Raw genomic sequence first — 57,455 nt, 5'->3', positions numbered from 1 at the left:
TGATACCCTTTTAAAAAAAGAACAGAACGTAACAAGCGACATAGCTGGTGCCATGTATCTTCCCAATGAGAGTCAGGTGTCAGCGAAGCACCTAACAAATGCTTTCATAAAGTCAGCTATAAAGTTCGGTGCAAAAGTGAAAGAAGAATGCAGTGTGGAAAATTTAGTGATTGAAAATGATCAGGTTGTTGGTGTGACAACGCCTAAAGGCAAATTTTATGCAGATAAAGTGGTGGTTGCAACTGGTGCTTGGAGTAACTCTTTTAGTAGGTATAGCGATACAGATCTTCATTTTTATCCAGTTAAAGGAGAGTGCTTAGCTGTTCGTCCGAAAAGTGCTTTAATTAATGCAACAATTTACGACGATAGCTGTTATATGGTGCCAAAGAAAGATGGGCGTATCATCATCGGCGCTACCTCCCTGCCACATCAATATAATAAAAGCGTCTCAATGGAAGGGATGCATCAATTAATGAAAAGTGCGATGCGCATTATTCCGCAGCTAAAAGAGGCGAAGATTGAAGACGTTTGGGCAGGCATACGACCACAAACAAGAGATCAACTGCCATATCTTGGGCCGATATCATCTGTTTCAGGTTTGTTTATCGCTGCTGGACATTATCGAAACGGTATCTTATTGTCACCAATCACAGGGAAAGTGATGGCAGATATGATCGAAGAAAAAAAAGTTTCTTTAACTTACCAGCGAGCATTTTCAACGGATAGAGAGAAACAAAAAGTAATTGGGGTGTGAGCAGATGGAATTGAAAATTAATGGTGACGTCATTACGGTAGAAGACAATAACAAGACAGTGGAGCACGTAATCGCGCATTTAGGTTTAGAAGCAAAATCACTGATTGTAGAACACAATCAGCATATTTTAAAAAAAGAAGAGCATCCAGAAACACTCGTTACGGATGGAGACAGGTTAGAGATCGTTCATTTTGTTGGAGGTGGGTAAAGTGTTGAAGATAGGTTCATTTCAATTTAGTTCCCGATTATTTTTAGGGACAGGAAAGTATCCAAATTTTGATATTCAAAAGCAAGCAGTTGATGTATCTGAAACAGAAGTATTAACATTTTCGGTTAGAAGAATGAATATTTACGATGCAAAACAACCCAATTTTTTAGAAAAGATCGAAGTAGAAAACTATAAATTTTTACCGAACACAGCAGGTGCTAAAGATGCAGAGGAAGCGGTACGAATTGCTAAATTGGCGAATGCTTCTGGCTTGTGTGACATGGTAAAAGTTGAGGTGATCGGTTGTCAGAAGACGTTGCTACCTGATCCAGTGGAAACGTTAAAGGCAACGGAGATACTCTTAAATGAAGGGTATACGGTTCTGCCGTATACATCAGATGATGTTGTCTTAGCTAGAAAATTGGAAGAGCTAGGTGCACATGCGATTATGCCAGGGGCTTCACCGATTGGTTCTGGTCAAGGTATCATTAATCCATTAAATCTACAATTTATAATTGAACAAGCTAGGGTTCCGGTAATTGTCGATGCAGGAATTGGCTCTCCGGCTGATGCTGCTTTTGCGATGGAATTGGGAGCAGATGGTGTATTGTTAAATACAGCTGTTTCAGGCGCGGGTGATCCAGGGAAAATGGCTGAGGCAATGAAACTAGCTATTCAAAGTGGCCGTTTGGGTTACGAGGCAGGAAGAATTGAGAAAAAAGCTTATGCGAATCCTAGCAGCCCAACAGAAGGAATTAGCAGTGGAAGCTAGCCGTTATCATCGTCAGCAATTATTTGAACCAATTGGTGAAAATGGCCAAGATAAGATTGCATCGAGTCATGTATTAGTGATTGGTGTCGGAGCGTTAGGATCAGCTAGCGCTGAATCTCTAGTCCGGGCTGGAGTTGGAGAAATAACCCTTATCGATCGTGATTATGTGGAGGAAAGTAACTTGCAACGCCAGCAGCTTTTCACAGAAGCGGATGTAGAAAATAAGAATCCGAAAGTGATAGCAGCAAAACAACGATTGCAGCAAATAAATTCAAAAACAGTTATTCATTCCTTGTTAATCGATGCAGGTGTCGATGAATTAGAGCGTTTAGCGCCAAAGGTTGATGCTATAGTCGATGCGACAGATAATTTTGAGACACGTTTAATGATCAATGATATCGCACAAAAATATAAAAAGCCTTGGATTTATGGAGCTTGTGTAGCGAGTTATGGGGTGACTTTTACCGTTATTCCAGGAAAAACACCTTGCTTACAATGTTTAATGGACTATATTCCGAAGGACGGTGCTACCTGTGATACGGTTGGTATTATAGCGCCTGCGGTTCAAATGGTGGTAGCACACCAAATGACAGAGGTCTTAAAAATATTAGTAGGAAAAGAAGAAAACCTATCTCATAAACTAATAGGATTTGATGTCTGGAAAAATGAACGCATGGAGCTTAAAGTAGATCGTTTAAAAAAACCGGAGTGTTCCTCCTGTTCAAAGACAAGGACATATCCGAATCTTACCTATTCTTCTCAATTAAAAACGGCTGTTTTATGTGGGAGAAACACGGTGCAAATTAGACCAACGCATCATAAACAGATGAATTTCGATAATTTCACGAAGCAACTGATGAAAAACAAACAGCTACAGGTAACAAAAAATGATTATTTACTTGCATTTGAAATAGAGGAGCACCGAATTGTCCTTTTTAAGGATGGACGAACATTGATTCATGGCACAAAGGATATTCAACTAGCTAAAAAATTATACTATCAATACGTTGGTTAAGAGAGAAAAGAAGCAATTCTCAGAATGGGGATTGCTTCTTTTTGCTATAGTGAAGTATAAAAATTATCCGACTATAATATAAGGAAAATGAATGTTTAACGATAAGGAAAGTTTTTCTAAAAGTAGTATTTTTTCAAGTCAAATAAACATAGACTAATACGAATGATTATTGCAGGACAGTCTAGAGTCTTGCTATAATGATTTTTAAGCGTGTCAGTGAGGCGCTACACTATTAAAGGATTGATAATACGATGAATATACAACAGGTTTATAAAGAGTTATCTGAAATAATGGATAAAACCTATATTTTAATAGATGAATACTTAAAGAATCATACCTACACAAGGCTTGGTGGAAAAGCTGATATTTTTGTAATGCCAGAAACCATTGCTGAGGTTAAGGCTATTGTTCGTTACGCAAAAAAAAGTCAGGTTCCTTTTACACTTTTGGGAAATGGTTCTAATGTAATTGTAAAAGATGGTGGCATACGCGGTATCGTACTTAGCTTAAAACGATTAGACGCGATTTATGCGGATGGAAATCATGTAGTAGCAGGAAGTGGTGCAAGAATAATCGACACGTCTTATTATGCATTAGAAAAAAGGTTAAGTGGATTAGAGTTTGCTTGTGGTATCCCCGGTACGGTTGGCGGAGCATTATATATGAACGCTGGTGCGTATGGTGGAGAAATAAAGGATTGTTTAAAATCGACAACCGTTGTGACTAAAGACGGTGACGTGTTGGAATTAAACGCTTCTGAGTTGGACCTAGATTACCGTACAAGTAACATCCCGCAAAAAGGTTATATTGTAATGGAGGCAGTTTTTGAACTAAAGCCAGGAAAGCATGAAGAGATTAAAGCTGTAATGGATGATTTAACGTATAAAAGAGAGTCTAAGCAACCATTAGAATATCCCTCATGTGGCAGTGTTTTTAAACGTCCGCCAGGATATTTTGCAGGTAAACTCATTCAAGATAGCTCACTCCAAGGAAAAGGAATCGGCGGTGCTGAAGTGTCGACCAAGCATGCAGGCTTTATTGTGAATAAAAAAGATGCGACTGCGAGCGATTATATCGGTGTAATTGAAATGGTTCAAAAAACAGTAAAAGATAAATTTGACGTCGAACTCGAGCGTGAAGTACGAATATTAGGAGAAGATTTGTGACAAATTTCTAACAGAGAGCATTTGAGTATATCTCTGGTAAATTTCTATGCTATACTGATGGTAATTGAATAAGGATTCCTTTGGGGCAGGGTGTAATTCCCGACCGACGGTGATAAGCAAGCATGCTTTTAGTCCGTGACCCGGATCATCTTTTGATGTGAAGGTGGATTTGGTGAAATTCCAAAGCCGACAGTTAAAGTCTGGATGGGAAAAGGATTAGTACGAAATGATACGTATTTTATTTAGGTATGGTTTTTTTAGCATACTTTCATGTAGAAAATATGGTTCATGCCCCAGGTCTATCTTCAGATCTGGGGCATTTTTGCGTTTCTCTTCTGCAAAATTTTCAAAGAAAGAAGAGAGGGATGAACATGCAATCAAAAACAGAATGGATGGAGCTTGCTCTCCAATTAGCAAAAGCGACAGAAGGACAAACAAGTCCGAATCCCTCTGTAGGTGCAGTAGTGGTAAAGGACGGGATTATACTTGGCATGGGAAGTCACTTACAAGCAGGTGAAGCTCATGCAGAGGTCCATGCTATTAACCAAGCTGGTGACAAGGCAAAAGGTGCTGAAATATATGTCACACTTGAACCATGCGCACATTTTGGGAAAACACCACCGTGTGCGAATTTAATCGTCGAATCTGGCATAAAAAAGGTTTATATTGCCTGCGTTGATCCTAATCCGCAAGTAGCGGGTAAAGGGATAAAAATATTAGAACAAGCAGGTATCGAAGTGGAAGTAGGAATAAAAGAAACGCAAGCCATTTTGTTAAACCGTAAATTTTTTCACTACATGGAAAAAAAGCGACCATATGTTACATTGAAAGCTGCCATGACATTAGATGGTAAAACCGCAACATCAACTGGAGATAGTAAATGGATTACATCAAAAGAAGCAAGAGAAATGGTGCACCAGTCCAGACATCAGCATGATGCTATCTTAGTTGGTAAAGAAACGGTATTAAAGGATGATCCTCAATTAACCACCAGATTGCCCCAAGGTGGAAAAAATCCCATTCGAATTATTTTAGATACACATTTAACGATAAAAGGTGATTATCAAATTTTTAGTAGAGATGTGCCAACTTGGATAGTTTGCACGCAAGAAGCAGATGTTAAAGGTCACAAAGAGCTATATCCACATGTTGAATTTATTCAACTTCCTACAAAAACGATTGAATTAGCGGATCTTCTAGCAATTCTCGGAGAGCGCCAAATACAATCCTTATATGTAGAAGGTGGTCAGACGGTTCACGCTTCCTTTTTAAAAGAACAATTAGCGGATGAATATCATTGGTATATCGCACCAAAATTATTAGGTGGTCAAGATGCGAGATCAGTTATTGGCGGAATATCTCCTCTAAAAATGGATGAGGCAACAGACCTTGATATTTCAGAAATAAAAGAAGTTGGACAAGATATTTTGGTAGTAGCACGTCCAAAGAAAGGAGAGGTCTAGATGTTCACTGGCATTGTGGAAGAAAAAGGTCAACTCGAAACCATTAAACAAGTAGGACAAGGGTTAAGACTTAAAATAAAAGCAAGTATCGTAACGCAGGACGTATCCACGGGTGACAGTATTTCAGTGAACGGTGTTTGCTTAACTGTAACAGAATTTACCGAGCAATCCTTCTCTGTTGATGTAATTCCTGAAACATTTCGCGGATCAGCTTTATCTACTCTGCAATCTCAATCCTATTTAAATCTTGAGAGAGCGATGGCAGCAAATGGCCGTTTTGGTGGTCATTTTGTATCAGGTCATGTGGATGCGGTTGGTAAAATTGCTAGCACTTGGACAGAGGATAATGCACTTTATGTAGAAATAGCTGTGCCAAAAGAAAATATGCAGTACTTAACGATGAAGGGATCGATTTCTGTCGATGGGACTTCTTTAACTGTTTTTAATGTTAAAGAGGAAAGCTTCGTTATTTCCTTAATTCCTGAGACGAGAAAAGCGACGATTCTAGGAGAAAAGAAAAAAGGTGATGTGGTTAATATCGAATACGATATGCTAGCCAAATATATGGAAAGATTACTAGATGTAAAAGGACAACAAACAAATACAGGAATAACCAAACAAAAATTAACGGATTATGGATTTTAGGGGGTGACATCGTGAAAGAAAAAGTAGAAATAGCACTTGATGATTTAAGAAATGGGAAAATGATTATTGTTGTAGATGATGAAGATCGTGAAAATGAAGGTGACTTTGTATTATTAGCTGAACATGCAACGCCAGAAGCAATAAATTTTATGGCAAAGGAAGCAAGAGGATTAATTTGTACGCCAATGTCTAAAACCTATGCTGAAAAATTTAATTTACCTTCGATGGTCACAGATAACACGGATAGTCATGGGACAGCTTTTACGGTAAGTATCGATCACAAGGATACAAAAACTGGGATTAGTGCACATGAGAGAGCATTAACCATCCATAAGCTCGTTGAAAAAGATGCGACAGCACATGACTTCAAAAGACCTGGACATGTTTTCCCGTTGGTAGCAGAGGATGCTGGTGTCTTAGTGAGAACAGGACATACGGAAGCTGCAATCGATTTAGCTCGGTTAGCTGGTTCTGATCCTGTAGCAGTTATCTGCGAAATTATGAATGAAGACGGTTCGATGGCAAGGAGAAATGACTTAAACGAAATTGCCAAAAAAAATGATATGGCAATGATCACTATCCAAGAATTAATTAATTATCGAAAAGTATTTGATAAATTAATTACGAAAGAAGTAGAGGTTAATATGCCTACTGCTGTTGGAGATTTTCGTTTAGTTGCCTACACTGAAAAATATACAGGAAAAGAACATCTTGCTTTATACAAAGGTGATATCAGTCCTAATGAAGCGACACTAGTCAGAATTCATTCTGAATGTTTAACAGGTGATGTACTTGGATCCGAACGTTGTGACTGTGGTCCACAGCTACACAAGGCTTTAGACGAAATTGAAAAAGCTGGTAAAGGTGTTCTGGTATATATGCGACAAGAAGGAAGAGGTATCGGGCTGATCAACAAGCTTAAAGCTTATAAATTACAAGAACAAGGCTTTGATACGGTGGAAGCAAATCATCAGCTGGGCTTCCCAGATGATTTAAGGGATTATGCGATTAGCGTACAAATTTTAAAAGATCTAGGCGTAGGAAGAATTAATCTGTTAACAAATAATCCAAGAAAACTATCTAGCATGAATGAGTATGGTTTAGAGGTAGTAGAAAGAAAAGAAATAGAAATTCCTGCGAATGAAAATAATGAAGCATATTTAAAAACAAAAGTAGCAAAATTAGAGCATTTATTACGTTTTGATAATAAAGAGGAGGATAAATAATATGGCAAATTTATATGAAGGAAATTTAGTGGGAACAGGTTTGAAGGTTGGTATCGTAGTGGGAAGGTTTAATGAATTTATTACGAGTAAATTATTAGGTGGAGCAGAAGATACACTAAGACGTCACGGTGTAAACGAAACGGATGTGGAAATTGCTTGGGTGCCTGGTGCATTTGAAATTCCATTAGTAGCAAAAAGAATGGCTGCTTCTAAAAAGTATGATGCAGTGATCACATTAGGAACGGTAATAAGAGGATCCACACCGCATTTCGATTATGTATGCAGTGAAGTATCCAAAGGTGTTGCGAGTGTATCAATGGATCAAGATATCCCAGTGATCTTTGGTGTTTTAACGACAGAAAGCATTGAGCAAGCAATTGAAAGAGCTGGAACAAAAGCAGGAAATAAAGGAGCAGAAGCGGCTGTTTCTGCAATTGAAATGGCTAATTTATTAAAGCAGATCGGTTAAGGAGAAGAACCTTACAAAATAGCACACTAATTAGAAGACCAAATCGCGTATGATTTGGTCTCTTATTTTTGCTTTCTAAAGCAAAAATTACGGAGTGTTAATACTTGAATTAACATACAATATTGCAACCCAATTAATGTAATGACAATAGTTGTTTCAACGCACGAATTACTATGTTAACTTGGAAGTTATTCAGTAGATGACTATTTTAATACGGAATATGTGATTTTAATTTTGTGTTAAAGTAGATGTAGATTTTTGAGAAAAGCTGTACTTAAAATAAATGCCTCGAGTTTAATAAGATGAAATGATAACTTTGTTACTACTACATATGTAAAGGGGGGGGCTTTGGATGTTTAAGCTAAAGTTGTTTTTTGTTTTATTCTTAGCAATTTTGTTAGTAGCTTGTAATAATCAAACAACTGACCTCAGAGAAAATGATATCGACAACCCTACAGCCGAAGAAATTTTATACAAGAATAAAGATGCAGATATTTTTCTTTTAAATGGCATTGTATACAGTAATGCAGAAGATGTGGAATGGATAAAGGAGAAAGAATTAACTCTTGGTGAAGCAGTTGGTGAGATTAAAAAACAAACCCACGAAAGTGATGAATTCGAAGATTATACTGCCTCAAAATTGACAGTTGGAACTAAAATATATAAACCAGTTGAAAAAAGCAGCATATATATTGTAAAAGTGAATGATAAGGAAATACCATATTTAGGATTGAGAGAAGGGTAATTCATATAGGATGTGATAACGGGTACTAATCATCCATAAGAATTATTATTTATACTGTTTTCTAATAGGATGAAACTATCTAGGGAGAATTGATCCTTCGCAGGTAAGTGTTCTATTCTTTATATCAACAGCAAGTTTATCAATTATCAAACTGTGCAACGAGCTTTTACCACTTCTGTTATTATCTACAAACACGAAAAATAGTGGTGTGTGACTATGCATTAAGCTGCACTGTCTTATCTATAGCTAACTTTCGTTAAATAAAGGAGGTTATGTATGAGAGTATTCATTTCAATTTTCCTATTATTTTTATTTTCTTCTATATTGATAGGTTGTGTAACAAGCCCAGGGCAAAATGAAGGTGGAGTTTTAAACAAGGAGCAAGTATTAAAACTAAATCCAGATGCAGACCTCTTTGAATTTAATGGTAAAGTGTATAGTACAGGTGTAAATTGGATTGAAGAAAAAGAATTAACAAAAGGGGAACAAGTAGGGGAAATTTCAGAAGGTATGGCTAATAAATTACCTTTAGGTGCTAAAATTTTTGAGACAAACGAAAGTGGAGTCATTTTGATTGTGGAGTATGATGGGAGGCAAAAAAGGTATTTACTTCAAAGTGGTGAGTAATGTTTTTTATTAAAAGACAAAATTTAACAGAACAACAACTATAGCAACTAAAAGTCTACTCAGAATAACATCTGTTTAGTGAGTCGAGCAAAACAGCTTTCCCCATTACACGGAAAAGGTGTGGAAGTTTAACTTCAAGTAGCTATTTTATTATGATAGCTGCTTCACATAAAGAAAGTAGTTCAATTCAGGAGGCAAATTGTGTTTTTGCACCCCCAATCTGAACTACTTAAGGTGAAATAGGATTTTCTGGCTAATTTGCTCTAGCTTAGTTACTGGAGCACCAACATTTTTTTAGTTTTGAACAAGTTTTTTAATTTCTGGTTCGATACTTTCCGGTTCTGTTTTGGGTGCGAATCTGGCTAAAACATTGCCTTCTTGATCGATCAGAAATTTCGTGAAGTTCCATTTAATGTTGTCAGAAACGATGCCCGGAGCTTCTTTTATTAAATATTGAAATAAGGGATGGGCGTTCTTCCCGCGAACATCAATTTTTTCGAAAATAGGAAAGCTAACTCCGTAATTCATTTCACAAAATTCTTGAATCGTTTCATTAGAACCAGGTTCTTGATTCATAAACTGATTACATGGAAAACCTAGTACTTCGAAATCCTCGCTACCATACTTTTCATAAAGATTTTGTAAACCTTTATACTGAGGTGTGAATCCACATTTGCTAGCGGTATTAACAATTAATAATACTTTTCCCTTGTAGTTTTCTAATGATTCTTCATCACCCTTAATTGTTTTCACAGTGTAATCATAAACGGACATTGTATGAAGCCTCCTTTTTTGTTAGTTTAGCAGACTCTAATGATATTGTTAAAGTAGAAGATATTTGAATATAAAAAAGAAGTATTTCTAAGTCCATGAGGGACTAGAGAAATACCTCTTATTATCTCTAAGCTTGCGTCACACCATCTTCTTCTGCAATACGTGCTAAACGCGCTTTTATATCTTCTTCTGTTAAATTGTGTTCGTTCACATACATGTTGCGTTCAGATACGCGGCATTCATGCGTACATCCACGCATATATTTGTGCTCATTTTCCTCTGAGCATAAAATTTGTTTATTACATTCAGGATTTGCACAATTTACGTAGCGTTCACATGGTTCACCGTCAAAATAATCTTTTCCGACAATGACATGCTCCTTACGGTTTACTGGTACAGAGATTCGTTCATCAAATACGTATAGCTGACCATCCCATAGTTCTCCTTGAACCTCAGGATCCTTTCCGTAAGTGACAATTCCTCCATGTAACTGGCCAACATCATCAAAGCCTTCTTTTTTTAACCAACCTGAGAATTTTTCACAACGAATACCACCAGTGCAATAAGTAAGAACCTTTTTACCTTCTAGTTTCTCCTTATTCTCACGCACCCAGTCAGGTAAATCTCTGAAAGTGTGAATGTCAGGTCGAATCGCTCCTCGGAAATGACCTAAATCATATTCATAGTCATTTCTTGCATCTAACACAACCGTGTTTTCATCTTGAAGTGCTTGATTAAATTCCTGTGGACTTAAATACTGTCCCGTCGTTTCCTTGGGGTTGACGTCATCCTCAAGACGAAGCGTTACAAGTTCTGGTCGTGGACGAACATGCATTTTTTTGAAGGTGTGCTGATCAGACTCATCAATTTTAAAAACCATATCAGCAAATCTTTCGTCATTGTGCATCATTTCCATGTACGTATTGGTTTGTTCAATCGTACCGGAAACTGTTCCATTAATTCCTTCATGTGCCACTAAAATTCTACCCTTTAAGCCAACTTCTTTACAAAACTTAAGATGCTCTCTGGCATATTCTTCGGGATCTTCGATGTGGACATATTGGTAATACAATAATACTTGATACTTTTCTTTCGTTTCCATTTTTTCTACCACCTATCAATTCATATTTGCAAGATATAAATGTGTATAGGTTGGATATTCAATTTACATCATCTCTTGCAAGCATTTATTTTATCATGTTTTTTTAGCATTAACAAGATTGCTGAAATAACGCTAAAATACAGAGATTCTATTTATTAAAACTCATTGTTTCCGAACAGAATATTGTTTTTAAAAGCAAAATAAACAATAATAAATTATATGGTAATATTTAGAAGGCGATAAAAAGAAAAGGGTGATAATCATTAAGAAAAATGGAATAAAAGAAATGGCAAAAGATATCTTAGGGATGGATAGGAAGGGTTTAAGCAACCTTACATTGAATGAACTAGAACAGAAAATGAGAGAAGAACAATTTGACGATAACCTTATAAAAGACTTAATGGAAGTATTGAAACAAAGACTTATAAAATACGGGGAAAGTGAATTTCAAAAATGGCTATATAATCTTAACTTTAGATGTCCTGAAGAATTTCAGAATGAAAGCTTAGCCCTAGAATTTTATGAAAGAAATCATGCTTGGATAGAAGAACAAACAGCTAAATTAGAGCAAGAAACAAACATCTCTTGGTTAGTACAAGCAGAAGACCTTAAAGATTACAATATAAATGCAAGAAAGGTTCAATTAGTAATCAGGCATAGGTTGTCTGAGATTGTTTTGGAATTAATATAAGTTTATTTACTAATAAGACACCTCTAAAAGTTGAATGGTGTCTTTTTTTGTATGTGCAGATAACATCAAGTATCGGAACAGTATATAGACCTTAATAAAATAATTGACTGTTCTCATTCAGTTCCGCCTATGATAAAATAAAATTATCAATATTTACCATTTATTAATAATCTAACTTTAATAATATTAGTTGCCGTCTTTCTTTCAATTGAAAATTTACAATTAAGTTAGATTTGAAAGGAGAAAAAATGAAAAACAATTCAAATTATCCTCCTAAAGAAAGTCACTATATTTTACGCACTCTGGCACTAATAGTTATCTTTTTATTGCTTACGGGATGCTCTTTTTTCGATTCGGAGAATTCCTCTACTAGCAAAGAAAGTACCGAAATACAAAACGTAATAGAAGAAACCTTTAGTGGGCCTGATATGGAATTAATAGAGTTATTTGATTCCTCGGAGAATCTAACCATCATTGGTGAGGAAAATGAAGAAGTTGCTGAACTAGAAAATGTACCAACAAAATTAGATGTATATTTAGAAGAAAAGTATAAAGATTATTTTTCTGAAAGTGTATACGATGACTTCGTGGTTAGGTACGGAATTTCATATCATGTAAAAGCTTATTCAAATGGTTATCATGTTGAAGTGGATGAGATCGACATAAAGCCAAATGAAAATAGTGAAGGGCTATATAATTTTACTGCAGATGTTTCCTATGGTAGGGAACAGGATATGGATACGGTAGAAGTCTCGGGCAGAGCAGATTATTATGAGAAGGAAAAAATAGGAAATTTTGAGATTGTAAATGATAATGGTCTGCTAAATAAACTAAATGAAAATTGATTTTTTGGGCTATCTTATAGGAGCTTTAATTGTTGAAGATTACTATTTTTAAAAAATCTAATCGTTTTTGGTTTAGCAATAAGGAAAGGCCCGAAGATTTGTGAAGTATACTGTCGCCAGTAGATGAATGAAAAAGCAAAAGAATCAGCCTGTGTTCTATACGAAAAGAACGCAGGCTGTTTAATGTGTAAATAAAGCTCCGTGAAGCTAAGAGAATTACTATTCTTCCTTTGTAAACCATTTGATAAGCGCTTGTGTTCCGCTATTTTCCTCTCCATCCTGCGCAACTTCTTGATAAAGCTGTAACGAAAGCTCTAGACCTGGAGTCGTGAGTCCCATATCCTTAGCAGATTCTAATGCGATCGTCATATCCTTGATAAAATGTTTGATAAAAAAGCCTGGAGCATAGTCATCAGCTACCATTCGAGGCGCCAAGTTTGTTAAAGACCAGCTTCCGGCAGCCCCTGTTGAAATACTTGCGATAACTTTAGTGGGGTCTAAGCCTGCTTTTTGCGCGTATCGAATGGCTTCACATACACCGATCATATTGGAGGCAATTGTTATTTGGTTTGCCATTTTTGTGTGCTGTCCAGCTCCCGCTGGACCCTGTAATTGAATGTTTTCTCCCATTATTTCAAATAGAGGTAGAAGGGTATGGTACGCTTCTTGTTCTCCTCCGATCATGATGGCGAGCTTTCCGTTTCGTGCACCAATATCTCCGCCTGAAACAGGAGCATCTAAGACATGGACATTCTTTTTCTTACCTGCAGCAGCTATTTTTTCTGCTAACAGTGGCTTGGAGGTGGTCATATCGATCAAATAGCTACTCTCTTTGGCATGGTGAAGCAGTCCATTCTCTCCTAGATAAATCTCTTCCACATCACTGGGGAAACCTACAATAGTAAATATAACATCAGCATTTTCAGCTACTTCTTCTACAGTACTTGCCCACTTTGCACCTTTTTCTAATAGATCATCCGCTTTGTGCTTTGTTCGAGTATAAATAATAAGTTGGAACCCAGCGGCTAGAAGGTTACTTGCCATGCTTTTACCCATTACACCAGTTCCAATAAAGCCTATTTTGGTATTTTCGGTTGAGATCTGCATCACTCTATCCACTCCTTAAAAGTAATCTTTCTTCAAGTTTATCACAGAGCGTATCGTTCGTAAGTCCTGAGGATAAGTTTCGTTCAAATCAAAGAAGACAGAAGAGAGGAAATTTAGGATTATGATAACTATGTTTTATGAGCTTGCTATCACATGAAACTATCTTTAAAATGGATAATCCGCAGCAATAAACTTTTTAAACCAAATAGAATAAAAAATATTTAGCTTAGGATTGTTATCCTCGAAAATGTATGATAGATTCAATATATAGTATTTATATTTTAAAAAAATCAATATATGGTACTTTTAGTACTTTAAAACACGCAATGATAGGTGACATTAACGTCTTAAAAGGGAACTTGGTGAGAAGCCAAGACTGTCCCCGCAACTGTAAGTGTGGACGAAAGAGCAAATCCACTGAATAGAATCGCTAGAAATGGCGACTATTTGGGAAGGGGCTTTAGTAGAGTGAAGCACAAGTCAGTAGACCTGCCTCTTATTGCCGGAGTTTCTTTTCTTCGGGGGTTGAGCAAAAGAAACGATAGGAAATCGATCAATAGGAGGGGTGTACACTTGTCCTGTTTACGTATGATCTTCTGTCGTTTCAGTCGTTCGCAAACTCGCGGACGGCTTTTTTGCGTCTCGGGTAATTATAAGGAGGTTACATAATGACACAGGCAACCGTTCAAACAAGTAAATGGCAAGCGTATTTAAAAGAAAGCTTACAGCAACAATTTTCAAAGGATTTAACTGAACCAATCTTATCTCATGCAGACAATATTTTAATACAGAAACCTTGGTTAGATGAGAATGAGTGGGTGCATCAACTTATACTTGAGTCTCTTGCGATGCTTGATGAGAACCATCCTGACTTCACGTTTATTGCTTCTCATTTATATAGCCAATTATTATATAAAGAAGCGGCAGAAAACAGGTCCTACTCCTATGATCAAAAGTATGGTCCCTTTTATGCTCTAGTTGAGCACCTAACAAAAATTGGAATTTATGATAAAGCATTACTTGAAAACTATACGTTGGAAGACTTGAATGAGCTCGAAACAGTAATCGACCAAAAAAATGATAGAAAGTTTACGTATATTGGCTTACGTACCCTTGCTGATCGGTATTTAACGAAGGATTACGATAAGCAGGTGTTTGAACTACCACAAGAAAGATTAATGATTATCGCAATGACCTTAATGCTTAAAGAAGATCCTTATAAGCGCATGGAATATATTAAAGAAGCGTACTGGGCGTTAAGTCATTTATACATGACTGTAGCTACACCAACACTTGCAAACGCTGGAAAAAGCTATGGACAATTGTCTAGTTGCTTTATAGATACCGTCGATGATAGTTTACAAGGCATTTTTGATAGTAATACAGACATTGCTAATCTATCAAAAAATGGCGGTGGAATTGGTGTCTATCTAGGTAAAATTAGAAGTAGAGGAAGTGAAATTAAAGGTTTCACTGGAGCTTCTTCAGGTGTTTTACCATGGATGAAACAATTAAACAATACGGCAGTTAGTGTAGATCAACTTGGCCAACGAAAAGGAGCTATTTGTACCTATCTCGATATATGGCATAAGGATATATATTCTTTCTTAGATGCGAAATTAAATAATGGAGACGAACGTTTCCGTACGCATGATTTATTCGCTGGTGTTTGTATTCCAGATATTTTTATGGAAAAAGTAGAAGCGCGAGAAAATTGGTACCTTTTCGATCCGTATGAAGTAGAGAAAGTAATGGGCTTTCGTCTAGAAGATTCTTATGATGAAGAAAAGGGAGCAGGTTCATTCAGGGAAAAATATCAAGCGTGTGTGGCTAATCCTGATTTAAGTTCAGATGAAGTGCCAGCTATTGATATTATGAAGCGCATATTGAAAAGTCAGCTTGAAACTGGCGGACCTTTCATGTTTTATCGTGATGAAGTAAACCGTAACAACAGTAATCATCATTTAGGAATGGTTTACTCGAGTAATTTATGTACGGAAATTACGCAAAACCAGAGTGCGACAACGGTAGAAGAGCAAAAGACAGAGGACGGAAAAATCATTATCCAAAAAGAAGCGGGAGATTTTGTCGTCTGTAACCTTTCGTCGATTAATTTAGCGACTGCAGTGACGGACAATGTATTGGAACGTTTAATTAAAATTCAAGTTAGAATGCTAGATAACGTGATCGATCTCAATACTATCCCAGTTCTTCAAGCACAGCTCACCAATCAGAAATATCGTTCAATTGGGCTTGGAACTTTCGGTTGGCATCATTTATTAGCCTTAAAGAAAATCAGGTGGGAAAGTGATGAGGCGGTAGATTATGCCGATTCGCTTTATGAATCAATTGCTTATTATACCATTCGTTCTAGTATGGAAATAGCCCTTGAAAAAGGACCATGTCCAGCGTTTTATGGCTCGGATTGGGAAAGTGGGGAGTACTTCACTAAACGAAACTATCAAAGAAATGAAGATAGACAATTGTTTTGGGATGAACTGAAAAACGATGTGCAAACATACGGGGTTAGAAATAGTTACTTGATGGCAGTAGCACCAAACTCATCTACTTCGTTAATTGCAGGAAGCACAGCAAGTATCGATCCGATTTTCCAAAAGTTTTACTCAGAGGAAAAGAAGGATTATAAGATTCCGGTCACTGCACCAGGCATCAATCAGGAAACGACTTGGTATTATAAGTCCGCTTATTTTATTGATCAGCACTGGAGTATTAAACAAAATGCTGCACGTCAACGCCATATCGACCAAAGTATTTCGTTTAATTTATATGTAGAAAACACGGTGAAAGCGAAAGAACTTTTAGCCCTTCATTTAGATGCATGGAGAAGCGGCTTAAAAACGACCTATTATTTAAGATCGACGTCGTCTGAATTAATCGATTGTGAATCATGTTCAAGCTAAAGGAAGGAAAGGGTGAGTGAGATAATGGAACAAGCTTTAGAAAAAAGAAATATTATGGATAAAGATGCACCAAATCGCTCTACAGCGATTATTAACGGTAGAAGCTCCAATATTTTAAACTGGGATGACGTGAGGTTTTCCTGGGCGTATCCGAAATATAAGAAGATGCTCGGAAACTTCTGGACGCCTTTTGAAATTAATATGGCACAGGATCTAAAGCAGTTTAAAGAGCTGGATGAAGCTGAAGAAGATGCCTTTTTAAAAATTATTGGTTTACTAGCATTGCTAGATAGTATTCAGACTGATTATGCAGGAAAAGTGGCTGATTACTTAACCGATTCTAGTCTGAATGCTCTGATGATCATCTTGGCACAGCAGGAAGTTATCCATAATCATTCCTACTCGTATATTCTTTCCACGTTAGTGTCGGATAAGAAGCAAGAAGAAGTGTTTGATTTTTGGAGAACGGAGCCAATTTTACAAAAGAGAAATGAGTTTGTTACTGATGGCTACCGAGCTTTTGCGGAGAAACCGAATATAGACAAGCTCCTAGAATCAATTGTGTATGATGTGATATTAGAAGGATTATTTTTCTATTCCGGATTTGCTTTTTTCTATCACTTAGCACGCAATCAAAAAATGGTTGGTACCTCAACTATGATCAATTATATTAATCGGGATGAGCAAATTCACGTTGATTTGTTTGTACGTATTTTTAAGGAAATTTTAGCTGAGAATCCTACACATCAAACGGAAGAATTAGAAAGGTTTGTATACGACACATTCGAAAAGGCTGTGGAGCTTGAAATAGACTGGGCAAGAGAAATCATTGGTAATAAGATAGATGGTATCTTAATTTCAGATGTAGAAGATTACATTCGCTTCACTGCAAATACAAGATTAAAGCAGCTAGGCTATAAAAAGTTATATCCTACTATTGATAAAAATCCATTGCGTTGGATAAAAGCGTATGAAGATGTAGACATGGGTAAATCTGACTTTTTCGAGCAAAAGTCAAGACAGTATACAAAAGTAAATGTAGCTGATAATGGGTTTGATGAATTGTAAAGACAAAAGCGGAAAGCGCCTGTAAAGACTTTCGCAGCTTCAGGGAACTTGCCTAGTTTTTGGCGCTTGAAGCTGGATCTGACTATTGGCACTTATTTTTTCACAAGGGGAAATTGTATAGTTTCCTGGATAGAATACAAAAACGAGTTGTGGCGTGTTGCCGCAACTCGTTTTTTAATTACTTATTCAACAGGTTGTTCTACTAAAGTAAGATCTGTTGTTTGAAGCTTGCCGTTTCGGTAAAACGTGATCCTTACTTCGTCACCTGTATTTGTTTCCTTATACAAGTAATTTTTCACATCCATCATAGAGGTAATTGCTTGGTCGTTAATTTTAGTAATGACATCGTAACGCTCAAGACCTGCTTCATCTGCTGGAGAATCTGCTTGAATCTCTGCTACGACAACTCCGTCTTCTACACTATCATCAAGCTCTAAATCTTGTTGTTTATTTTGAGCAGGAACTGTAGATAGATCCACTGCGCTGATTCCGATAAATGGGCGAGTTACTTCACCCTCTGTTTCTAATTGATCTATAATTGGCTTCGCATCGTCAATTGGAATCGCAAATCCGATACCTTCTACTGTTGCTGTCGCTATTTTCATCGAATTAATTCCAATAACCTCACCGCTTGTATTGATTAACGCGCCACCACTGTTACCAGGATTAATAGCGGCATCCGTTTGGATTACTTCAGTTGTCCAGTCTGGTTGACCATCACGATTTAAATCCATTTCAACGGAACGTTCTAAACCACTAATAATCCCTTTGGTTACAGATCCTGCAAACTCATTTCCTAAAGGATTACCAATAGCAATGGCTGTGTCGCCGACTGTAATTGAGCTAGATTCACCTAATGGTGCTACTTTTTCTACATGTTCTGCATCGATTCTTAGCACAGCTAGGTCGGTTAATTGGTCACCACCAAGTAATTCTGCTGGTACGGATTCCCCGTCTGTTAAGACAACTTCTAAATCCTTTGCGCCGTCAACAACGTGGTTGTTAGTAACAACATAGGCATAGTCGCCCTCTTTTTTATAAACAACACCTGAACCGGCTCCTGCGGGATCAGATTCTTCCCAAAGACTTGTTTGTTGGATGTTAGAGACACCAACAACAGCGTCAGAAACTTGATTAATGGCAGGGCTTAAAGAACTGCTATCTTCATTAATGACAGGCGTTACATCCGATTCTGCTATATTAGAGGAAGCTACTTCAGCGGTTTCTTCATTTGGCTCCGCCTCACTCAATGTGTCATCAAAAGCACCAGTCGCAAGAAGTGTGCCTCCTGTAACTGCGACAACCAGTCCACCAGCTATTCCACTGACAAACATTTGCCAGCCAGTTTTGTTTTTCTTTGGCTCCTTCTTTTCGTTTTCCTCAGTTGTGTTAGTAGAAGTAGCTTCCACCTCATTTTGTTCTTGTGGCGTATTTATTTCTTCTCCTTCTAGCGAGTTATTTTCATTATTAAAATCTTGATGATTGTTTTCAGTCATCATTGATCACACCTTTCTAAGAAGTTATGTTAAATTATTTCTAACTTCATTGTAGCTAGAAGGTATGGCATAACTATGGTTGAAATGTATAAAAAGTATGGAAATAAGACTACTCGAATGGTGTTTGCTTAAATTTACAAGTGAAATGTGCGAAAATATAGGTAATAACAAAAGATGTGAAAAACTCTTGATGAAGGCAGGGGAAAAAATGAGACAGCATGTGTTTGTAGTTGAAGATGATCCGAATATACGTGATATTGTCAAAGCCTATCTTCAAAAAGAAGGCTTTCAGGTTTCATTGGTAGATAATGCGGAGGAAGCTTGGGAAAAGACCAAGCTAGATCAACCAGATATGTGGATATTAGATATTATGCTACCAGGAATGGACGGTTATGAGCTTTGTAAAAAAATACGTCAGGTTAGCGAAGTGCCTATCATTATTATTTCCGCAAAAGATGAAGAGGTAGATAAAATATTAGGATTAGAGCTTGGTAGTGATGATTATTTAACGAAGCCTTTTAGCCCGCGTGAATTAGTTGCTCGGATCAAGCGATTATTTAAACGTGCAGAGCAAATGAATATTGCAGCAGCTAAAAAGGAACAGGGACAAGAATTAGTTGTTGGTGACTTGAAAATTGATGAAGGTGGGCGTGTTGTTTATTGGCACGGAGAAGAAATCGATGTTACCTCAAAAGAATTTGAAATGCTCGAAATCTTTACAAAGAACCCAAATCGCGCCTTTTCGCGTGAAGAATTATTAGACCTAGTCTGGGGCAATGATTATTTTGGAAGTGACCGGGCAGTAGATGATTTGATCAAGCGACTGCGAAAAAAGCTGGATGGTCTAGAAGTAGAAACGGTCTGGGGATATGGCTACAGACTGCGACATGAAGTAGAGGGCAGCGAATGAAATTACAATATCAATTAACCATTGCTTTTACAACGTTACTTGTCATCATTATGACAGTAGCTGGAATATTGGTTTACTCCATGATGATGGATATGCTAATAAAGGATGAAAAACGACAGCTAGAAGATAAAGGGGAACTTATTGTTAATTTTATCTTATATGAAGATCTGAATAATACTGCAAATGTACAACGTTTAATGCAGTTATTGGAAGAGTATAATTTACAAGTATTTGCCTATGATGACAGATCGGATAGCTTGTTGTTTTCTTCTATCGCAAATGTAGACATTGTCGAAGGCTGGATTACTCGTTATGATTTTGAGGAAGAAGAGCAGCCGTTGTGGCAAGGATATGAGGAAAGATATGTAGTATCGATCATTCCACTGTATACACCTGTCTCAACCCAACATTTAGTTTTATTAACGCCCCTACAGGATTTACAGGCTGTTCAACAAAGCTTATTAGGACGAATGGTGTTAATCTTTTTAATTGGTATTGGTGTTGCGGTAGCCTTAAGTCATTACCTGACGAAAAGATTAGTTACGCCACTCACAAAACTTAAATATCAATTGAAAAAGATTGAAAAACGTAAATTTGATGAAATGGAAGATATTGAGGCGACTGGTGAAATTAAAGAAGTGGAACGAAGTGTAGCGGAGATGGCTACAGAATTAAAAACATATATCCAATCGCAACGGCAATTTTTTCAAAATGCCAGCCATGAATTAAAAACGCCTTTAATGACGATTCAGGGATATGCAGAAGGAATTCGCGACGGAGTGTTTGAAGGCGCTGAAGAGCAGCGCGGTTTAAACGTTATGGTGAAGGAAATTGGTCGCTTGAAAAAAATTATTAATGAAATGATTTTACTTGCTAAATTAGACAGTGAAGAAAATATTTATCACTTGAGACGTATAAATCTTGCTGAATTGGTAAAACAAACAGAAGAGCGTGCATTACCAATTGCAAATGAAAAAGGTGTCTCACTTCATATAAAAGCACCAGAAAATCATTTTATATACGGTGATCAGGATAAAATTCTTCAAGCTATGATGAACATTGTAACCAATGGTATTCGTCATGCAAAGACGCAGATGTTAATTTCTGTAGTTGATAAAGGTCAATTTTATGCTGTGGATATAGAAGATGACGGCCCTGGAATTGAAAAAGAATTGATGGAAAAATTATTTCATCGATTTGTAAAAGGAAAAGATGGTGAGACAGGTCTGGGATTAGCTATATCGCGGGCAATTGTAGAAAGATCAGAAGGAACGATTCGTCTCGATGAATCTACTCTAGGCGGTGCGAAATTCATATTAGAGTTTCCTAAAACCAAATAAATTTCAGCTGAAACCTATACGGAGAAGTTCCTTTATGATATAATCGATAAGTTATCAAGCCCGACTTGTTATAAAGAGGAGAGAAAAAATTAATGACTCAAGTTAGAGAAGACCTTCGCAATATTGCGATTATTGCCCACGTAGACCATGGGAAAACAACGTTAGTAGACCAAATGTTACATTACTCAGGAACCTTCCGGGACAACGAACACGTAGCAGAGCGAGCAATGGACTCGAATGACATAGAGAAAGAGCGCGGAATTACAATTTTAGCAAAAAATACCGCTATTAACTACAAAGACAAACACATCAATATTCTTGACACACCTGGTCACGCCGACTTCGGTGGTGAAGTTGAACGTATAATGAAAATGGTTGATGGTGTTTTATTAGTAGTAGATGCTTATGAAGGCTGTATGCCACAGACTAGGTTTGTGCTTAAAAAAGCTTTGGAGCAAAAACTAAATCCAGTAGTTGTATTAAATAAAATTGATCGTCCAAATGCGCGACCTGGCGAAGTAGTGGACGAAGTACTTGATTTGTTTATCGAATTAGGAGCGGATGATTCTCAATTAGAATTTCCAGTTGTCTATGCATCTGCATTAAATGGTACTTCAGGTAATGAACCAGAAGATCAGCAAAAGACAATGGAGCCTTTATTTGAAACAATTATTGAACATATTCCAGCTCCTATCGACAACCGTGAGGACCCTTTACAATTCCAAATTACATTACTTGACTATAACGACTATCTTGGTCGTATTGGTGTTGGTCGTGTATTTAGAGGGAAAATTAAAGTGGGACAACAAGTATCACTCCTCAAAACAGATGGTAAAGTAAAGAACTTCCGTGTATCTAAATTATTTGGTTTTATCGGTCTAAAGCGTACTGAAATCCAAGAAGCAGAAGCTGGAGATATTATTGCAGTAGCTGGTATGGAGGATATCAACGTTGGAGAAACCGTATGTCCAACTGATAAGCAGGAAGCTTTACCAATTTTACGTATAGATGAGCCTACATTACAAATGGAATTTGTCGTTAATAACAGTCCATTTGCAGGTAAAGAAGGAAAACACGTTACCTCTAGAAAAATTGAAGAGCGTTTACTTACGCAATTAGAAACAGATGTTAGTTTACGTGTGGATCCTACAGGTTCACCAGACGCATGGATCGTTTCTGGTCGTGGTGAATTACACCTTTCTATTTTAGTAGAAAACATGCGTCGTGAAGGCTTTGAATTACAGCTTTCTAAGCCGCAGGTTATTATTAAAGAGATTGATGGGGTTCGTTGTGAGCCAGTAGAAAGAGTACAAATTGATGTGCCTGAGGATTACACTGGAACCGTTATGGAATCACTTGGAGAGCGTAAAGGTGAAATGATGGATATGGTTAACCAAGGAAATGGACAAGTTCGAATGGAATTTAAAGTTCCTTCTCGCGGTCTTATTGGTTATTCCACAGAATTCATGACACAAACAAGAGGTTATGGGATTATCAACCATACCTTTGAAGAATACGCACCACTTATTCCTGGTCAAGTAGGTGGAAGAAGACAAGGGGTACTTGTATCACTTGAAAATGGTAAATCTTCTACTTATGGAATTATGAACCTAGAAGATCGCGGAATTATCTTCGTAGATCCAGGTACAGAAGTATATGCTGGAATGATCGTTGGGGAGCATAATCGTGATAATGATTTAACTGTAAATATCACGAAAGAAAAACATTTAACCAACGTGCGTTCAGCAAATAAAGACCAAACTTCTACCATTAGAAAAACAAGAAAGCTTACTTTAGAAGAAGCTATTGAATATTTAGATGATGATGAGTACTGCGAAGTAACTCCAGACTCCATTCGTCTTCGTAAAAAGATATTAAATAAAAATGAACGAGAAAAAGCATCGAAAAAAAAGCAAATATAACACGTTAAACCAGCATGGAATCACATGCTGGTTTTCTTTTATGGAAAAAGGGTAACGCCCATGTAGGGAATTGATAATTTTATCTGAAGAATAAAAATGTAATCGTTTTTCTAATCTTTATGTTATGAATCCTTCAACAAAGAGATACACTACTAAAACAATTAATTTTCATCCTGTATCTACCGGGGGTAATTAGAAACTGAATTCGCCGCTTATAGCAGGTGATTTTTGGTAGAGGAGTGGGTGTATGGAGAACAAAATGAAAGTATTAAGAAAAGAATTAGGTTTTTCTCAGGAGTCTTTAGCGGAAAGATGTGAAGTAACGAGACAGACCATTAACGCGATTGAAAATAATAAATATGATCCTACATTAGAAGTAGCTTTTCGATTATCGTTTCAACTAAATACAACGATAGACGATTTGTTTGCATGGAGGCAAGATAGATGAGACGTTTTTTAAAAAGATTAAAATTTTTATTTAATTTTAAAAAATCAATTCCATTTTTGAAAGAATTTTTTCTGTCCAAAGAAGTTGCAATAAAGACTAAAGTAATATCTAGTGCTCTTATTATCGGTTATATTGTATTTCCGTTTGACATCATTCCTGACTTCATTATGTTTTTTGGGATTTTTGATGACATTACAGTAGCTACTTTAATATTACAGCAAATTATTAAAATGGCGCCTGAATCACTACGTGTGAAATATGATTTAAATGAGAAAAGGGATTCATAAAAAAGGATAAGCTATTAAGTGAAGGTAGCTTGTTAAATAATTAATGTATTCAAGGGATAGGTAGTCCAATTCAGCGACTATCTATCCCTTTTCGTATGGATGCAATTTTTATCTGAGAATTGTTATGCAGTCGATACAACAACTTAATCATAGATTTAAGCAAGTTATGTCATTGCTGCTAACTTTGAGATAAACTGATGGTATTGTATATAAAGAGGTGGAAGGAAATGAAGCTAAGCATTGATATCGATTCAAAATACGACGAAATTCAAATAACTATTCATGCTAATGAATGGACGAAAGAGGTGGAAGATTTAATCTCCAAATTAGAGAAAAAAACACCTAAGCGAATTGTAGGGATGGATGGTGATAATTCGGTTCTTTTGTCACCAAATGATATCGAGTACTGCTATGCACAGAGGCGAAAAGTTTATGCAGTAGTTGGCCAACAAGCGTTAGAAATTAGTAAAAAGCTTTATGAATTAGAAGATTTACTTGTGCCCTATGGATTTAGTCGCTTTTCAAAATCGGTGATAGGGAATACCAGTAAAATCTCTCGGTTTGAATTATCGTTTAATGGAAACCTTTGTGTTTATTTCTCCTCTGGTAATAAGGAGTATGTGTCACGAAAATATGTAAGTAGCTTAAAAAATAAATTGATTTTAGGAGCTGAGGAAGATGAAGTTTGAATTGATAAGACGTACATTTTTAGGCTTGGGATTTTCGGCAATTTTTATTTTTGGAGCGATAACTATTTTGATGCTACAAGAAATTCAAGTTCCGATTTCTGAGTTATGGAAAAACATAGCAGGAAGTATGATTATGGGGATATACTTTGGAAATGCATCTCTTATTTTTGAAACGGAAAATTGGAGCCCTTTAAAACAAACGCTTATACACTTTTTTGTCTCTCTAGCCGTTTGGTTTCCGCTTGCGATATTTATGGGTTGGCTTCCGGTTGATTTTCTTTTCATTTTAATTGGTATAGGGATCTTTTGTGTTATATATTTACTATTTTGGAGCGGAGCATATGTTTACTATAAACAACAAGCAATGGAATTAAATGAGGCCACTAAAAAATAATAGAGAAGAGAAGGTAATCAAGCTAGTAACGTTTCTGTATACCTCCAGAAGTTACTAGCTTGATTTTTGATTGGTTAATATATGGCGTTAGAATACCGTTGCGAAAATTTCCTCCCTTTCCGCGGGAAACGCTTCAGCCTCCAAAAAGCAAAGATCGCTTTTGGGGGGTCTTCAGACAGTTCCATTCTCGCAGGAGTGTCGTGATTTATCACAGCATTAGTATTTAACTACTATTGCCTACTATAGTTTCATTAAATATCTCTCCTGAGTGCCCTTAAGATATCAATTTTTGTAGCCCGTTTCGCTGGCTTTAAGCCAGATAGTATGGTGACAGATAGACAAATAACAACAGAAATTAGGATCAAACTCCACGGAATAGAGGAAAAAGTTAATCCTTCTGGTAATTGCTCATCAAATGCCGTTTCAATAATGAAGGGTAGCCCAATATTCACTAAAACACTTATTAAATACGCCACGGCTGTTCCAATAACTGCTCCGATAATACCAATGTAGCTACTTTCTAATAGAAATATCTGTTTGATAACTTTTGGATGTGCCCCCATTGCTTTCATAATACCAATATCAGGTGTGCGTTCTGTTACTGCCATGGTCATCGTGTTGTAAATGCCAATAGAAGCAATAATAATCGCAATCGTACCGATAAAAATCAGTCCAGCTTTGGCAATCGTAAACATGATATTAATGTTTTTCAGTTCATCAGCAACAGAATAAATATAATAATTTTTGCCCTTAAGGGCTTCTGTGACGGGTTCAACAGCTTCTAAATTATCCGCATAAGCATAAACATCATCATAGACCTCTTCCTGCTGTACTTGTGTGCTACTCTCTTCTTCAGTTAGCACCTCACCTTTTGGTGTACCAGTGAAGGCTTCGATTTCTCGTAAAACCTTTTCTGTAATAAATACTGTACTATCCTGCATCCAATCCCTTGCTGGTTTTTGAGTCATCCCCACAATTTCTAATTGAACCTGATGTTCTTCTTCCAGACTGTTTAGAACGGTAAGGGTGATCGTCTTACCAAGCAATGATTCTTCATACATGTATTCTTCTTTTAACCTTCCCTCTTCATCGTACAATTCTTCAGTATCTATATTTTCAGGCGTTAATCCTGATATAAAATCATGTCCTACAATGATTTCATTTTCATCTTCCGGAAATTCTCCTTTGGCTAACTCTAAGCCAGCTTCTAACTCTGAGGGGAAATGAGCGACGACTGTGTTTTGCGCATAACCGGTATAATCCTCTAGGCTAAAGGTTGGTGATTGACTTAGATGTATTCTTCTCGTCACCGTTTTTATTCCCTGCATTGCTTCGATTTCTTTAATTTCTTTATCTGTTAATCCTTGCCCGTTACCAGATTCATCTTCTAATCCTGCTACTTGGATTTTTGTTATGGCTCGGTCTTCTAGTGTTTCTTTTACAATAGAATCATGGAGTCCAAAACCGACAGATGCAAGGACAATCAGAAAGGTAACCCCCATTGCTGTGGCGAGTATGGTCATAAATACGCGGGACTTACTTTTTTTAATATTTTGCATGACAAAGCGCCATTGATCTTTAAAAGTCATGAGACCACCTCCCCTTCTGTCAAAACACCATCATGGATGTATATGGTGCGATGCCCGATTTTAGCAACAGATGCATCATGGGTAATAATTAAAAAGGTAATACCTAAATCCTTATTTAATCCCTGAATTAAAGTAAGTAGGTCCGCTTCTGTTTCACTGTCTAGGCTACCCGTTGGTTCATCTGCTAGGATGAGTGGTGGCTCCAAAACTAAAGCACGAGCTACACTCACGCGTTGTTGTTGCCCTCCAGACAATTCACTTGGATAGTGATCAGCAAAATCTTCTAAACCGATTTTTGTAAGTGTCTTTTCAATTTTTTCCGCGCGGTCTTTTTCCCCTATGCCTTTTAGAATAAGGGGTAATTCGATATTCTGATAGGCAGTCATACTTGGTATGAGTTGGAAATTCTGAAAGATAAATCCGATATTGGCTAATCTAAAATCAGCAAAATCTCCTTCATTTAGTTCACTTACCTTTATTCCCTGCACCCATACCTCACCTGAAGATGGCTTCATAAAGCCACTAATTAAGTTTAATAGGGTTGATTTTCCTGAGCCACTCTTTCCTTGTATAGTTACAATCTCTCCTTTGTCCACGGAGAAATTAACATCCTTTAAAACACTGAACTCTGTTTTGTTTCCTCTCTTACCTAACGTGAATAGTTGATTTAATTTTTTTACTTTAATCAAATTGTCTCCTCTTTTCATATTTATTCGTGCTACAACTTAAGACGAACGAAAGACCTTTTTTATTTCAAAATTGCTGAAAAAGTTTTAAATTCCTTTTTTTTCTAAGTCAAATATCGTCCTTTATGCTAGAATGTATATAGTTTTCAAAAATAGATATTAAGAGGATTCACTTCAAAATAAAGCACAACAAAGGGGACATGCGCACCATGCAGCTTAGAAGCTTTTTAGTGATAATTGGATTGGTCTTTTTAATGGCATGCAGTAACATGCTAGAAAAAGAGCAAGAAGTTCAAGAGGGAAATAAGGTTGCCCCAAAAAAAGAAGCAGTTGAACAACAGCTCGAGGAACCTCCTGAAAAAGAGCCTACGGTAGCAGAGATCGATATTGCAGCGATTGGAGATTTGTTAATACACTCTCGCGTTTACGACGATGCAGAAACAGAAGATGGCTATAATTTTATGCCCATGTTAGAGGAGGTCAAACCGTTTCTTGAAAAACCAACTATTACGATTGCTAATCAGGAAACAATGATTGGCGGAGCGGAGATGGGACTGTCTACTTATCCGCAATTTAACAGTCCTTATGAACTTGCAGATGCGATTCAAGAGATCGGTGTAGACTTAGTCACGATAGCAAACAACCATACCCTAGACCGCGGAGAAGAAGCTGTTCAAAATGCAATTAACTATTATGAGGAAATTGGGATGGAGTATACTGGTGGATTTAAAAATGAAGAAGATCAGGATACTATTCGTGTGATAGAGACCGAAGAAAATATCGATGTTGCATTTCTAAGCTATACTTATGGAACGAATGGCATTCCGATTCCTGAGGGAAAGGATTATTTAGTTAACTTAATCGATCGAGATAAAATTAAACAGGATGTAGAAAAAGCAGAAGAAGTAGCAGATCTTACAGTTGTAAGCTATCATTTTGGCAATGAATATGAAAGGCTTCCTAGCGAGGAACAAAAGGATTTAGCACAGTTCAGTGCGAATTTAGGTGTGGAAGTTGTTATTGGACATCACCCCCATGTGCTTCAACCGATCGAGTGGCTACAATCTGAAAATGGGGAAGAGACGCTAGTTGTATACTCTCTTGGTAACTTCTTATCAGGGCAGGATGCATTCTTTCGCAGAATAGGTGGCATGTTCCAATTTTCTGTAGAGAAAACAGTCGAGGGAAGTGAAGAAACAATCCGTGTTCATTCACCTGCCTTTTTACCAACCTTTGTAGATATAAATATTACGGATCAAGGTATGCGTGATTTTGAGGTCTTACCACTCAAAGATGCACCAGCAGATGTTCTGCCAGAAGCAGATCGTCATTATGAAGAAATAAAAACACATATGTCCCAGTGGGAAGATAATATAAATTGGATAGAGTGAAAACAAAACATATTGGAAGTTAATGGGGGAGTTACGAGGTATGGAATGGAAAAATATTTTTCGGGGATTATTGATGGGAGCAAGTGATATCATTCCGGGAGTTAGCGGAGGTACGATTGCTGTTGTCTTAGGAATTTATGATCGTCTAATCGAGGCGATTAATGGTTTTTTCAGTAAGGACTGGAAAAAACATATGGGCTTTTTACTTCCGCTCGGAATAGGGATTGTCACGGTAATCTTTGCGCTTGCGAATGTGATTGAATGGTTGTTTGAACATTTTCCTGGCCCAACACAGTTTGGATTTCTCGGTTTAATCCTTGGTGTTATCCCGTTTTTGCTAAAAAAATCAGATGCCAAAAATACATTTAAAATGCAACATTTGTTTTTACTAATAGTAGGAACAGGGCTTGTTGCTTCGATGGTGTTTTTTCATACGGGCGAGTCTGATCCTGTTACATCCTTTTCTACGATGACATACGTTTGGTTATTTATCTCAGGATTTATAGCAAGCTCTGCCATGATTTTACCTGGAATTAGCGGTTCATTCCTTCTACTTGTATTAGGTGCCTATACGACCATAATTAGCGCCGTAAAAAACCTTGATCTCCCGGTAATTATGGTCGTAGGTGTAGGAATTGTACTAGGAATTATTGTGATGAGTAAAATCATTCATTTCTTTTTAAAGCATTACGAAATAGCGACTTTTGCTGTTGTTACAGGTATGGTTCTAGGCTCTGTAGTGGTAATTTTTCCGGGGTGGCCAGTAGAATTAGCAGGGCTCTTATTAAGTATTACCACCTTTGCAATTGGTTTATTAGTGGCGTATTTATTAGGAAAGGTCGAATATAGCTAAGCGGATATTTTGCGAAGCGATTGTACACATGGTACGTTTTAAAAAGATGTAGAGGAAAGAGGGGTTTTAATGATGGAAAAAATTGAAACAAAAGATCAATTCGAACAAATCATTCAATCCGAAACACCTGTGATTATAAAGTTTTTTGCGGATTGGTGTCCAGATTGCAAAAGAATGGACATGTTCATTGGAGAAATCACGGAATCGTATAGTGCGTACCCATGGTATGAAGTGAACAGTGATGAAGTAGAGGGACTAGCACAGCGCTATGACGTGATGGGGATTCCGAGCTTATTAATTTTTAAAAATGGTGAAAAAATTGCCCATAGACATAGTGCTTATACAAAGACACCAGATGATGTCCTAGCCTTTTTGGAAGAAGAACTAGGTTAGAGAGCGCGGAAAAGACACCGATTCTGGTGTCTTTTTTTTAGGTGGAAATATAATTAAAATAAAATGAACTTTTTCACTTGTTACATACTCTTAGCTTGGAAGGGGGAGAAAACAGATGCACCGGCTAGTTAAAAAAGCGAAAAGAGGAAATAAGCGAGCATTAGTAAAGCTCATAAATGAAGAGCGTGATGCTTTTTATCGATTAGCATTTTCATATATGAAAAATGAACAGGATGCCATGGATGCTTTAGAAAATATGATCGTGCAAGTATATCAGCACATCGACCAATTAAGGCAAGAGGAGCTTTTCTATAGCTGGAGTAAAACGATATTGGTGAACGAATGTAAAAGAGAGCTCAAAAAGAGTAGTCGTGAGATTCTCGTCGAGAGCTTTGATACTCCCCCATTTAAGCACATGCATTCTAAAAATGAAATCGACCATGCAGATCAACAGATGGAAATAGAGCGGTTATTATCAAAGATAAGTAGACCTCAAGCGGATGCCATTCGTTTGAAATATTTTCATGATCTAGATTTAGCTACTATCGCTGATATAGAACATGTTCCAGTTGGCACGGTGAAATCAAGAATATCAACAGGGCTTAAGAAATTAAGGTCACTAGAGGGAGGGGAAAAACATGGATAAAATAGAGCAGTTGTTAGAAGAGGGTAAAGAAATATACCAAAAGCAAAAAGCTCCTCGGGACACAGAATTCCGTTTAACAAGAAAGTTAAACGAGATTCCAACTCGAAAAAATAGGAAAAGAATGTTTCAATTAGCTAGTGTTATCGCAGTTTTATTCCTCTCATTTGTTCTTATCCAGTACCCAGCCCTTGCATATTTCGGTAAGAAAATTGTTGGTTTCGATGAAGTGGTAACAAATACGATTGCTGACCTTCAAGATCAAGGATTAGGTCAACCAATTGGGGAAACATATACGTTCTCAGATGGGTATGTGCTAACCATTAACGGTATTCTATCAGATGAAAATCAAACGCAAATTTACTATACATTAGAAAAAGAAGATGGTAGTAAGCTTGATAACGAGTGGTATGAAGTTTTTATGCCACAAGATATCAAAGGATTTTTTACCAATAACTATATTAAAAGTGTCGTTTCAGATATTAATGCAGATGAAACAGTCGTAAAGGGGGCTATGGTAACGGAGCAACCAAATCCCTTTGCAAAAAAATTAACCCTTACCTTTGATGAAGAAACTTTCAATGGTAATTGGAACAGCCATGAAGTAACATTTCCGTATGATGCGAATAAAGCTTTAGCTACTTCCTTTAAAAGTAATATAAACAAGGAGATTGAAGTTTCGAGAGGTACCATCACTTTCGAGGGAATGATTGCCACACCATCAAGCACCGTCATATCCGGTTCAGCGGACGTCCGTAACTTAAGCAGAGTAGAAAACCCTTTTCAAGGTGTGCACCTTCTCGCTGATGGCGAAAAACTTGATATTCTAAGTATGGGAACTAGTACGGGGATATTCGGGCAATCTTTTGAATTAAAGTTCGACGCTCTTCCAGAAAGTGCAGAGAATATTACATTATCGGTGGAATCCTTTGTCGGGTACAAGGAATTGAATCAGCAGGTAGCTCTACCGAATCGTTTCCCGGAAGAATTCACATTAGATGGCCATCAATTAAAGCTACTTTCTATAGAAGAAACAGAGGAGTACATTGAAATGAGGATTCAGACAGAAGAAGATGTATTGCTTGAGGATGTTACGCTTAAAGGTAAAGAAGAAGTAGAGTTAGTAACCACGGTTAGACAGACCTATGAGGAAACATCAGATGGTATAATGAAAGATAGAACACTTCAATTCCCGAAGGTGTCATCATTAGAAAGTATGCATATCGGTGGTGTGCATTACCGTAAAAGCTATAACAAAGTAATCGAGGTTTTAAAGTAGGGGGCAAATGATGAAAAAGATATTAATATTGTTGGCAGTAGGTGTTATTTTCCTTACCCTTAACGCTTGTGGCGCTGAAAATGACAATACTAGTACGGAAATGGCGGACGAAAGCATTGTGATTGAAGGAACTAATTATACCTTTGATCAAGAGTCTTATACGATACCAGCTGGTGTTCCGGTTACAATTCAATTTAAAAATCAAGAAGGAGTTCATGGTATTAAAATAAGTGAGCTCGATGTTGATATTAAAAAAGATGGAAGACAGACGATTACGGTAGAAGAGCCTGGTGAATATTTAATTTACTGTAATTTACCATGCGGGACTGGTCATGATGACATGGTTGCAAGCTTAATTGTGAAATAAGGGAAACTTTTTGCTACTCTTTTTCGTATGAAAAGAAAAGAGGTGATAGGGTGACACTAAGTTTGGAACAAGTATCGGTAGAGCTCGCTCGTGAAAAAATCCTCAGCTCCATTTCCTTCAGATTAGAAAAGGGAGCGATTTATGCACTGATTGGACATAATGGTGCAGGTAAATCGACAGTTATGAAAACAATTATGGGCTGGCAGGAAAAAAAGGATGGAAGAATTCTTATAGATGAAGTAGATCAAGATAGACAATTTGCTGATTTTAAAAGAAAACTCTCTTATATTCCTGAGGAACCATTTCTCTTGTCAGAGCTGACAGCGATGCAGCATTTTCAATTGTATGGTCAAAGCTACCATATTGAAGAAGCTGTATTAAACGAACGAGTAAAAAGGTATGCGGAAAAATTCGAAATAGAAGATAAGCTAAACGAATATCCGGAATCTCTCTCCAAAGGGATGCGCCAAAAAGTACAGACGATTTGTGCCCTCCTCCCTGATGTTCCGGTACTCTTAGTAGATGAACCATTTATGGGATTAGATATTTACGCCGCTGATTATTTGGAATATTTACTATTAGAAAAAGCAAGAAAGGGAACAACCATTTTGCTAACCAGTCACCAATTAGATCGCATGCGTCAGCTAGCGGACTATTTTATTATGCTAAAACATGGAAGGATAGATCAACAAGGATTAATGAAAGATTTTGAGGGCTTATCAAGAAGGTTTTATCATGAGTAGTTTGAGTAAGGTCTACTATTCTATACATAAAAGTCGACTGGAGAAGAAAAAGAAGCTTTATAAATTAGCATTTAATATGGCGTTTGACGTTACAATTTCCATCTATTTAGCTGCTTTTCTAATATTTCTAGTATTTATTGGGTTAGAAACCTTACAAGCCTATCAATCCTATTTTATCGAAATAGAAGTTTATTTATCAAATAATATGGAAGTATTGATTCTTGCAGGTGTAGGTCGAATGCTTTTTTCATCTTTTTCAAAACCTGGGATCCCTTATACGAGTGCAGAGATGAAATTAACATTTTTACCTTACGATAATAAAAACATTTGGCTTTTAAGTTTAGTTATGCGAGTTTTTAAATTAATAAGCTATGGATTATTAGGCCTGATTTTATTGTTTTTGCCGTTATCTCCTGTTTTTGTGTTAAAAATACTTGGTCTTTACTTATTAATTCAACTTCTCTTGATTGTGCCGCAGTGGTATCTATTTCAAATAAAATCTTGGAAGAAGATTAGCATTGTCCTTTTGCTGACGATAGTAATGTCTTTGATTGGTTTTAGTTCCATTTATTTATCATCGAGCTTGTTAATCTCTATTCTTTTAGTGGGGCTTGTTCTTATAAATTACTATCTATGGAGGATGCGATTAACAAATATAGATTGGATGCGTGTGGTTGAAACCAATGACCTTGCAGTATGGAATATGTTTTTCATTAATACAATGTCTGAAATGAAAATTAAGCCAGAAAAGAAAATAGGATTTTTGAGCCAGTTATTTCAATCAGAAAAACAAAAGCGCTCCTTTCCATATCAACACTCGACTATAATTTATAGACATTTATGGAAAAGCAGTTTACTTAAAGTAAAGGATAAAGTATTTCAAGGCTTTGGGTCTATTCTTATCATTGTTCCTGTTCTAATGATCAAAGAAGAATCGCTATTTGTCGTTGGTATTTGCCTTTCGATATTCTTATATAGCATTGTTGCGTCAAGCTTCTTTGCAGCGGGCTTTGATGAAAAATTAGTACATAGCTTGCCTTGGGATATGGATATATTCAAACGAGCATTCCTATTCTGGATGTATATTATCGGAGGAGTATATATTACTTTTTTTGGAGCTATTTCTATTTCTGTCATGGGGGCTCACATAGAAACATTTCTATTTATAGTCCTGTTTAGCATAGCTGGAATTATCATATTACACCGACAAATAAATAAGCAAATCCTAAAAATAAATAGAGCCTATCCTAAACAAATGGTACTTTCATATTTGTACCCAATTATTCTATTTGCAAGCATTCCTTTGAGTATTTATTATGAATTTGTAACGTACCTTTCTTTGTTACTAGTTGTGGATCTTATTAAAAATAAAGGTAAAAATTCGTTCGGTATAGTAAAAAAAGAAATTTGACTAATATTGGCAGCTTGCCTATAATACGTGTAGTGCATAAAAGGAGAGGGTGAAGAGCATGAAAGAAGATAAAGCGCATTATATGGAGAAGAAGCAAGATCCCTCTTTAAAATTATTTGTAGTCTTATCTAAAGCATATCGATCTGTTTATGATCAAGTAGCGGAAGACATTAGAAGTCATGGTTTAAATACTACTGACTTTGCGGTTCTCGAGCTATTATATCACCGTGGTGACCAACCGCTTCAAAAAATAGGAGACAGGATTCTTCTAGCGAGTGGAAGTATAACTTACGTGGTTGATAAATTAGAGAAAAAAGGTTTGATAAAAAGAACCCCATGTCCGACTGACCGAAGAATAACCTATGCTTCTTTAACAGAAGAAGGTTCAAACTTGTTACATAATATTTTTCCTGAGCATTGGAAGCAAATTGAATCGATTACAGATGGACTAACAGAAGAAGAGAAGAAGGAAGCGGTCGAACTATTGAAGAAATTAGGAACTTTTGCTGATAAATTCGCTAAATAAAGACATGGTTTGCTCTAAAGTAGTTTGATTCTAGTTTTTAATGGGTAATATTAATTATATAAACTAGAAAAACAACTAGGGGGCATAATAAAATGGATGGAAAACAAGTAGTTGTTTACACGAGCGAAAATTGTGACGAATGCCAAAATGTTATGGATTATTTAACGGAATTAAATATAGAATTTGAAGAAAAAAATACTACGCATGACCGTAATTTTTTAAAAGAATTACAGCAAAAAAATGTTTATGTAACACCTGCAGTATTTATTAACGATAGATGTATACTCGGACTAAGAAAGCATAAAATAAAGAATGCACTTGGGGTATAAAAAAGCTCAAAAAATGTCTGTCGATTTGGATAGACTTTTTTGATGGAACTTATTTTTACTTCAAATTCAGTGCCAAATTCTTTCCTATTTCCATATAGTAAAAGTAAAGGTATAGGAAAGGAGAGAATTTAAATGTATCCCTACCATCCTAATCAGGGTCCACCAGGATATCCACAACAAATACATTCACCTTATCATTCCTATCAGCAATATCCTGTAGCACCATTTTCGAATCCTTATCATCAAAGCTACCCTCAATCCATGCAGCAAAAGCAAGCAGTATCCAATTTCATTACAGTCTTTCAAGATGAGAATGGTCAAATTGATATAGACAAAGTTCTTGATACAATAGGACAATTAAATGCGACATACCAACAAATCTCACCAGTCGTAAAGAGTTTTGGAAATATAATTAAGGGTATAAAATAATAGGATTTCCTTGCCGAAAAGGGCAAGGATTTTTCTCTTTAACAAGTAGACAAGTTTATGAATAGAAGGGATTATAATTATGATAGCATGCATCTGTATACATGGATTTACTGGTGGACCTTATGAAGTAGAGCCGCTCGCGGACCATTTAAAGTTACATACAAATTGGTATGTGGTGACACCACGTATGCCTGGACATGGCCTAGATTTGCAGTTAGATGATGTGACGTATGAAGATTGGATTGAAAAGATTGAATCCCTTTATTTAAGCATACAAAAGCATTATGAAACAATATATCTCGTTGGTTTCTCAATGGGAGGGATGATCGCGGCCTATTTAGCGGCGAAATATAAAAGTGATAAATTAGTTTTATTGTCGGCCTCTAGAAGGTATATAAGCTTTAAGCAAATAGCAATAGATATTCTAGGATTTGCTAAAAAAGGATTGCAAAATACGTTGCAGGATGATCCGCTACTGCATCATTATTTGAGAAAAAAAGGAGCAGTGCCTCCAAAGGCAACACTTGAATTTTTAAAGTGTATGCAGTTTACCCAACCATATTTGAAGAAAGTATATTGTCCAGTCTTTATTGCCCAAGGAATTCAGGATGGAATGGTGCCGTATAATGCAGTAGAGTATTTAGATAGAGAAATACCGGTGGAGACAGAAATTATCTATTATCATGACTCTAAGCATTTGATATGCCTAGGAGAAGATAAAGAAGTAGTGACAAAAGCAGTATATAAATTTTTGAAGAGGTAGCAAAATAAAATGCTACCTCTTTTTTGATTTATTAGGATGAAATAGTAAGTTTCATTTTCCTTTTTCTACGTGTACTAGCAATAAATAAGAATAGGCCGAATATAACAATCGTTCCACCTAACCATTGGGACCAAGAAATTTGCTCGCCTAGAATGAAATAAGCTAATATAGACGCTCCAACTGGTTCAAAAATAATACCCATGGAAATGATGGAAGTACTAACCCATCTGATGGCCCAATTAAACAGCGTATGCCCAAAGAATGTTGGTATAATAGCTAGTGCTAAAAAGATTAGCCAATGATCACTGTCATATCCGGTGAATTCATTCTGTATGATGAGGTTATAGACAAGTAAAGTGAGAGCTCCAATCCCGTAAACAACAAATGTATAGCTCATAACTGACATTGTTTTTCTAACCGTTTGACCGAATAAAAAGTAGATGGTAATCATTACAGCACCAATGATCGCTAATATATCACCAAAGAGAGCTTCTTCATCTACACGAAAATCACCCCAAGCAATAATGGTGCTTCCAAATATAGCGATAATCATACTAATGACGGCACCCGCTGAGAACCTTTCTTTAAAAAATAAATAGGTCCCAATAAAAGCAAAAATCGGTTGTAAGGTAACGAGTACAACAGAACTTGCGACAGATGTATAATTTAACGATTCAAACCAGAAAATAAAGTGTAAAGCTAAACTGATTCCAGCTAGACTTGTAAAAATCCAATCCCTTTTAGTTAGGCGGGTGAGCTCCACTCTTTTTTTTAGTAAAATAAAAGGTAACATGATAAGCACTGCAAGTAATAAGCGATAGTTTGCAATAATGGCCGCTGGTGCATCTGTTGCTAATTTAACCAAAACGGCAGCGGTAGAGACAGAAATAACACCAATTAATACAGCGACATAAGGGTAGATTTGATTTTTTTGCATAAAGTTAACTCCTGCATCTATTTGGATTTTTTAGATTATAGTTCTATCCTTGACTAATATTACAATTCTAACACGGAATCAATTGAAAATCATTTCAAATAAAGTTGGAATAAATCGGAAGAGTATGGTATGATTGAATAATCCATTGCGTGCTCATTTATAAGCCTCTTCCAAGGAATGTGGAGGAAGGCTTTTTCTATGGTCTGAATTTTGGCAAGTTATTTAAACAAGAGCGTAAGGAATAGGTTTAGATGTGGACGCTTAGCCTATCCTTGTGATTAACTACAAGATTGGTTAAGCTATATGAAGAGTTGAAATTTTAAAGTAGATGAAAATGTAGCAAATTATAAATGATTAACGATGAGATTTTAAGAAAAAAGGAGTAGAAGATAATAGTGACAACTTTTAAAGAATTAGGTATTTCAGAATCAATAATGAAGGCATTAGAAAAAATGGGATTTGAAGAGGCAACGCCAATTCAGGAACAAACGATTCCATTAGGTATGGATGGTAAGGACGTTATCGGCCAAGCTCAAACGGGTACTGGTAAAACAGCGGCATTTGGTATTCCAATGCTAGAAAAGATTGATCCAAAGGTACGTAAAATACAAGGATTAATTGTTGCGCCTACAAGAGAATTGGCAATTCAAGTTTCTGAAGAAATGCACAAGCTAGGGAAATTCAAAAGCATTCGTACATTACCTGTATATGGTGGGCAACACATGGAGCGACAAATCAGAGCGCTTAAAGATGGTCCTCATATCGTTGTAGCAACACCAGGTAGACTTTTAGACCACTTACGTCGTCGTACGATCCGTATTGATAACGTTCATACTGCTGTATTAGATGAAGCAGATGAAATGTTAAACATGGGCTTTATTGATGATATTCGTGATATCTTAAAAGCTATTCCAGAAGATCGTCAAACATTACTGTTTTCAGCAACAATGCCGAAAGAAATCCGTAACATTGCTGCGACACTAATGAAACAGCCTGAAGAAGTAAAAGTAAAATCAAAAGAAATGACCGTTTCCAATATCGATCAATTCTTTGTTGAAGTACATGAGAAGCAAAAATTTGATACACTAACAAATTTATTAGATGTACATGTACCAGAATTAGCGATCATTTTTGGTCGTACAAAGAAACGTGTAGACGAATTAACAGATGGTTTGCAGGCTCGTGGTTTCAAAGCAGAAGGTATTCACGGTGACCTTACACAAGGAAAACGTACTTCTGTTTTAAATAAATTTAAAAATAGCCGTATTGAAATCTTAGTAGCAACAGATGTTGCTGCACGTGGACTAGACATATCAGGTGTTACACATGTGTATAACTTTGATATTCCACAAGATCCAGAAAGCTATGTTCACCGTATTGGCCGTACTGGTCGTGCTGGTAGAATGGGTGAAGCTATTTCATTTATTACACCAAGAGAAATAGGGCATCTTCACTTGATTGAAAAAGTAACAAAGAGTAAAATGAAGCGTCTAAATGCGCCAAGCTATGATGAAGCTAAGCGTGGACAACAACAAATAACTGTTTCTAGATTACAGTCTGCTATTGGTAGCAAAGAATTACGTGATTATCGTGAAACTGCTGCTGAATTATTAGACGAGCATGATTCGATTACAATTGTATCTGCTGCTTTAAAATTGTTAACAAAAGAAAGAAGACAAGCTCCAGTTACACTAAGTTCGGTTCAACCTGTTAGTGTGAAAAGAGGTAACAATAAAGGCGGTGGCGGTAAAGGTAACTTTAGAGGTGGCGACAAAGGCCGCAATCGCTTTGCAGGTAAAGGTAAGCCTGTAGGCAGAAATCGTAAGTTCCAAAACAAACGCGGGAAATAATAAAACACTCTATGTAAAGCACGGGCAAACTTTTTGCTCGTGCTTTTTTGAATTTATTCGAGAAAAGAAAGCGCACTATATCACAATAACTATTAATAGTCACAAAATTGTTAAACATTTCACAATATGCCCCTATCTTGGTAGCGCTTACCGTCTGTATACTTAAAGTAATCTTACTAGATAGGGGTCCTTTTTGTGGATATTAAAAAAGGTCATTTATTATATGAAATCAATATTTTAAAAGCATTAGCATTTATCGCAGTGGTCACACAAAGTGCGATTGTCTTTGCGCTTAAGGCTTCTCCGGTAGCAATGGAATTAAGTATCATGAGCTATCTTTATACATTTTTTAAATTTTCAGCACCTGCATTTATATTTATTACAGGCTTTTTATTATTTCATCATCACTATCACCGCGTTTCGTATCGTTCTTTTCTAACGAAGAAAATTGCGGATACTTATATTCCATTTATTTTTTGGACATTGATCTATAGTGCTTTGTTCATTCAGTTGCCTAGCTTTTCTGTAAACTGGTTAGAGTTAATTGGTTCTCAATTAATAATAGGTTCAGCAGCTAACCATTTATGGTATGTTGTCATGGTTTTTCAATTTTCCTTGTTATTCCCAATTCTTGTTTGGAGTTATAAAAAAATTCAAGCCAAGATGGTAGCATCTAATAACTTTAGATGGATGACCATTATTCTAATACCAGCATCGTATCTTGCAATATTAGTTGGATTTAACCAATTTGTATTTGATGGTAGCTATTTAACTGAAAACTTCTTCTTGAAATATTTGGATCGAAGCTTTTTGCTCTACTTCATTTACTTTTTATTAGGTGGAACTGCTGCACTTTACTTAAGTCAATGGACGGCTTTTATTAAAAAGTCCATGAAGATATTGGTGCCTGCATTACTGCTAGTAACGATAGCAGTAGGTTGCTATATATATTTTGTTCAGTTCCCAAGTGGCATTTCATTAAATGAAGTTACACCGTTATCACCGGTTATGTTTATTCTTGTATTATTGCAGATATTAGTTTTGTATGGCGTTAGTCTTGCTATTACCAAAAAACAAGGATACCTTTTTCGTTTGTTAAACTTTATAGGTAAGTATACATTTGGTTCGTATCTTGTACACCTTATCTTTTTAGAGTGGATTGCAATGATTATTGAACCTGGTTTCATCAATAGTGCTTTGCTCGCTAGTGCGATATATCTTGTTCTTACTGTACTATTTTCTGTAATCTTTACTTTCTCAATTGGTAGCTTGCCATATTGTGTTATGATTATTGGTCCTTTCGAAAAAGTGAAATTGAGAAACACGATGGTAGCGCAGATGTTTACTTTGGTAACAGCTAAAATCCACAAATAAAAATATTTAAATACTAAAACGCCAGTGCATTTGCTGGCGTTTTTTGCTGTTCTATGTAAAGTTTTCTATAATGCTCAAGGTAAATGGTTTTTGTGTACAAATAGCATGAGGATAGGTTTGCGGCATTTAATTTAGCGCAGGCGTCCACTTCGACTCCCAAAGGATTAGCGTGATCTGAAGATCCACTTTTGTAAAGTGAATTTCTTTACAAAAGTTAGCTGAAGACACGCCCCCTAGGAAAGAAGTGGTCAAGCCGTTCATTTATTTAAAAATGAATACTTTATTTTATCGTTACTCATTTTTCTTTTTCTACTAAAAGGACCGAGTGGTCCTTCTTGAGTTTAGTTAGTTTCTCTTATAAATTTTATGAGGGAAATAGCAATAAAACGAAACAAGCCCAATCTCTTATTCAGATTGGGCTTGTGCATATTTTCCTGCTCTCTTTAAAATAAAAGTAAAATACCAACAAACGATATAATCGGTATGCCTAAGGTAGTCACATAACCGATCATCATGATCGTGGTAAAATAACTCTTTTGTTCTTTGGTGATGTTTTTGAGCTGATCAAGACGATCCTTCTTTGTCATCCAGATACTAAAAACTGTATAGATAATCGTTCCAATAACAAGCATAAATGGTACCAATGCCTCGCTAATAGTTGGGCTTGGACTTTCTAAGTGCATAAAACCCAAAATTAGTAGAAAGATTGGTATAGCTTCTATTAATGCAATTTGGACAAAGTAATGCATTTGATCCTTTTGAATTCCGTTAGGATGAAATTCATTTCTTTCAATTCTATATTGTAATCCTCTTAATAACCGTTTGAAAGCAAATAATATTGCAAGTCCTGCAATAACGGCAGCTAAAGCAAAAAACCAACTTCCTAACATAAATCCCTCCCCTTTCTTTTCTACTCATCAATTTAAAAGTAAAAGCTAGCTTTCTAATTACATCTTACAAAACACTTCCAATTAAACCAAGTAATACAAGAAGAGCGATGATGCTCCATAAAATTGGCCCAATATATTTCTTGTAGCGATAACGACGTTTGTTCCAACGGTTTGGATCAAAACCAATATCGCCATCATACGTTTTTCTCTTTCGTCGACGTGTATTTTGCCAAGGGTTAAATGCTCGTGCATTTCGCAACAGGATTGGCCCCAAAGCGAACCCTGCAATAAACCCAAATAAATGACCTGCAATATTGATCCCTGGACGAATAAATGTCATGATAAGCCCAATGACAGAGATGATAATCACTAATTTTGCACTTTGTGGGTCAATAAGCTTCTTTTCAAAGAGAGCCATAAAGATATATAAACCTATAATCCCATAGATAGCACCAGACGCACCAAGGTGAGTGTAAGTGGGGCTCGGTTCAACGATATAGGTGAACACATTTGCAACCACTCCGGTAAAGATGAAAATAAAGAATAGCTTCCCTTTACCAAGCATCTGTTCAAGTGCTGGTCCGAATATAACTAAAGCGAACGAGTTAAATAAAATATGACCAATTCCGTATGGAGAGTGCAAGAAAATAGGCGTTATTAGTCGCCAATATTCTCCCTGACTGATGAGATAATTTTGGCCTACTCCTACATTATAAATAATGTCCCCTAGGGGCGGAATTAAAAATCCGATTAACCAAAGGGTGAGTTGAAATGCGACAAGTATAGAAATCAACGGATAAAATTGGATAAAGTCTCGAAAACTTTCGTTACGTATAAACATGAAATACTCCTTCTTATATGCGAAGAATCGCTTTCTGTATTTAATAAAGTATATGCTTTATATTAGCTTAATCTTACCATTATTTGCTTGCGGTTAGAAATCATTCGGCTATATCAGTTATACTACAATTATATAAAGCGTATAAATGAGGTAAAACAAATGATAAAAGGAATCGGAATTGATATTGTTGAAATAGGTAGAATTAAGACGTTATTGGAAAAAGGAGATCGGTTTGCTCGAAAGATTCTTTCGGGCGAAGAACTAATTTTATTCCATAATTTTAAACACCAAGCGCGAAGGGTTGAATTTCTAGCTGGAAGATTTGCGGCTAAAGAAGCTTTTTCAAAAGCAATCGGAACAGGTATAGGAAAAATAGGTTTTAAAGATATTGAAGTTTTAAAAAGTGACACTGGTGCACCTTTTGTTCGGTGTAAAAAGATAAAAGAAGAAAAGATCTTTATTTCCATCTCACATGCAGAGCATTACGCGATTGCACAGGTTATTTTAGAAGCAAAAAACTAAAAAGCTAATAGGCTAGTCTGCATAAATCATAACAAGCATTCATATAGTTTAATGCGGGTAGGAGGGAACATCATGCGCATCGTAACCGCGGAAGAAATGTACAAAATCGATCAATATGCGATCCAATGTGGAGGGATCACAGGTGAAATGCTAATGGAGAATGCCGGTCGCTCCATTACAAAAGAAGTGATAAAAAACCTAAAAAAGGAGGATAAGGTTGCTGTTTTAGTTGGTGGTGGGAATAATGGCGGTGATGGCTTTGTTATCGCAAGAACACTGTTAAATTTAGCTTATGATGTAGCGCTTTTTCAATTAGTACCAAATAAGAAAATTACAAATGAAGCCCTCTATCACAAGAATTTATTTGAAAATTATGGAGGAAAGGTACAAGTAGTTGAAACGGCCTCTGAATTAGAAAAATTTATCCCAAAAGCAGATGTGCTTGTTGATGCGATTCTTGGTATTGGTGTTAAAGGTGCGATACGTGAACCAGTAAGGAGTATGATCGAAGTAGTGAACAACCATAATGCGTTTGTCATTGCTGTTGATCTTCCTAGTGGACTACCTGCCGATGAAGGCTTTGAGTTAGACGTCGCAATAGAAGCAAACAGCACCTATATTATAGAAGCGTGTAAACAAAGTGTTTTTATAGAAAGTTATGCCCCTTATTATGGTGAGTGGGAAGTTGTTGAAATTGGTATTCCTGTTAAAGCCTATGAAGCATTTCCTAAAAGCAGTGTGTGGGACGCGGAGGATTTAAAAGCCACGTTTCCTAAGCGAAATACCTTTGCACATAAAGGGTCCCAGGGTAAAGCGGTCATTATAGGTGGACAACTTACGATGCCAGGGTCGATGGCACTTACTGCAGGGGCTAGCTTAAAGGCTGGAGCAGGCTTAGTAACGGTAGCAACCATTCCAGAAATTATTCCTATCGTAGCTAGCAAAGTGACAGAGGCAACCTATTTTTCCTTAAAAAGTGATGCAGGTATTCTTGTAGAAAGCGACTTACCCGACATGAACGGATATGACGCGATAGCGCTTGGTATGGGGATGGGACGAAATAGCAAAAGTGAAGCGCTAAGCTACAAGGTTTTACATGAAAAAGCACCAATCGTTGTCGATGCGGATGGTTTATATCACCTTAAACAATTCCTTGGTGTATTAAAAGAGCGAACAAGTGAGACAGTTTTAACTCCTCACCCAGGAGAAATGGCAATGCTTTTGGACTGTGAGATTAAAGACGTGAAGAAATCACCATTTGCCTTATCCAAAAAGTTTGCAACAGAATATGGGGTCTATCTCGTATTAAAGGGGAAATATACGGTTATAACGAGTCCATGTGGTGAGCAAACAGTAAGTATGACAGGTAATGCAGGACTTGCTAAAGGTGGAAGTGGGGATGTATTATCAGGAATCTTGCTTACCTTTTTAATGCAGCATGGCTCGATTTTCGACGCGATTAACAATAGTTGTTTTATTCATGGTAAAGCAGCAGACTTATTGATCGAAGATAGCCATACAACCACCGATTTATTAGCGAGTGACGTGATCGAAGGCCTTCCACGGGTTTTTTGTACATTTATCTGACGGATTCTTTATGTTCCCTTTGTCCAAATAAGCGTAGCTTTATATAGCTACATCGAGACAAAGGAGAGTTGTCGTGATGAGAAAATATAAGATCGGAATTGCCGTTTTGTTATTTGCTATAGTGTTAATGGGATGTGGGGAGAAATCACAAGAGGACGTAAGAAGTAAATTAGAGGAAACAGCACAAGATTTACAGGCATACCAAGCAGAAGCTAAAATGACGCTAAAAACGGGACAAGATGATCAAGTCTATCATGTAAATATTGCGCATAAAAAAGAAGATTTATATCGTGTCTTACTTAAAAATGAAAATGACGAAGAAAGCAGTCAAATTATATTAAAGAATGAAGATGGCGTATTTGTATTAACTCCAGCCTTAAATAAAAGCTTTAAGTTTCAAAGTGACTGGCCTGAGAATAATAGCCAACCTTATTTGTATCAATCGTTGATTAAAGATGTGGTAGATGACAGTGAAGCGACATTTACTTCAACGGAAAACTATTATGTTTTTAGAACAAAGACAAACTATAAGAGTAATACCAATCTACCTTACCAAGAACTATATTTTGATAAAAAATCACTTACTCCTATCCTTGTGAAGGTATTAGATAAAGATGATGAAGCACTAGTAGAAGTAGAGTTTCAGCAGTTTGAGATAGATCCAGATTTACCAAAAGACACCTTCCTTATGGATAACAATATGTCTAGTAGCTTGTTAGGTATTCCGGCAATGGCGGAGGGGGAGACTCAACAGGATTTCTCTATTCTCTATCCTACCGAAAAACTGGGCGCTGAATTAGTGGAGATGGATGAACATGAAACAGATCATGGAAAACGAGTGATGCTTTCTTATGAGGGCGAAAAGAATTTCACCATCATTGAAGAAACCATAGACGTGATGGAGACTAGTGGCGCCATGACCGAAGTGCCTAACGGTGAACCGGTAAATCTAGGCTTCACAACAGGTGCACAAACGGAGTCTTCTCTTAAATGGAGCTATAATGGTGTGAATTATTATTTAGCTAGTGAAGAATTGACAAAAGAAGAGATGATTTCGGTTGCAGGTTCTATTTCCGCACAATCGATAAAATAATGAATGGCAGACTCTAAAAAGTAGGGTCTGCTTTTTACTTTTTTGAGACAATTCTTGACATGTAAAACGCACAAGAGAATAATGAAAAAGAATATAGCTTTTAAGAGGAGAAATAATCATGGTAGAAACTTTTTATCGAGATTCATGGATTGAAGTGAATTTAAAACATATTGCAGAAAATATAAAACAGTTAAAGATGCGATTAAACGAACGTACAGGAATATATGCTGTCGTAAAAGCAAATGGATATGGTCATGGTGATGTGCAAGTAGCAAAGGCGGCTATCCATGCAGGAGCAACCAGACTTGCTGTGGCGTTAATGGATGAGGCGATCCGTTTACGCGAGGCAGGTATACGTGAACCGATTCTAGTTATGGGGTGGATCAGACCAGAACATGCCCAAATCGCTATTGACTATGATATAACGGTCACTTGTTTTCAAAAAGAATGGATAGAAGCCGTGAAAAAAATTCAATTATCCAACCGTTTAAAGGTTCATCTAAAATGGGATACTGGTATGGGAAGGATCGGCTTAACTGATGAAGAAGAATTAAAAGCCTTATTAGCACTTCTTGACGAAGAAACCTTCCAAGTAGAAGGAGTATTTACACACTTTGCTACAGCGGATGAGAAGGATTTAGCCTACTATAATGAGCAAAATAATAAATTTAAACAATTATTGAAACAATATTCGGATGAACGCAAGACACCTTTTGTCATTCATACAGGAAACAGTGCTGCTAGTATGCGGTTTCCTGATGACATGTATGACTTTGTTAGGTACGGAATAAGTATGTATGGACTTTATCCTTCACCTGATGTGTTAGAAGAACGTCCAATTGAATTAAAGCCTGCATTATCTCTCTATAGTAGGCTGGTACATGTGAAAAAGGTTGAAGCAGGTTCTTTTATTAGCTACGGTGCTACGTATCAAGCAAAAGAGGACGAATGGATCGGAACTGTCCCTTTAGGCTATGCAGATGGAATTAAAAGGTCCTTGCAAGGGGCAGATGTGCTTGTGCAGGGACAGAGGTGTGAAATTGTTGGCCGTATCTGTATGGATCAATTGATGGTTCGCCTACCTAGAGAAATGAAAGTAGGCGAAAAAGTAACACTAATAGGGAAGCAATATAACGAAGAAATCACCATGGATGAATTAGCAGAACACCTAGATACCATCAACTATGAAATTGCATGCATGCTTAGCTACCGTGTACCGCGTGTGTATAAGGGTTTAGAGTTGTAGGACAATAATGGGTGAAAAGGATTTTACTTCAAAAAAATTCTTGAATAATTCACGAAATGCCCTTTGCAAAGGGTCCTGCCTAATGGTATGATAAAAGTGGATTAAAAAATTGGGCTTGTCAACGTTGGTGGAGGTGTATGGTTTTGTCTGAAAGCTTACAAGAAGTTGTCGTAAGATTACCAAAGAACCTACTGAATGAGGTGGATGGCTTGATGAAAAGTGAAGATAGCAATCTGAGCGATTTTATATATCAAGCAACAAAAACGTATTTGCGTGATAAGAAAAAGCGTCATGTCAGAGAATCAATGCAGCGAGGATATATGGAAATGGCAAAGATCAATTTGAACATTGCTTCGGAAGCTTTTCAAGCGGAAGAGGAGGCCGAACACACCCGTGAACGCTTAGTGAGTGGGGTGTAATGCGTTGATTGTAAAAAGAGGCGACGTTTATTTCGCCGATCTTTCTCCTGTTGTTGGATCAGAACAGGGGGGCGTTCGACCAGTTTTGGTTCTTCAAAATGATATAGGCAATCGTTTTAGTCCGACAGTAATCGTGGCGGCTATTACGGCTCAAATTCAAAAAGCAAAATTGCCAACTCATGTGGAAATTGATGCGAAACAATATGATTTTGAAAGAGATTCTGTAATTTTATTAGAACAAGTTCGAACAATAGATAAGCAACGCTTAACGGATAAGATCACACAGTTAGATAGTAATATGATGGAAAAAATCGATGATGCTTTAAAGATTAGTCTTGGATTAGTTTCAGATTTTTAAAGTGTATAGTTAGATGCAAAAGCACGCTTGCCGTATGGAGGTAAAGGTGCTTTTATTTTGTATAAAGAGTCAACCCTCTAAGCCTTCTTCATATTTTATTCTACGAGAACGCTAAAAAACTCATTATATCCTCATTTTAATGGAAGGTTTTCTTTCTTTTTCAGAGGTTATAAATAGAACTCTGTTAAATAAAAAAGTGTTATAACTTTGCTCTGTGACAAAGTTTGTAGCAAATCTCGTGCCAATTGCTGTAAGATTTGGTACAATGGTAGATAAATTCGTATTTTTTTAAATTATCGTGTACATTAGTATGTATAAATATTTGTCTAAAAATGGAGGGACCGGGATGCCAGAGGCATTACTTAAAATAGTAATTGAAAACAGCGATGAAATATCAAGAAACTGGTTAGATCAGGTATCTGAGAGAAGAGGAAATGGTTATACAGCAAATATCTCTGAAGAGTTGTTCCAATCTACAAATAGAGAATTTGTCAATGTGATTTTTTCTAGTATTAATCGACACGGCTCAACAGAAGAGCTAGAAACGTTCTCAGAGCGGTTAATTAATTTAGGATGGCCTTTAAGTTATTTAACAGATGGTCTCCAAACCTTCCGAAGAGTTACAATCGACTTTATTCTTAATCAATCCGATCAGGTTGACACGGAACAATTTTCTAAAATCCTTACCGTTGTTGACAATTGGGTAGAGCCAATTATAAAGGAATTAGTTAATGAATATTCAGGTAGCTGGGAGCACATCGTTTCTTTACAACGTGTAGCCTTACAAGAGCTATCTGCTCCACTTATTCCAGTAATGGATAATATAACAATTATGCCGTTAATCGGAACGATAGATACAGAACGAGCAAAATTGATCATGGAAAACCTACTTGACGGTGTGATTAAGCATAATGCTGAAGTTGTTTTAATTGATATTACAGGTGTTCCTGTGGTCGATACAATGGTAGCACATCACATCATTCAAGCTGCTGAAGCAGTAAGATTAATAGGTTCCACGTGTATTCTCGTTGGTATTCGTCCGGAAATTGCACAAACAATTGTTAACTTAGGGATTGATTTAAGTAAATTCCCAACGAAAAGCTCTTTAAGGAAAGGTTTTAATAAAGCACTAGCTTTAACAAACCGAGATGTAGTGAATTTAAATCAGGATGCAAACCCAGATTTAGAGAAACTATTAGACTCATTAAAATAAGGGGGTGCTGAGATTTGAGAATACCAATACTCAAGCTACACAACTATTTGTTGGTATCCATTCAAATTGACTTAGACGACCAAACAGCAATTCAATTTCAAGAAGATCTATTGAGTAAAATACATAAGAGCGGAGCTACCGGTGTTGTGATAGATTTAACTTCTGTAGATATCATTGATTCATTTATTGCTAAAGTGCTAGGTGACGTTATTACAATGTCAGATTTAATGGGAGCAAAAGTAGTGTTGACAGGCATTCAACCTGCAGTTGCTATGACACTGATTGATTTAGGAATTCATATGCAAGATGTACCAACAGCACTTGATTTAGAACAAGGCTTAATTAAACTTCGCCAGGAATTGGAGGAGTGATTATGAACTTCCAATCCGGTGTACATATTAAAAAAGAATGGGATATCGTTGGGGCTAGACAACTAGGAAGAAATCGAGCAAAAGAATTAGGCTTTGGAACGGTGGATCAGGCGAGAATTGCGACTGCTATATCAGAATTAGCACGTAATATATACTTGTACGCCGGCACCGGCAGGGTAAGCTTTGAGATTGTAGAAGATATAAATAAAAAAGGTTTGAAAATAGTCGCTGCTGATGAGGGTCCAGGAATATTGGATATTAGTCAAGTCATGGAAGATGGATTTTCAACTTCCGGTGGGCTAGGCGCAGGCTTACCAGGTGTTAAACGACTAATGGATGACTTTGATATTGATTCAGTGCAAGGGGAAGGCACTGTGATTACAACAATCAAATGGGTAAGGTAGTAAGATTCCCCACTTGTAAGGGTGGGGTAGTTTAAAGAAGGGGGGTAAACCGATGAAGCCCTTAAAGCTAGATGTTAAAAGTTACCAAGAATTATTAAAACAATACATCGTATCGGAAGATGAAACATCTTTATACCAAGCAGAACAATTTAGTAAAATGTCTATGCAGCAAAAGATCTCTCCAGAGGAAATTATAGATGTTCATATTCAGGCGTTAAAGGAATTATATCCGGATTTACCGGCAGAAATTGATGCATCTTTAGACTTTTTGATGGAAACAATGATTTCGTATGGACTTGCTTATCAGGAGTTTCAATCATTGCGCGAAAAACAGGTAGAATTACAGTCTGAAATATCTGTTGCTGCGAGTATGCAACAATCTCTATTATCTACTACAAAACCCAATGTCAAAGGCATCGATATTGGGGCGATTAGTGTGCCTGCAAATCAAATGAATGGGGACTACTATCATTTTGTAAACGACGATGCAGGTTATTTGGGTATTGCAATTGCTGATGTAATCGGTAAAGGGATACCTGCGGCTTTAGCTATGTCTATGATTAAATATTCTATGGATAGCTTCCGTGAGACGCAACGTAATCCAAAGACCGTTTTGGAAAATTTAAACCGCGTCGTAGAACGCAATGTGGACTCTAGTATGTTTATTACGATGTACTATGGTCTTTTTAATTTGAATACGAATCTTTTACAATTTTCGTCCGCGGGGCATGAACCTGGTTTTTATTATAATGCTTCGAAGGATGAATTTTTTGATATAGAGGGAAATGGATTAGTTTTAGGTGTGATGAATAATGCCAGCTATGAACAATATGAAATTCAAATGGAAAAAGATGATATTGTCATTCTCTTAACCGATGGTGTTACAGAGTGTCGAATAGGGGATCGTTTTATCGAACGAGAAGAAATCCTAGAAGTGATAAAAGAGTATATTCATTTACCTGCTCAAGAAGCGGTAGAGAGTGTCTACAAGTACTTCGAAAAATTACAAGATTTCCATCTTCGGGATGATTTCACATTAATCTTTTTAAAAAAGAATGTTTAATTAGTGTGAAATTGGGTAAAGAAATAGGACAAACTATTTTTGGAGGTCGTATGTGATTATGAATTTAGATATTAAGATAGAAGAAGAGAAAGATCTTACTTATGAAGTGTTTTTGGCAGGGGAAATTGATGCATACACCGCTCCAAAGCTAAAAGATGCCCTAATGCCACTTGCGGAAAAAGACAATGCGTCTATAACGGTAGATTTAAACCGAGTCAATTATATGGACAGTACGGGACTCGGTGTTTTTATTAGTATTTTAAAAGCAACAAAAGAACATAACAGTGATTTAAAGCTTGTTTCTTTACAAGATAGAGTAAAAAGATTGTTTGAAATAACGGGGTTAGATAGTATTATACTGATCGACTCGACTGTACAAGGTGGGAATTAATAAAATGGAACCCTTCGACTTTATCGAAATAAGAGTACCGGCAAAAGCAGAATATGTAGGTGTAGTGCGTTTAAGTACATCTGGTATTGCTAATAGAATGGGCTTTAGTTATGAAGAAATAGAAGATTTGAAAGTAGCTATTTCGGAGGCTATGTCTAATGCAACCACGCATGCTTATGATGGAAAAGACGGGGAGGTGACCATCGGTTATGGTCTTTATCAGGATCGTTTAGAAGTGATGGTAGCTGACCGCGGAGAAAGCTTTGATTTAAATCAAGTAAAAGACGGCCTTGGTCCTTATAAAGAGAACCAGTCAGTTGAGGATTTACGTGAGGGTGGATTTGGTTTATTTTTAATTGAAGCTTTAATGGATAAAGTTGAAATTAAAAGCGAATATGGTGTAATCGTGTTGATGACCAAATACCTCCATGAAAATGAGGTGGATTTAGATGGCGACCAAATCTCAACCACACAATAATCGTGGGGATGAGGTTTACCAATGGATAAAGATCCTTCAAGAAAATCCTCAAGATGAAGCGATCCAAGAAAAGATCGTTCTTACGTATCAAGATCTTGTAAAATCATTGGCCAGAAAATACGCAAAAAACAGCATGATTTACGAAGATCTTGTTCAAGTAGGGATGCTTGGCTTGTTAGCAGCTATTAGACGATATGATCCAGACATCGGTAAATCTTTTGAATCATTTGCAATACCTACAATTATTGGAGAAATTAAACGATTTATTAGGGATAAAACATGGAGTGTTCATGTGCCAAGAAGAATAAAAGAATTGGGTCCTAAAATAAAACGAGCAACAGAAGAACTCACAACAATGGATCAACGATCACCTTCGATTCAAGATATTGCGAATTATTTAGAGGTTTCAGAGGAAGACGTGTTAGAAACAATGGAAATGGGCCAAAGCTACAACGCTCTGTCTGTTGATCGAAAAATTGAAGCAGATTCAGATGGAAGTGAAGTTTCTATCCTGGATCTTATCGGTAACGAGGATGGCGGTTTTGATAATATTGACCGTCAATTATTATTAGAAAAAATCCTGCCGATTTTAAATGATCGCGAACAAGAAATATTGCAGTGTACGTATTTTGAGAATCGTAGTCAAAAAGAAACAGGTGATTTGTTAGGAATCTCTCAAATGCATGTTTCACGTATTCAGCGCCGAGCAATAAGGAAATTAAGAGAAGCATTGCAGGGTGAAAATATGGAGGCTCTTCGGTAATGGTTACTAAGCAGCGCGTAGAAGTATCTGTTTATCAACAAGCTAAAAAAGGAAACTACTATTGTGGTGACAGTTATTTTTATGAAGAGAATGAGAATGAATTCATCTGTGCGATAGCAGATGGTTTAGGAAGTGGCGAGTTTGCAAATGAATCCTCGCAAATCGTCATTGATATTATTGAAAGTAGAAAAGATGAACCAGTCGAAAACCTTATGAAGCAATGTAATAGAGAGTTAACTGGAAAAAGGGGAGTTGTCCTCGGTGTTTTGAAGATAAACTTTGAAACCCAGCAGTATAGCTTTTCTTCCATTGGAAATATCGGACTTATGACGGTTTCCTCTTCTTTCATAAAAAAGCGAAATATCCCCCTTTCAGGTTATCTGGGAGGATTTAGTCGAAACATTAAAGTTTTGAAAGAGCCATTATCAAAGGATCTAATGTTTATTATGTTCTCAGATGGTGTGTCAGCCAAGACTTTATCGAATAAATACTTTATGAATTCTGATGTGAATGTCATTACAGATACATTCGCTTCTTTACTTGAAAAAAGTATAGACGATGATGATATAACATTAGTTGTTATGAAATACACTGGGTAAACTCCTTCCTTTTACGGTAGGAGTTTTCTTTCGTTAAAGAGTTTTGGTAGAATAATAAGCAGGTGTTACTGAAGGAGGAACTTTTTGTGGAAAAAAACAAAGCAAACGTTATTAGTTGGGTTGCTAAGGAAACGAAAATAAAAGAGGCATCCGTTAATCAGGTAATTGCCTTAATTGAAGAAGGTAATACAGTACCTTTTATTGCGAGATATCGAAAAGAACAAACAGGTGCTTTAGATGAAGTGCAGATAAAGGATATTCAAGATAAGTGGGAATATGCAAATGCCCTCGCAGATAGAAAAGAAGAAGTAATTCGTTTAATTGAGGAACAAGGCAAACTAACTGACGAATTAAAACTTGAAATTAATAAAGCTACGAAATTACAAAAGGTAGAAGATCTTTATCGACCGTATAAGCAAAAACGCAGAACGCGTGCTACCGTTGCAAAGGAAAAAGGACTCGAGCCGTTAGCCATTTTAGTATGGCAATTTAAAGTGGGAAACTTAGAAGAAGAAGCGGCAAAATACTTATCAGATGAGCATGAATTACATACAGTGGAAGAGGTAATTACGGGAGTTCAAGATATTTTGGCGGAATGGATATCGGACGATCCTGATTATCGTGAAGAAATTCGTAATCGAACCTTTCAAAAAGGGTCCATTCAAGCTACTGCTAAAGCGAAAGAACAAGAAAAAGATGAAAAATCTGTTTTTGAGATGTACTATGATTACCACGAGCCAATTAGACAAATTGTTGCTCACCGTGTGCTTGCGTTAAATCGTGGAGAAAAAGAAAAAATACTTAAAGTGAATATTGAACCGCCAACCGATCAAGTTTTGCATTATTTAGAAAAGAAAGTGGTACCAAATTCTGTTTCGATAGAATTAAGAAACTTTTATGCAAATGTAATTGAAGATAGCTATAAGCGACTAATTCAACCATCCATCGAACGTGAAATAAGAAATCAATTAACAGAAATGGCAGAAGAACAAGCGATAGATATCTTCTCGAAGAACCTAAAAAATCTACTATTACAACCACCACTAAAAGGTAAATGGGTATTAAGTGTAGATCCTGCTTTTCGAACGGGGTGTAAATTATCTGTTGTAGATGACACAGGTAAAGTACAAGCTATTGATGTCATTTATCCAACCGCACCAAGAAACGATATCGCGGGAGCGGCTAAAAAAGTAGTGCAGTTTTTATCTGATTTCCCAGTTGAGTTAATTGCTATTGGAAATGGGACGGCTTCTAGAGAAACGGAGCAATTTATAGCTGATACAATCGAAAAGCATGAATTATCTGTATCATATATGATTGTTAATGAGGCAGGAGCAAGTGTTTACTCAGCATCTAAGCTTGCTCGTGAAGAATTTCCTGATCTTCAAGTTGAAGAAAGAAGTGCTGTATCTATCGCACGTCGCGTGCAGGATCCGTTAGCTGAATTGGTTAAAATTGATCCAAAAGCAATTGGTGTAGGACAGTATCAACATGATGTAAGTCAAAAGCGTTTAAATGAATCACTTACATTTGTTGTAGAAACTGCCGTAAACCAAGTAGGAGTGAATGTAAATACTGCATCATCCTCCTTGTTACAATATGTTTCAGGACTCAATAAAACCGTGGCAAACAATATTATTAAATATCGAAATGAATTGGGGAAATTCCAAAACAGAAAAGAGTTAAAGAAAATACCTCGATTAGGGAATAAAACATATGAGCAAAGTATTGGCTTCCTTCGAGTGATAGAAGGCGATGAACCATTAGATCGTACGCCAATTCACCCAGAAAGTTATGTAGCCACAAAGAAGCTTTTAAAAGAATTAGGCTTTAAGCGCTCAGATATTGGATCGGACGAATTAGCGGATGCGCTATCTAGTCTTGATAAAAATGTGATGGCTGAGAAGTTAGAAATTGGGTCCCACACACTAACGGACATCTTAAAAGCACTTGTTAGTCCAGGACGTGATCCGCGTGATGACTTACCGAAACCTTTATTAAAGAAGTCTGTTCTATCAATGGAAGATTTAGAATCGGGAATGGAGCTTCAAGGAACGGTAAGAAATGTAGTTGACTTCGGTGTGTTTGTCGATATTGGGGTTAAACAAGATGGCCTTGTTCATATTTCAAAAATGTCCAACAGCTTTGTGAAGCACCCAATGGATATTGCTTCAGTTGGAGATGTCATAACAGTATGGGTAGAAAATGTAGATAAAACAAAACAACGTATCGCTTTAACCATGGTTAAAGAATAATAGGTGAGAGCAACTCATTCTGATTAATGCCAGAGGAGTTGCTCTCTAACCTTTCCATATAGCAATTTGGCAATAGAGGTGAAAAGAGTGAATGATAAAGAGCTTCATCAATTAGTAGATAAGCTTTCTAGACAATTCTTTGATAAAGCATTCGAAGATAAGGTTATCTTTAACAAAAGGTTAAGAACGACTGGGGGTAGATATATTCCGAGCAAAAGGTTGATTGAATTAAACCCAAAGTATTTAGTGGAAACAAATCATGAAGAGTTTGTTGGCATTATCAAACATGAACTCTGCCATTATCACTTACATATAGAAGGAAAAGGATTCATGCATCGAGACAGAGACTTTAGACAATTATTAATAAAAACCAACTCACCTAGACATTGTCAGGCTCTCCCGTCGATGAAAGATGACTTTAAATATCTTTATCAATGTAAAAAGTGTGGTCATCAATATAAAAGAAGAAGAAGGATCAATGTCAGTAAATACCGATGTGGTAAGTGTATGAAGCCTCTTGCTTTAATAAAAGAAACATAAAGTAAGCAAAGGTAGAAAAGGTGGAGTGAATTATGAAGATTATAAGAGTTTTTCTTTCAAGCTTTGTCATTGTTTTAGCTGGCTATATGTTATTATCGCAAGATTTTAGTCTGATGCCTGTATTGATGTTACTCTTTGGTAGTTTCGTGTTGGTTGTTGGAGTAACTGCCATTAAAAAAAGGAAGCAAAGCGTAATAGGTTATTTACTACTCATTGTCTCGTTGTTATTGTTCTGGGTTAGTTATCGCGGCTTTCTTCTATAAACAGAATTTCGTAATTTAGATAAAGAGAAACGATTTTATTAAAAAAATAAAAGTTTATCATTGACGACTATGTTCTACCTGTGTTAAATTAAATTGGCGCTAATAAAACTAGCGTGAATTTTGTCACTAAGAGAGAGACTTAAAAGGACAAGCTTTTACATTTTTAGATAATGGGAAAGCTCAAAAAAAGTAGCGTTTTACTGTTGACATTCGAGTTAGAATCATGTAATATTTTTAACGTCGTCAATATTGAATTTATATTGTTCCACAGTAGCTCAGTGGTAGAGCTATCGGCTGTTAACCGATCGGTCGTAGGTTCGAATCCTACCTGTGGAGCCAGTGGAGAAGTACTCAAGTGGCTGAAGAGGCGCCCCTGCTAAGGGTGTAGGTCGTGTAAGCGGCGCGAGGGTTCAAATCCCTCCTTCTCCGCCATTTTTTATGTCTAAAATGGCCCGTTGGTCAAGTGGTTAAGACACCGCCCTTTCACGGCGGTATCACGGGTTCGAATCCCGTACGGGTCACCAATAATTCACACAAATTACATAGGTCCGGTAGTTCAGTTGGTTAGAATGCCTGCCTGTCACGCAGGAGGTCGCGGGTTCAAGTCCCGTCCGGACCGCCATATTCTTGGGCTATAGCCAAGCGGTAAGGCAACGGTTTTTGGTACCGTCATGCGCTGGTTCGAATCCAGCTAGCCCAGCCATTTAACATTTTAAATATCCATTATCTAAATTCGTCTAAGCAGACGAATTTACTATTTTAAATCATATGATCGTTTGTTCACATATGTTAGTTGAATAGTAACGAAGGTAAACTGTTTAGAGCCATTAGCTCAGTTGGTAGAGCATCTGACTTTTAATCAGAGGGTCGGAGGTTCGAATCCTCCATGGCTCACCATTTAGCGGTCGTGGCGGAATGGCAGACGCGCTAGGTTGAGGGCCTAGTGGGAGGTAATCCCGTGGAGGTTCAAGTCCTCTCGACCGCACCAAGAAATCTATTGACATCGTAATGTGATTCATGGTATATTAATAGATGTCGCTTTTCATAAGCGCCCGTAGCTCAATTGGATAGAGCGTTTGACTACGGATCAAGAGGTTAGGGGTTCGACTCCTCTCGGGCGCGCCATTTCCGGGAAGTAGCTCAGCTTGGTAGAGCACTTGGTTTGGGACCAAGGGGTCGCAGGTTCGAATCCTGTCTTCCCGACCAGTCGAATCCAAGGATTCCATTTAAATAATATCTTAATTTTATATGCGGGTGTAGTTTAGTGGTAAAACCTCAGCCTTCCAAGCTGATGATGAGGGTTCGATTCCCTTCACCCGCTCCATTTATAAATGGGCCTGTAGCTCAGCTGGTTAGAGCGCACGCCTGATAAGCGTGAGGTCGGTGGTTCGAGTCCACTCAGGCCCACCATTTACGAATTGATCTTTGAAAACTGAACAGAACAACCAGTATGTCAAGTAAGAAATTAAGCTAGTTAAGTTTAGAGCAATCGAGCTCACATATTATGGAGAG

62 protein-coding genes, 11 tRNA genes and 2 riboswitches (1 of these 75 running past the window's edge) are annotated in these 57,455 nt (G+C 36.9%); of the genes, 64 read left to right on the top strand and 9 right to left on the bottom strand.

The features are described from left to right. The 11 genes from thiO to DFR57_RS05690 form a co-directional block, all read left to right on the top strand. Nucleotides 1–754, top strand: partial view of a glycine oxidase ThiO gene (thiO, locus tag DFR57_RS05740; protein WP_114352186.1) — the 3' portion only. 380 nt of this gene lie to the left of the window's left edge; the window shows 754 of its 1,134 coding nt (coding positions 381–1,134); the start codon falls outside the window, past its left edge; the stop codon is at nt 752–754. Nucleotides 755–758: 4 nt separating this feature from the next. Further along, nucleotides 759–962 carry a sulfur carrier protein ThiS gene (gene thiS, locus DFR57_RS05735; protein WP_114352185.1) on the top strand — a complete coding sequence of 68 codons (204 nt, stop codon included), beginning with the start codon at nt 759–761 and terminating at the stop codon, nt 960–962. 1 nt (nt 963) lies between these two features. Then, nucleotides 964–1,734, top strand: coding sequence for a thiazole synthase (locus DFR57_RS05730; RefSeq protein WP_114352184.1), 771 nt, complete (start codon nt 964–966; stop codon nt 1,732–1,734). Then, nucleotides 1,688–2,749 carry a MoeB/ThiF family adenylyltransferase gene (locus DFR57_RS05725; RefSeq protein WP_114352183.1) on the top strand — a complete coding sequence of 354 codons (1,062 nt, stop codon included), beginning with the start codon at nt 1,688–1,690 and terminating at the stop codon, nt 2,747–2,749. The genes DFR57_RS05730 and DFR57_RS05725 overlap by 47 nt, the downstream gene beginning before the upstream one ends. Nucleotides 2,750–3,000: 251 nt before the next feature. Further along, nucleotides 3,001–3,915, top strand: a complete 915-nt coding sequence (gene murB, locus DFR57_RS05720) for a UDP-N-acetylmuramate dehydrogenase (protein WP_114352182.1) — start codon at nt 3,001–3,003, stop codon at nt 3,913–3,915. Nucleotides 3,916–3,987: 72 nt separating this feature from the next. Continuing rightward, a riboswitch (FMN riboswitch) is annotated at nt 3,988–4,135 on the top strand. Between the two features lie 151 nt (nt 4,136–4,286). Next, nucleotides 4,287–5,378 (top strand): bifunctional diaminohydroxyphosphoribosylaminopyrimidine deaminase/5-amino-6-(5-phosphoribosylamino)uracil reductase RibD, encoded by a 1,092-nt coding sequence (gene ribD, locus DFR57_RS18380; protein ID WP_114352181.1) that lies wholly within the window; start codon nt 4,287–4,289, stop codon nt 5,376–5,378. Then, nucleotides 5,379–6,023: a riboflavin synthase gene (ribE, locus tag DFR57_RS18375; protein WP_114352180.1), complete on the top strand. Its 645-nt coding sequence runs from the start codon at nt 5,379–5,381 to the stop codon at nt 6,021–6,023. Between the two features lie 11 nt (nt 6,024–6,034). After that, nucleotides 6,035–7,249, top strand: a complete 1,215-nt coding sequence (locus DFR57_RS05705; RefSeq protein WP_114352179.1) for a bifunctional 3,4-dihydroxy-2-butanone-4-phosphate synthase/GTP cyclohydrolase II — start codon at nt 6,035–6,037, stop codon at nt 7,247–7,249. A 1-nt stretch (nt 7,250) separates the two neighbouring features. Further along, nucleotides 7,251–7,718, top strand: coding sequence for a 6,7-dimethyl-8-ribityllumazine synthase (ribH, locus tag DFR57_RS05700; protein WP_114352178.1), 468 nt, complete (start codon nt 7,251–7,253; stop codon nt 7,716–7,718). A gap of 352 nt (nt 7,719–8,070) precedes the next feature. Next, a complete protein-coding gene (locus DFR57_RS05695) occupies nt 8,071–8,463 on the top strand; it encodes a hypothetical protein (protein ID WP_114352177.1) in 393 nt (130 codons plus the stop codon). 276 nt (nt 8,464–8,739) lie between these two features. Beyond that, complete coding sequence (locus tag DFR57_RS05690; RefSeq protein WP_114352176.1) at nt 8,740–9,090, top strand: hypothetical protein; 351 nt, start codon at nt 8,740–8,742, stop codon at nt 9,088–9,090. A 294-nt stretch (nt 9,091–9,384) separates the two neighbouring features. Here DFR57_RS05690 and DFR57_RS05685 read toward each other — a convergent pair whose 3' ends face one another. Next, on the bottom strand, nt 9,385–9,864 hold the full coding sequence (locus tag DFR57_RS05685; protein WP_114352175.1) for a glutathione peroxidase: 480 nt from the start codon (nt 9,862–9,864) through the stop codon (nt 9,385–9,387). A gap of 127 nt (nt 9,865–9,991) precedes the next feature. Further along, nucleotides 9,992–10,966 (bottom strand): oxygen-dependent tRNA uridine(34) hydroxylase TrhO, encoded by a 975-nt coding sequence (trhO, locus tag DFR57_RS05680; protein ID WP_114352174.1) that lies wholly within the window; start codon nt 10,964–10,966, stop codon nt 9,992–9,994. Between the two features lie 286 nt (nt 10,967–11,252). On the opposite strand from trhO, the gene DFR57_RS05675 reads away from it, so the two are divergent. Together DFR57_RS05675 and DFR57_RS05670 are read left to right on the top strand one after the other, a co-directional pair. Next, entirely contained in the window at nt 11,253–11,657 is a 405-nt protein-coding gene (locus DFR57_RS05675; protein ID WP_147269770.1) for a hypothetical protein, read from the top strand. Between the two features lie 248 nt (nt 11,658–11,905). After that, complete coding sequence (locus DFR57_RS05670) at nt 11,906–12,502, top strand: hypothetical protein (protein WP_114352172.1); 597 nt, start codon at nt 11,906–11,908, stop codon at nt 12,500–12,502. Between the two features lie 219 nt (nt 12,503–12,721). Here the strand turns inward: DFR57_RS05670 and DFR57_RS05665 are convergent, their stop codons facing one another. Then, nucleotides 12,722–13,609, bottom strand: coding sequence for an NAD(P)-dependent oxidoreductase (locus DFR57_RS05665; protein WP_114352375.1), 888 nt, complete (start codon nt 13,607–13,609; stop codon nt 12,722–12,724). A gap of 314 nt (nt 13,610–13,923) precedes the next feature. After that, nucleotides 13,924–14,120: riboswitch (cobalamin riboswitch) on the top strand. A gap of 157 nt (nt 14,121–14,277) precedes the next feature. Between DFR57_RS05665 and DFR57_RS05660 the strand changes: the two genes are divergently transcribed. Together DFR57_RS05660 and DFR57_RS05655 are read left to right on the top strand one after the other, a co-directional pair. Continuing rightward, a complete protein-coding gene (locus DFR57_RS05660; RefSeq protein WP_114352171.1) occupies nt 14,278–16,530 on the top strand; it encodes a ribonucleoside-diphosphate reductase subunit alpha in 2,253 nt (750 codons plus the stop codon). Nucleotides 16,531–16,554: 24 nt separating this feature from the next. Continuing rightward, nucleotides 16,555–17,598 (top strand): ribonucleotide-diphosphate reductase subunit beta, encoded by a 1,044-nt coding sequence (locus tag DFR57_RS05655; protein WP_114352170.1) that lies wholly within the window; start codon nt 16,555–16,557, stop codon nt 17,596–17,598. Between the two features lie 182 nt (nt 17,599–17,780). On the opposite strand, the gene DFR57_RS05650 is transcribed toward DFR57_RS05655, so the two are convergent. Next, nucleotides 17,781–19,094, bottom strand: a complete 1,314-nt coding sequence (locus tag DFR57_RS05650) for a S1C family serine protease (RefSeq protein WP_245937399.1) — start codon at nt 19,092–19,094, stop codon at nt 17,781–17,783. A 208-nt stretch (nt 19,095–19,302) separates the two neighbouring features. Between DFR57_RS05650 and DFR57_RS05645 the strand changes: the two genes are divergently transcribed. The 7 genes from DFR57_RS05645 (at nt 19,303) to DFR57_RS05615 (ending at nt 25,084) form a co-directional block, all read left to right on the top strand. Then, nucleotides 19,303–20,004 (top strand): response regulator transcription factor, encoded by a 702-nt coding sequence (locus DFR57_RS05645; protein WP_114352168.1) that lies wholly within the window; start codon nt 19,303–19,305, stop codon nt 20,002–20,004. Next, a complete protein-coding gene (locus DFR57_RS05640; RefSeq protein ID WP_114352167.1) occupies nt 20,001–21,344 on the top strand; it encodes a sensor histidine kinase in 1,344 nt (447 codons plus the stop codon). Before DFR57_RS05645 ends, DFR57_RS05640 begins: the two co-directional genes overlap by 4 nt. A gap of 92 nt (nt 21,345–21,436) precedes the next feature. Then, nucleotides 21,437–23,266, top strand: coding sequence for a translational GTPase TypA (gene typA / locus DFR57_RS05635; protein WP_114352166.1), 1,830 nt, complete (start codon nt 21,437–21,439; stop codon nt 23,264–23,266). Nucleotides 23,267–23,513: 247 nt separating this feature from the next. Beyond that, nucleotides 23,514–23,714, top strand: a complete 201-nt coding sequence (locus DFR57_RS05630) for a helix-turn-helix transcriptional regulator (protein WP_114352165.1) — start codon at nt 23,514–23,516, stop codon at nt 23,712–23,714. Next, the gene (locus tag DFR57_RS05625; RefSeq protein WP_114352164.1) at nt 23,711–24,001 is read left to right on the top strand and encodes a YkvA family protein; all 291 of its coding nucleotides are present in this window, start codon (nt 23,711–23,713) and stop codon (nt 23,999–24,001) included. Before DFR57_RS05630 ends, DFR57_RS05625 begins: the two co-directional genes overlap by 4 nt. A gap of 227 nt (nt 24,002–24,228) precedes the next feature. Further along, nucleotides 24,229–24,690 (top strand): LytTR family DNA-binding domain-containing protein, encoded by a 462-nt coding sequence (locus DFR57_RS05620; RefSeq protein WP_114352163.1) that lies wholly within the window; start codon nt 24,229–24,231, stop codon nt 24,688–24,690. Next, complete coding sequence (locus DFR57_RS05615) at nt 24,680–25,084, top strand: DUF3021 domain-containing protein (RefSeq protein ID WP_114352162.1); 405 nt, start codon at nt 24,680–24,682, stop codon at nt 25,082–25,084. Before DFR57_RS05620 ends, DFR57_RS05615 begins: the two co-directional genes overlap by 11 nt. 251 nt (nt 25,085–25,335) lie before the next feature. Here DFR57_RS05615 and DFR57_RS05610 read toward each other — a convergent pair whose 3' ends face one another. Continuing rightward, nucleotides 25,336–26,673, bottom strand: coding sequence for an ABC transporter permease (locus DFR57_RS05610; protein WP_114352161.1), 1,338 nt, complete (start codon nt 26,671–26,673; stop codon nt 25,336–25,338). Beyond that, the gene (locus DFR57_RS05605; RefSeq protein WP_114352160.1) at nt 26,670–27,362 is read right to left on the bottom strand and encodes an ABC transporter ATP-binding protein; all 693 of its coding nucleotides are present in this window, start codon (nt 27,360–27,362) and stop codon (nt 26,670–26,672) included. The genes DFR57_RS05610 and DFR57_RS05605 overlap by 4 nt, the downstream gene beginning before the upstream one ends. A 206-nt stretch (nt 27,363–27,568) precedes the next feature. Here DFR57_RS05605 and DFR57_RS05600 point away from each other — a divergent pair, with 206 nt between their 5' ends. The 12 genes from DFR57_RS05600 (at nt 27,569) to DFR57_RS05545 (ending at nt 36,486) form a co-directional block, all read left to right on the top strand. Next, the gene (locus tag DFR57_RS05600) at nt 27,569–28,750 is read left to right on the top strand and encodes a CapA family protein (RefSeq protein ID WP_245937398.1); all 1,182 of its coding nucleotides are present in this window, start codon (nt 27,569–27,571) and stop codon (nt 28,748–28,750) included. Nucleotides 28,751–28,790: 40 nt separating this feature from the next. Beyond that, entirely contained in the window at nt 28,791–29,603 is an 813-nt protein-coding gene (locus DFR57_RS05595; RefSeq protein ID WP_114352159.1) for a DUF368 domain-containing protein, read from the top strand. 72 nt (nt 29,604–29,675) lie between these two features. After that, entirely contained in the window at nt 29,676–29,996 is a 321-nt protein-coding gene (locus tag DFR57_RS05590) for a thioredoxin family protein (RefSeq protein ID WP_114352373.1), read from the top strand. Between the two features lie 115 nt (nt 29,997–30,111). Further along, the gene (locus DFR57_RS05585) at nt 30,112–30,642 is read left to right on the top strand and encodes a sigma-70 family RNA polymerase sigma factor (protein WP_114352158.1); all 531 of its coding nucleotides are present in this window, start codon (nt 30,112–30,114) and stop codon (nt 30,640–30,642) included. Continuing rightward, nucleotides 30,635–31,918, top strand: coding sequence for a DUF4179 domain-containing protein (locus DFR57_RS05580; RefSeq protein WP_114352157.1), 1,284 nt, complete (start codon nt 30,635–30,637; stop codon nt 31,916–31,918). Before DFR57_RS05585 ends, DFR57_RS05580 begins: the two co-directional genes overlap by 8 nt. 10 nt (nt 31,919–31,928) lie before the next feature. After that, nucleotides 31,929–32,285, top strand: a complete 357-nt coding sequence (locus tag DFR57_RS05575) for a cupredoxin domain-containing protein (protein WP_114352156.1) — start codon at nt 31,929–31,931, stop codon at nt 32,283–32,285. A 50-nt stretch (nt 32,286–32,335) separates the two neighbouring features. Beyond that, on the top strand, nt 32,336–33,028 hold the full coding sequence (locus tag DFR57_RS05570) for an ABC transporter ATP-binding protein (protein ID WP_114352155.1): 693 nt from the start codon (nt 32,336–32,338) through the stop codon (nt 33,026–33,028). Continuing rightward, complete coding sequence (locus tag DFR57_RS05565; protein WP_114352154.1) at nt 33,021–34,439, top strand: hypothetical protein; 1,419 nt, start codon at nt 33,021–33,023, stop codon at nt 34,437–34,439. The genes DFR57_RS05570 and DFR57_RS05565 overlap by 8 nt, the downstream gene beginning before the upstream one ends. A 58-nt stretch (nt 34,440–34,497) precedes the next feature. Beyond that, nucleotides 34,498–34,965 (top strand): MarR family winged helix-turn-helix transcriptional regulator, encoded by a 468-nt coding sequence (locus DFR57_RS05560; protein ID WP_114352153.1) that lies wholly within the window; start codon nt 34,498–34,500, stop codon nt 34,963–34,965. Between the two features lie 92 nt (nt 34,966–35,057). Beyond that, nucleotides 35,058–35,294 (top strand): glutaredoxin family protein, encoded by a 237-nt coding sequence (locus tag DFR57_RS05555; RefSeq protein WP_114352152.1) that lies wholly within the window; start codon nt 35,058–35,060, stop codon nt 35,292–35,294. 132 nt (nt 35,295–35,426) lie between these two features. After that, nucleotides 35,427–35,723 (top strand): YppG family protein, encoded by a 297-nt coding sequence (locus DFR57_RS05550; RefSeq protein WP_114352151.1) that lies wholly within the window; start codon nt 35,427–35,429, stop codon nt 35,721–35,723. Between the two features lie 79 nt (nt 35,724–35,802). Then, on the top strand, nt 35,803–36,486 hold the full coding sequence (locus tag DFR57_RS05545; RefSeq protein ID WP_114352150.1) for an alpha/beta hydrolase: 684 nt from the start codon (nt 35,803–35,805) through the stop codon (nt 36,484–36,486). A gap of 31 nt (nt 36,487–36,517) precedes the next feature. On the opposite strand, the gene DFR57_RS05540 is transcribed toward DFR57_RS05545, so the two are convergent. Then, the gene (locus DFR57_RS05540; protein WP_114352149.1) at nt 36,518–37,423 is read right to left on the bottom strand and encodes a DMT family transporter; all 906 of its coding nucleotides are present in this window, start codon (nt 37,421–37,423) and stop codon (nt 36,518–36,520) included. Between the two features lie 395 nt (nt 37,424–37,818). Between DFR57_RS05540 and cshA the strand changes: the two genes are divergently transcribed. Then, nucleotides 37,819–39,273, top strand: a complete 1,455-nt coding sequence (cshA, locus tag DFR57_RS05535; RefSeq protein WP_114352148.1) for a degradosome RNA helicase CshA — start codon at nt 37,819–37,821, stop codon at nt 39,271–39,273. 195 nt (nt 39,274–39,468) lie between these two features. After that, the gene (locus DFR57_RS05530; protein WP_170132915.1) at nt 39,469–40,647 is read left to right on the top strand and encodes an acyltransferase; all 1,179 of its coding nucleotides are present in this window, start codon (nt 39,469–39,471) and stop codon (nt 40,645–40,647) included. A 443-nt stretch (nt 40,648–41,090) separates the two neighbouring features. On the opposite strand, the gene DFR57_RS05525 is transcribed toward DFR57_RS05530, so the two are convergent. After that, a complete protein-coding gene (locus tag DFR57_RS05525) occupies nt 41,091–41,537 on the bottom strand; it encodes a hypothetical protein (RefSeq protein WP_114352146.1) in 447 nt (148 codons plus the stop codon). Between the two features lie 64 nt (nt 41,538–41,601). After that, the gene (locus DFR57_RS05520; RefSeq protein ID WP_114352145.1) at nt 41,602–42,378 is read right to left on the bottom strand and encodes a rhomboid family intramembrane serine protease; all 777 of its coding nucleotides are present in this window, start codon (nt 42,376–42,378) and stop codon (nt 41,602–41,604) included. 159 nt (nt 42,379–42,537) lie between these two features. Between DFR57_RS05520 and acpS the strand changes: the two genes are divergently transcribed. From acpS to DFR57_RS05380, 28 genes are all read left to right on the top strand, one after another. Then, nucleotides 42,538–42,900, top strand: a complete 363-nt coding sequence (gene acpS, locus DFR57_RS05515; protein ID WP_114352144.1) for a holo-ACP synthase — start codon at nt 42,538–42,540, stop codon at nt 42,898–42,900. Between the two features lie 72 nt (nt 42,901–42,972). Next, nucleotides 42,973–44,487, top strand: a complete 1,515-nt coding sequence (locus tag DFR57_RS05510) for an NAD(P)H-hydrate dehydratase (RefSeq protein WP_114352143.1) — start codon at nt 42,973–42,975, stop codon at nt 44,485–44,487. Nucleotides 44,488–44,563: 76 nt separating this feature from the next. Next, the gene (locus DFR57_RS05505) at nt 44,564–45,580 is read left to right on the top strand and encodes a LolA family protein (protein WP_114352142.1); all 1,017 of its coding nucleotides are present in this window, start codon (nt 44,564–44,566) and stop codon (nt 45,578–45,580) included. A 118-nt stretch (nt 45,581–45,698) separates the two neighbouring features. Then, nucleotides 45,699–46,826, top strand: a complete 1,128-nt coding sequence (gene alr, locus DFR57_RS05500) for an alanine racemase (RefSeq protein WP_114352141.1) — start codon at nt 45,699–45,701, stop codon at nt 46,824–46,826. A 137-nt stretch (nt 46,827–46,963) separates the two neighbouring features. Beyond that, the gene (locus tag DFR57_RS05495; RefSeq protein ID WP_114352140.1) at nt 46,964–47,245 is read left to right on the top strand and encodes a CopG family ribbon-helix-helix protein; all 282 of its coding nucleotides are present in this window, start codon (nt 46,964–46,966) and stop codon (nt 47,243–47,245) included. 4 nt (nt 47,246–47,249) lie between these two features. Then, the gene (locus DFR57_RS05490) at nt 47,250–47,603 is read left to right on the top strand and encodes a type II toxin-antitoxin system PemK/MazF family toxin (protein WP_114352372.1); all 354 of its coding nucleotides are present in this window, start codon (nt 47,250–47,252) and stop codon (nt 47,601–47,603) included. 346 nt (nt 47,604–47,949) lie between these two features. Continuing rightward, nucleotides 47,950–48,816 (top strand): RsbT co-antagonist protein RsbRA, encoded by an 867-nt coding sequence (locus DFR57_RS05485; RefSeq protein ID WP_114352139.1) that lies wholly within the window; start codon nt 47,950–47,952, stop codon nt 48,814–48,816. Between the two features lie 14 nt (nt 48,817–48,830). Beyond that, nucleotides 48,831–49,187: an STAS domain-containing protein gene (locus tag DFR57_RS05480; RefSeq protein ID WP_114352138.1), complete on the top strand. Its 357-nt coding sequence runs from the start codon at nt 48,831–48,833 to the stop codon at nt 49,185–49,187. 2 nt (nt 49,188–49,189) lie between these two features. After that, nucleotides 49,190–49,591, top strand: coding sequence for an anti-sigma regulatory factor (locus tag DFR57_RS05475; RefSeq protein WP_114352137.1), 402 nt, complete (start codon nt 49,190–49,192; stop codon nt 49,589–49,591). Nucleotides 49,592–49,643: 52 nt separating this feature from the next. Next, nucleotides 49,644–50,654: a PP2C family protein-serine/threonine phosphatase gene (locus DFR57_RS05470; RefSeq protein WP_114352136.1), complete on the top strand. Its 1,011-nt coding sequence runs from the start codon at nt 49,644–49,646 to the stop codon at nt 50,652–50,654. Nucleotides 50,655–50,712: 58 nt separating this feature from the next. Continuing rightward, complete coding sequence (locus DFR57_RS05465; RefSeq protein WP_114352371.1) at nt 50,713–51,045, top strand: anti-sigma factor antagonist; 333 nt, start codon at nt 50,713–50,715, stop codon at nt 51,043–51,045. A 4-nt stretch (nt 51,046–51,049) separates the two neighbouring features. After that, on the top strand, nt 51,050–51,523 hold the full coding sequence (rsbW, locus tag DFR57_RS05460) for an anti-sigma B factor RsbW (RefSeq protein ID WP_114352135.1): 474 nt from the start codon (nt 51,050–51,052) through the stop codon (nt 51,521–51,523). Beyond that, nucleotides 51,495–52,286 (top strand): RNA polymerase sigma factor SigB, encoded by a 792-nt coding sequence (sigB, locus tag DFR57_RS05455; protein WP_114352134.1) that lies wholly within the window; start codon nt 51,495–51,497, stop codon nt 52,284–52,286. Before rsbW ends, sigB begins: the two co-directional genes overlap by 29 nt. Next, nucleotides 52,286–52,885, top strand: coding sequence for a PP2C family serine/threonine-protein phosphatase (locus DFR57_RS05450; protein WP_114352133.1), 600 nt, complete (start codon nt 52,286–52,288; stop codon nt 52,883–52,885). Before sigB ends, DFR57_RS05450 begins: the two co-directional genes overlap by 1 nt. An 86-nt stretch (nt 52,886–52,971) precedes the next feature. Beyond that, nucleotides 52,972–55,140, top strand: a complete 2,169-nt coding sequence (locus DFR57_RS05445; protein ID WP_114352132.1) for a Tex family protein — start codon at nt 52,972–52,974, stop codon at nt 55,138–55,140. A 78-nt stretch (nt 55,141–55,218) separates the two neighbouring features. Continuing rightward, complete coding sequence (locus DFR57_RS05440; protein WP_114352370.1) at nt 55,219–55,680, top strand: SprT family protein; 462 nt, start codon at nt 55,219–55,221, stop codon at nt 55,678–55,680. 32 nt (nt 55,681–55,712) lie between these two features. Continuing rightward, nucleotides 55,713–55,943: a hypothetical protein gene (locus DFR57_RS05435; protein WP_114352131.1), complete on the top strand. Its 231-nt coding sequence runs from the start codon at nt 55,713–55,715 to the stop codon at nt 55,941–55,943. Between the two features lie 264 nt (nt 55,944–56,207). Next, nucleotides 56,208–56,282, top strand: a tRNA-Asn gene (locus tag DFR57_RS05430). A gap of 2 nt (nt 56,283–56,284) precedes the next feature. Then, a tRNA-Ser gene (locus DFR57_RS05425) sits at nt 56,285–56,375 on the top strand. Between the two features lie 17 nt (nt 56,376–56,392). After that, nucleotides 56,393–56,467: transfer RNA gene (locus tag DFR57_RS05420), tRNA-Glu, on the top strand. 21 nt (nt 56,468–56,488) lie between these two features. Beyond that, nucleotides 56,489–56,565 (top strand) — tRNA-Asp (locus DFR57_RS05415). Nucleotides 56,566–56,571: 6 nt separating this feature from the next. Then, nucleotides 56,572–56,646, top strand: a tRNA-Gln gene (locus tag DFR57_RS05410). Nucleotides 56,647–56,764: 118 nt separating this feature from the next. Then, nucleotides 56,765–56,840, top strand: a tRNA-Lys gene (locus tag DFR57_RS05405). Nucleotides 56,841–56,844: 4 nt separating this feature from the next. After that, a tRNA-Leu gene (locus DFR57_RS05400) sits at nt 56,845–56,931 on the top strand. A 60-nt stretch (nt 56,932–56,991) separates the two neighbouring features. Beyond that, nucleotides 56,992–57,068 (top strand) — tRNA-Arg (locus DFR57_RS05395). Nucleotides 57,069–57,072: 4 nt separating this feature from the next. Continuing rightward, nucleotides 57,073–57,149: transfer RNA gene (locus DFR57_RS05390), tRNA-Pro, on the top strand. A 44-nt stretch (nt 57,150–57,193) separates the two neighbouring features. Continuing rightward, nucleotides 57,194–57,267, top strand: a tRNA-Gly gene (locus DFR57_RS05385). A 9-nt stretch (nt 57,268–57,276) separates the two neighbouring features. Continuing rightward, nucleotides 57,277–57,353: transfer RNA gene (locus tag DFR57_RS05380), tRNA-Ile, on the top strand. Nucleotides 57,354–57,455: the final 102 nt, after the last annotated feature.

Origin of the sequence: Saliterribacillus persicus, assembly GCF_003337485.1 — a bacterium.
GTDB lineage: Bacteria > Bacillota > Bacilli > Bacillales > Amphibacillaceae > Saliterribacillus > Saliterribacillus persicus.
This window is presented reverse-complemented; position numbering and strand designations above follow the sequence as displayed.

Bases quoted from the DNA above. Each gene is read 5' to 3' on its own strand.
- thiS (WP_114352185.1), top strand. From the start codon at position 759: ATGGAATTGAAAATTAATGGTGACGTCATTACGGTAGAAGACAATAAC.
- DFR57_RS05725 (WP_114352183.1), top strand. From the start codon at position 1,688: ATGCGAATCCTAGCAGCCCAACAGAAGGAATTAGCAGTGGAAGCTAGC.
- murB (WP_114352182.1), top strand. From the start codon at position 3,001: ATGAATATACAACAGGTTTATAAAGAGTTATCTGAAATAATGGATAAA.
- ribD (WP_114352181.1), top strand. From the start codon at position 4,287: ATGCAATCAAAAACAGAATGGATGGAGCTTGCTCTCCAATTAGCAAAA.
- ribE (WP_114352180.1), top strand. From the start codon at position 5,379: ATGTTCACTGGCATTGTGGAAGAAAAAGGTCAACTCGAAACCATTAAA.
- ribH (WP_114352178.1), top strand. From the start codon at position 7,251: ATGGCAAATTTATATGAAGGAAATTTAGTGGGAACAGGTTTGAAGGTT.
- DFR57_RS05695 (WP_114352177.1), top strand. From the start codon at position 8,071: ATGTTTAAGCTAAAGTTGTTTTTTGTTTTATTCTTAGCAATTTTGTTA.
- DFR57_RS05690 (WP_114352176.1), top strand. From the start codon at position 8,740: ATGAGAGTATTCATTTCAATTTTCCTATTATTTTTATTTTCTTCTATA.
- DFR57_RS05685 (WP_114352175.1), bottom strand. From the start codon at position 9,864: ATGTCCGTTTATGATTACACTGTGAAAACAATTAAGGGTGATGAAGAA.
- trhO (WP_114352174.1), bottom strand. From the start codon at position 10,966: ATGGAAACGAAAGAAAAGTATCAAGTATTATTGTATTACCAATATGTC.
- DFR57_RS05675 (WP_147269770.1), top strand. From the start codon at position 11,253: ATGGCAAAAGATATCTTAGGGATGGATAGGAAGGGTTTAAGCAACCTT.
- DFR57_RS05670 (WP_114352172.1), top strand. From the start codon at position 11,906: ATGAAAAACAATTCAAATTATCCTCCTAAAGAAAGTCACTATATTTTA.
- DFR57_RS05665 (WP_114352375.1), bottom strand. From the start codon at position 13,609: ATGCAGATCTCAACCGAAAATACCAAAATAGGCTTTATTGGAACTGGT.
- DFR57_RS05660 (WP_114352171.1), top strand. From the start codon at position 14,278: ATGACACAGGCAACCGTTCAAACAAGTAAATGGCAAGCGTATTTAAAA.
- DFR57_RS05655 (WP_114352170.1), top strand. From the start codon at position 16,555: ATGGAACAAGCTTTAGAAAAAAGAAATATTATGGATAAAGATGCACCA.
- DFR57_RS05650 (WP_245937399.1), bottom strand. From the start codon at position 19,094: ATGACTGAAAACAATCATCAAGATTTTAATAATGAAAATAACTCGCTA.
- DFR57_RS05645 (WP_114352168.1), top strand. From the start codon at position 19,303: ATGAGACAGCATGTGTTTGTAGTTGAAGATGATCCGAATATACGTGAT.
- DFR57_RS05640 (WP_114352167.1), top strand. From the start codon at position 20,001: ATGAAATTACAATATCAATTAACCATTGCTTTTACAACGTTACTTGTC.
- typA (WP_114352166.1), top strand. From the start codon at position 21,437: ATGACTCAAGTTAGAGAAGACCTTCGCAATATTGCGATTATTGCCCAC.
- DFR57_RS05630 (WP_114352165.1), top strand. From the start codon at position 23,514: ATGGAGAACAAAATGAAAGTATTAAGAAAAGAATTAGGTTTTTCTCAG.
- DFR57_RS05625 (WP_114352164.1), top strand. From the start codon at position 23,711: ATGAGACGTTTTTTAAAAAGATTAAAATTTTTATTTAATTTTAAAAAA.
- DFR57_RS05620 (WP_114352163.1), top strand. From the start codon at position 24,229: ATGAAGCTAAGCATTGATATCGATTCAAAATACGACGAAATTCAAATA.
- DFR57_RS05615 (WP_114352162.1), top strand. From the start codon at position 24,680: ATGAAGTTTGAATTGATAAGACGTACATTTTTAGGCTTGGGATTTTCG.
- DFR57_RS05610 (WP_114352161.1), bottom strand. From the start codon at position 26,673: ATGACTTTTAAAGATCAATGGCGCTTTGTCATGCAAAATATTAAAAAA.
- DFR57_RS05600 (WP_245937398.1), top strand. From the start codon at position 27,569: ATGCAGCTTAGAAGCTTTTTAGTGATAATTGGATTGGTCTTTTTAATG.
- DFR57_RS05595 (WP_114352159.1), top strand. From the start codon at position 28,791: ATGGAATGGAAAAATATTTTTCGGGGATTATTGATGGGAGCAAGTGAT.
- DFR57_RS05590 (WP_114352373.1), top strand. From the start codon at position 29,676: ATGGAAAAAATTGAAACAAAAGATCAATTCGAACAAATCATTCAATCC.
- DFR57_RS05585 (WP_114352158.1), top strand. From the start codon at position 30,112: ATGCACCGGCTAGTTAAAAAAGCGAAAAGAGGAAATAAGCGAGCATTA.
- DFR57_RS05580 (WP_114352157.1), top strand. From the start codon at position 30,635: ATGGATAAAATAGAGCAGTTGTTAGAAGAGGGTAAAGAAATATACCAA.
- DFR57_RS05575 (WP_114352156.1), top strand. From the start codon at position 31,929: ATGAAAAAGATATTAATATTGTTGGCAGTAGGTGTTATTTTCCTTACC.
- DFR57_RS05565 (WP_114352154.1), top strand. From the start codon at position 33,021: ATGAGTAGTTTGAGTAAGGTCTACTATTCTATACATAAAAGTCGACTG.
- DFR57_RS05560 (WP_114352153.1), top strand. From the start codon at position 34,498: ATGAAAGAAGATAAAGCGCATTATATGGAGAAGAAGCAAGATCCCTCT.
- DFR57_RS05555 (WP_114352152.1), top strand. From the start codon at position 35,058: ATGGATGGAAAACAAGTAGTTGTTTACACGAGCGAAAATTGTGACGAA.
- DFR57_RS05550 (WP_114352151.1), top strand. From the start codon at position 35,427: ATGTATCCCTACCATCCTAATCAGGGTCCACCAGGATATCCACAACAA.
- DFR57_RS05545 (WP_114352150.1), top strand. From the start codon at position 35,803: ATGATAGCATGCATCTGTATACATGGATTTACTGGTGGACCTTATGAA.
- DFR57_RS05540 (WP_114352149.1), bottom strand. From the start codon at position 37,423: ATGCAAAAAAATCAAATCTACCCTTATGTCGCTGTATTAATTGGTGTT.
- DFR57_RS05525 (WP_114352146.1), bottom strand. From the start codon at position 41,537: ATGTTAGGAAGTTGGTTTTTTGCTTTAGCTGCCGTTATTGCAGGACTT.
- DFR57_RS05520 (WP_114352145.1), bottom strand. From the start codon at position 42,378: ATGTTTATACGTAACGAAAGTTTTCGAGACTTTATCCAATTTTATCCG.
- acpS (WP_114352144.1), top strand. From the start codon at position 42,538: ATGATAAAAGGAATCGGAATTGATATTGTTGAAATAGGTAGAATTAAG.
- DFR57_RS05510 (WP_114352143.1), top strand. From the start codon at position 42,973: ATGCGCATCGTAACCGCGGAAGAAATGTACAAAATCGATCAATATGCG.
- DFR57_RS05505 (WP_114352142.1), top strand. From the start codon at position 44,564: ATGAGAAAATATAAGATCGGAATTGCCGTTTTGTTATTTGCTATAGTG.
- alr (WP_114352141.1), top strand. From the start codon at position 45,699: ATGGTAGAAACTTTTTATCGAGATTCATGGATTGAAGTGAATTTAAAA.
- DFR57_RS05495 (WP_114352140.1), top strand. From the start codon at position 46,964: ATGGTTTTGTCTGAAAGCTTACAAGAAGTTGTCGTAAGATTACCAAAG.
- DFR57_RS05485 (WP_114352139.1), top strand. From the start codon at position 47,950: ATGCCAGAGGCATTACTTAAAATAGTAATTGAAAACAGCGATGAAATA.
- DFR57_RS05475 (WP_114352137.1), top strand. From the start codon at position 49,190: ATGAACTTCCAATCCGGTGTACATATTAAAAAAGAATGGGATATCGTT.
- DFR57_RS05470 (WP_114352136.1), top strand. From the start codon at position 49,644: ATGAAGCCCTTAAAGCTAGATGTTAAAAGTTACCAAGAATTATTAAAA.
- DFR57_RS05465 (WP_114352371.1), top strand. From the start codon at position 50,713: ATGAATTTAGATATTAAGATAGAAGAAGAGAAAGATCTTACTTATGAA.
- rsbW (WP_114352135.1), top strand. From the start codon at position 51,050: ATGGAACCCTTCGACTTTATCGAAATAAGAGTACCGGCAAAAGCAGAA.
- sigB (WP_114352134.1), top strand. From the start codon at position 51,495: ATGGCGACCAAATCTCAACCACACAATAATCGTGGGGATGAGGTTTAC.
- DFR57_RS05450 (WP_114352133.1), top strand. From the start codon at position 52,286: ATGGTTACTAAGCAGCGCGTAGAAGTATCTGTTTATCAACAAGCTAAA.
- DFR57_RS05435 (WP_114352131.1), top strand. From the start codon at position 55,713: ATGAAGATTATAAGAGTTTTTCTTTCAAGCTTTGTCATTGTTTTAGCT.